Here is a 55,299-nt window from a genome sequence, read left to right on the forward strand (position 1 = left end):
GTTCGCCTGCCCGGATCGGTCGTGCCCACGGCGGACGTTCGTCGAGCAGATCGAAGGCCTGACGCGCCGGCACGGACAGAGCACCGAGCGGCTGCGATCGTCGGTCGCGGCGGTGGGGCTGGCACTCGCGGGCCGGGCCGGAGAACGGATGGTCCAGCTGCTGGGTCTGCGCGGGAGCCGCAGCACGCTGCTGCGGCGGGTGATGGAGCTGCCGGACCAGCCCGTCGGCGCCCCGACCGCGATCGGGGTGGACGACTTCGCCCTACGCAAAGGCCACGTCTACGGCACCGTGATCATCGACGCCATCACCCACCGGGTCCTGGACCTGCTCCCGGAGCGGGACGCGGCCACGCTCGGCCCGTGGCTCGCCGACCAGCCGCAGGTCGAGGTGATCTGCCGCGACCGCGCCAGCGCCTACGCGGAGGCCGCCGACATGGCGGCACCCCAGGCCTGGCAGGTCGCCGATCGCTACCACCTGTGGCGCAACCTCACCCAGGCCGTCGAACGCACCGTGCTCGACCACCGCTCCTGCCTGCACAGCCTCCCCGTGATCGAGTCGGAGCCCGAGCCGCAGTGGGAGACCCCGGTCCTCGCCGACAGTGGCGCCGACGAAGACGAGAAGCCGGCCCCCTCCGGGCGGATGGCGGATCGGCGAAGTGCCCACCATGCGCTGGTGCACGAGTTGCTGGAGCACGGGATGAGCATGCGCGAGGTCGCCCGCCACCTCGGCTGGAGTCGCAACACCGTCCGGCGGTACGCGCACGCCGCGCGCTGGCAGGACATGATGAAGGACCGGCGCCCTCAGACGAGCAAGCTCGACCCGTTCAAGCCTTTCCTGGCCCGGCGGTGGGAGGAGACGGGCGGGAAGATCACCGGGCGCGTGCTGTTCGAGGAGATCACCGCGCGTGGCTACCGGGGCGGCCTCACGCTCCTCGCCCAGTGGAAGCGTCAGGCCCTCACCGCCCCGGACAGCGTGCCGCCGCCACCCCCACCGCCCTCCGTTCGGCAGGTCACCGGCTGGCTGACCCGCCACCCCGCCGGACTCACCCTCGACGAGGAGGTCCAGCGCAAGGCAATCCTCGCGCACTGCCCCGAACTGGACACCGCAGCCGGCTTGGTGACCTCCTTCGCCGAGATGCTCACCCGCCTGGAAGGCGAACGCCTCACCGAGTGGATCACCGACGCCATGACCTCCAGTCTGCCCGGGATCAGCACCTTCGCCGTCGGCCTGAACAGCGACTACGACGCCGTCCACGCCGGCCTGACCACCCACTGGAACTCCGGCCCGGTCGAAGGCACCGTCAACCGGATCAAGATGCTCAAGCGGCAGATGTACGGCCGCGCTGGCTTTGACCTTCTGCGGAAAAGGGTCCTGCTGGCGTCATGACCTCGCTGTCGGCGGCCAGTGCGAAGATCCCCGGACAGCGACGTGAGGAGATCACTATGGGCACTTGGGACATCGGCCCCTTCGAGAACGACACAGCTGCGGACTTCGCCGACGCTCTGGACGAGACGGCCATGGAGGAGCGAGAAAACCTCATCCGAAGCGCGCTTACCCGCACCGTCCGCACCCAGGACTACCTCGACAGCTCAGAAGGGGTGGAAGCCGTCGCTGCCGCCGCCCTCATCGCAGCACAGTTCCCGGGTGGCGAGCCGATCAGCACAAGCTACGGTCCCGACGAAACTCTGCCGGCCTTCGCCGCTGACCTCCGGGCACTTGCAGTCGACGCCCTCGACCGAGTCCTCGCCGAGGAATCCGAGCTCGCCGAACTCTGGGACGAGACCGTCGACGGCCCGCGATGGCGACAGAGCGTCGACCGGCTTCGAGCAGTCCTCGACCCCCAGCCCAAGCTCCACGAGGACCCGCTATTCGAGATCTAACTTGCTGACTCACCGTCACCAGTCACACAACTTGGGCCAGAACCTCATATGACCCGACAAAATCACCCCGGGTTCCGGACGGGTGCTGTTCGGCACCATCCGCCCGCCCCGCACCCAGCCGCCGTGGTCACCGGCCGCCGTAGAGCCCGCGCCACACGCCGTCTTGGCAGCCTTCGAGGGCTTGGAAGAGGACTTCCTTGGCCGAGGCTGCCGCCGAGGCATGTTCCTTCGGGGCCGACCCGGCCGGCGCCGTCGACGAGTTGGTGCGCGGTCTGCTCGAACAGCTCGGCCACTGGCAGCACGGCGTCGGGGCACCACCGGGATGCGGCTTACGGGCGACGGACGACAGGCACGGCGGGTCCGGTCAGGTGGTCGCCGCTTCGGCCTCCGGAAGATTTCAAGTCCAGTGAGACGGTCGTGACGCTATGAGGTTTGTGGTGCGGGTTCCCTGCGTTTGGCGGGGTCGTTGATCCACGCCGCCTTCGGGATCTCGGGTGGTCTGGGGCGGCGGCCGAAGCGTTCGGGGTGCCGTGCGTATGCCTCGGCGAGGGTGACGGCCCGCTGGTCGCGGATCTCCTCCGCGGTGCCGAAGTGGACGCTGGCGGGCGTGTGGAGTCCGATGCCCGAGTGCCTGTGCTCGTGGTTGTAGTACGAGATGAAGGCGTCGAACCATTCGCGGGCGTGGGCCAGGGAGTCGAACCGCTCGGGATAGTCGGCCATGTACTTGGTGGTCTTGAACTGGGCCTCGCTGTAGGGGTTGTCGTTGGAAACCTTCGGACGCGAGTGGCTCCTGGTGACGCCGAGGTCGATCAGCAGCTGGGAGACCTTCTTGCTGGTCATGGAGGTGCCGCGGTCGGCGTGCACGGTCTCGGGGACGATGCCGTTGCGCGTGATGGCCTCGCGGATCAACTCCTCAGCCCGTTCCGCTGATTCGGCCAGTTCGACGGTGTGACCGACGATGTAGCGGCTGAAGATGTCGATGATGACGTAGGCGTGGTACCAGATGCCCTTCCTGGGGCCGGCCGCTTTGGTGATGTCCCAGGTGAACACCTGCGAGGGGCCGTCGGCGACCAGTTCGGGCACCGTCGTGGCCGGGTGGGTGGCCTGGCGGCGGCGCTCACCCGACTGGCCCCGCTCACGCAGGATCCGGTACATCGTGGAGACCGAGCAGTGGTAGCGCCCGGTATCCAGCTCACGGGCCCAGATCTGCGCGGGCGCCAGCTCGGCGTACTCGGGGCTGTTCATCAACTCCAGTACCGCGTCACGCTCTTCGGAGGTCAGGGCCGACGGCTGGACCTGCGGGGACCTGGGCCCGCGCACGGGCGGCGGCTTCAGCCTGCGGTAGTGGGTGGCCCGGGAGCGGCCGGTCAGCCGGCACGCGGCGGTGATGCCCAGCTCGTGTTCGACGCCGGTGAACGCCTCGTCCACGACGGGATCGGCGGCGTGGGTCAGTCCGCGCTCTCGGAGATCATTTCCAAGAGCGCCGACGCTTTTCCCAGGACCTCCAGCGCGGCCTTGTTCCGGGCGAGCTCCTTCTCCAGCCGTTCCACCTGCCGGCGCAGCTTCTCGTTCTCGACCTCGGCGGCGGACCTCTTCGGGCGGGCCGGGCTCGTGCGCTGGTCGACCAGGTTCTCCAGGGCCCCGGCATCACGCGCGGCCCGCCATTCGGTGACGTGGGAGTGGTACAGGCGCTCACGGCGCAGGACCGCACCCTTCTCGTTCTTGGGCGCGGCGTCGTACTCGGCGACGATCCGCAGCTTGTACTCGGGACTGAACGTGCGGCGCTTCGGCTTGGGAGCCGGGTCTGCTGCGGACGGATTGGTGCTGGTCATCAGGGGTGGAACTCCTACTCGGGCCCTCTCAGGCTAACCCGACAAAGCGGGACGTCTCACCCAAGGCTGACAGAGAGGGCTCGCTGATGCGCTTGTGCAGTGCGGCCATGAACTTCGGGTACCGGCCGGCGGTGCGGGCATCGTCGAAGGCCGGATGCTCGCCCGCCTTCTTCCATGCGGCGCCGGCTTCCTCCCGCAGCTGCCACAGCCGCTCGGTGAGCTTTGCCGGCCAGAACGAGGCGGCGGGCCCCTCCTGCAAGCCGCCCGGCGGCGGATCGGCGGGCCAGCACAGACGCTCCAACCACTGCTCCGGGGCGGGAAGCCTCGCACGGGCCTCCGCCGCAATCTCGGCAGAGAACCACTCGACCGCGCGCTGCGCGGCCCGGGCTGTCAGCTGCAGACCGATCAGGTCGTCGGGAACAGAATGTCATCAGGCACAGAAAGGGAGCCTACGGGGTGAGAGGCCCCCGCCGCGCTGGAGGCGGCGGCACCCCGTGACAGGCCCGGACCGTGGCCGAGGTCTGTGCCACCACGGCACCCTGCAGCAGGCCGTAGGCCGACCGGCCGTGGTAAGCACCCACCACGCGGAAGAATGAGCCGGGTGACCAGCACCCAGCCCCTGCCCCGCGGCATCAACGCTCTGATCCCGAACACCCGCGCCCAGGCCACGCCCGGCGAGCGGGCCGCCTCCCAGCTCCTCCACCTGCGCGAGGCAACCGTTCCCGTGCCGGTCCTCGCCGCGGCCGCCGAACTGATCGCCCCGCAGCTGGACGACCCCGACCCGGCCACCCGAGAAGCCGCCAGCGCCGTCCACACCCGTCTGCTGGCCGCCATCGAGGACGCCGCACCCGGCCGGTAGCCGACCCGATGCCCCAGCTCACCATTCCATGCCCTGACCAGGAAGAACAGGGTGGGACAGTCCTCGGACCGTCCCACCCTGGATCCACCGGCTCGAGCTTCTAGGGGTTCGAAGGGGCGGGGCCGTCAGACGGGGGAAGCAGGCAAGGCGTTATGACCCGCAGGTACATGAGGTCCCCGGTACCCGCGGTAGACGCAGTCGCGGTGTACCGGCTGCTGGGGTGGAAGGCGTCGACGAGTGCGTCCGGCTTGCCGTCCACGGCCTCGCGATAGCCCTCCACCGTCAGGCCCTCGCCGGTCAGCATGTCGCGGATCTTCCGGACCGCTTCCGGGTGCCGGTCACGCGGCACGTGGCTATCGACGCTGTACATCAGGATGTACCGGTCGTCGGAGGCGGTCTCGCCGTTCTTCCCGGTACACGGGGAGAAGAACGCGTCGACGGTCGCCGGGTCGGGCTCGATCCCGGCGGTGCGGGCCATGTGCTCGGTGATCTGCTGGGCCCAGGTCTGGGCGTCGGCCTTGGACTTCACGGGTGGTGGGTCACTCCTGTCGGAATGGGCGGACGAGCACCCGCCAAGCAGCGCTAGCAGGAGCGCGGCGGCGATGATCCGCGCGGGGGTGCGGGATGCGCTGGCATTCATGGTGCTCCAGGGGCAGCGGTCAACTGGACTGGTTGTGGCGTCAGTGCGGGACGGTGGGGGCGAGCGTCGGCGGGCGGCCGGCGATGATCCGTCCCTGGTTGATAAGGGTTTCGCTTGCCCCGCCGGGGCCCATGTTCCAGTAGCCGCCGTGTCCGCTGGTGTCGACCTTGATGTGCTGGGCGCCGAAGCTCCCGTACTGGGGGCCCTCGCCAAAGACGGTGCCGGTAGCCGTCTGGATGTTGTCGTCCTTGGCCGTACCGACCCAGACATGCTTCGGGTCGATGTTGAGCTCCGATGCCCGGTCCACCCCCATTCCGGGACTGCCCAGCGCGATGATGTCGTCGGCGTTCACCCCGCCGTCCCGCGCGGCGGCGCCCACGACATAGGTCCCGTAGCTGTGTGCCATCAGGGTCAGGTGCGAACAGACGCCGTTGTCGCCCTCAGCCACCCGCAGGCCCTTGGTGAAGTTCCGCAGGAGCGGCGCCCCAGCATCCCCCCGGTCGGTTTCGGCCACGGTGCCGTCCAACCAGTTCGGTGTCTCGTAGCCCAGCCACGAGACCACGGCCACGTCCCCGTTGCGTTCGCCCTCGGCGGCCTTCTGCAGACGCCGGACGTGGTCCATCTGTCCCGGCACTCCGGCGAGCACGGTCCCGGTGCCCGGCACGAAGACCGCCGTGTGCTGCGCTTTGTCGGGGTTTCCGGTCGAGACGATGGCCCGGCCGTTGTGCGCCTCAGGATCGATGCCCAGAAGGAACATCTGGTGCTTCTCGGGGTTCCCGTCGGACGCCGTCAGCTTCCTCCTGATCTCCTCCAAGGCGTTGATCCGCGACTTGTACTCGTCTTCGTCGATACCGAAGTCGCCGGGCTTTCCGGTGCGGTAGGCGTCCAGCTTCTCATCGAGGACCAGGCGGTTGGCCTCGTCCCGGACGGTCGCGGGCAACCCGTCCAACTTGCCGATCCGGTCGGGGTGCAGGGCCAGATAGGCCTCCTGCTGCTCGGGGGGCAGTCCCTTCCACCACGCCGCGGACTGCTCCGGGTCCTTGCCGTCCGGGATGTAGGGATCGACCAGCCCGAGGTCCTGCATCGCGGCGGCGGCCGCGTTCTTCGCCCCCGCGAGCGCGCCCTGCACCTTGGCCGGGTCAAGGGCCCCCGAGCTAAGCCGCCCCAAGGCCGTATTGCCCTGATCACTCGCTGTCTGGGCGTCCTTCAGCGCGGCGTCGATCCGGCCCTGGAACCCCTTCATGTCCCAACCGAGCTGCTGGCGCGCCTTCTGTGCGTCCGGGTCGTTGTGCTCGCCCTCCCCCACGGGCGGGAGGCTGACGACCCCGTCGGCGGACACGTTCAGGCCGGCGTCCACGGCCCGGTTCACGGCGTTGATGAGGTTGGTCTGCGCCTGGTACATCCGGTCGGCAACGGTGTTGAGCACCAGGGCGGCGGTGCCCACTTCCATCTTGACGATGTTCAGCTGCTGCTCCGTCTTCCCCATGTACGAAACCGCTGCCTTGGCGTCGTCGCCTTCCCAGTTGCCGGCCAGCGGCCCGTTGACCTGGCTGCGATGCCGCTGGCCCGCGGTCTCCACAGCGTGTCCCAGTGCCGTCCAGGCCTTCGCCGCGTCGTGCAGCCCATGGGGATCGAACTTCACCAAGAGCTGGTAGAGGCTCACTTGGCCCCCTGCGGTGCGGCAGCCCACGCACCGGCGACCGCGCGCTCGTTGTGCTCGTGGGCGGCGGCGTTGGCGTTCAGGTTGGCCGCGGTGTCCGCGAGGCGCTGGCGCAGGTCGGCAAGCGGCTTGGACCAGCCGTTCCCCAACTGGCCCAGCCCGCCGGCGATCGACCAGCCGGTGAGCTGGCCGGCAACGGTCTCGCTGGTGGTCGTCGCGCTGCGGACCGGCGCGTCCAGTTCCTCCCCCAGCCCCTTCGCAATCCCTGCGGACGCCCGCAGATCCGCCATCTGGATCACAACCTTGCCAGTGACGTTGTCAGCCACGTGGGTTCCCCTCCCCGAAAATGAACGCCCAGCCCCACTCCCCGCAGAATGCTAGGCAGGCAGTGTACGCTCCGCATCCGTACAGATACTCAGATGCTACGGCCACGTCCTGCCGATGCGCGCGGTAGTCGACCTCAAGGGCCGCACCGCGGAGCTCACCGACCTGATCGCCGAACGACTCACCGGCGCCCACGAGAAAGCCGGCGGCGCCGCGCTCCCGGCCGAGGTGCTCGGCGGGATCGTCGCCGCGGCGGTCGCCGAGGTCCGGGCCCGCCCCGACGTCCCGGCCGCCGAGCTGGAGACCGGACCCGCCCCGGCCGGCATCACCACCGAGGCCTGGCGCCGCCGCGTGAGCGCCGGCCGCGACGCGATCACCCAGCAGAGAGCCGCCCAGCTCGGCATCGGCGCGCTCGCCCCCCTCGACTCGAGTCGTGCCGGCCTACGTCTCCGACCGCCAGGCCGAGGACAGCGGTCTCGCCCGCCTCGCGAACGACATCGGCATCACCACAGAGGAGATCCTCGCCTGCCGCCGCTACACCATCTCCGGGGACGTCCGGGCGATGGAAGGCTGGTAGAACCGCAGGCCAGATGGGGCGGCTTGTTTTGCGCCCGTCCCGGAGGGCCTCGAACGGGGGGCGATTTTGAAACCGCCGCAGGTCAGCACCCGCCGGTGATGGCCCGTGCGTGTGCGTCTCGGGTCCGGCGGGCGCCTGTCCGCAGGCTACCGGGACGCGGTCGGCGGGCCGGGGATTACCCGTGGTGGGAGCGCTCAGATCTGGCGGTCCGGGTCGGAGAAGGTGAGGCCGCCGGGGGCGAGCGGACGCCGGGCCGGAGCAGGTACGGGCGCGGTCTCGCCGGGCGGCTGGCGGAAGTCGGCGCCCTGCTCGACCGGCAGCAGTCGGCGCCCGCCGGACTGGGCAGGCACGGGAGCATCGGTGGCGCGCTCGGAGAAGGCGGGCAGCGAGAGGCTGCGACGGGCAACGGTCATGATCACAGTCTCGCAGCTCAGGCGGGCGTAGGCGGGCCAGACCGCTATCACCCGTGCTGGCGGTCTGGCCTACTGGGTCGGCGGCTGCTTGACCGCGTTGGTCATTTCGGCTGCCAGGGCCTGGGCGTCGTGGTGAGCGCCGGGGTGGGTGCGGTCGAACCACTGGATGAACTCGTGGACTGTGCCGATCCGGGCGACCCGCTCGTGGAGGGCCTTCTGGTCGTGACCGGGGACGAACCAGCCGGTGGTGGTGGTCTCGCCGCAGCCACACGCGCAGACCTTCACGTCGTGGGCGGAGTCGATGTAGGTGACGGGGTTGCGCACGGACGCCGGGACGGGAGAGGGCTTGCCGACGTAGGCGTCGTGGACAGGGTGGCCGACGGGAAGGACGGTGCCTTCCACAGCCCGCCGGCTGCCGGTGACCTGGGCGAGCCGGTCGATCTCGACAGCTTGGCGGACGACGCCGTCGGCGGCGATCAGCAGGTAGCGCTCGCGGTCGGCCTTGGCCCCGAGGACCCAGGCGCCGCGGCCTGCCTCGTAGGTCTGTTCGTCGCTCATCCCCGGCTCCCAGCCGATGTGACTGCGCCCGAGGGGGTCGTCGGTCTTCGCTGCGGCGCGGGGGCCCAGCTTGATGTGGATCATTCATCCTCCCGATACCTGGCTCTGCTTAGCGTCAAGGGTATTCGACGTTATGCTTCCCCTCAGAGCGCGGATAGTTGCTACTCCTTACCGCCTCATCTATCAACTATTGGGGTGGAGTGGAGCGATGATGCGTGAGCAGTGGGAGGCTGTCCCGGCGGTCCTGTCGGAGGCCGAGATCAGCCGGGTCCTGAGCGGGGTGGTCCTTCCGTCCTGGGCCGGTGGTGCGGTGCCGCAGGAGGAGCCGGTGGTGCTGCTCGTGGCCGGCCCGCCCGGCAGCGGCAAGACCACCCTCGGCGATCTGCTGATGCCGGTTCTCAGCCGGCGCGGCGGCGCGGTGCGCGTCGGCGCGGACCTCTACAAGAGCGCGCACCGGCACTACAAGACGCTGCTGGCGAAGGACGTGCGCACCGCAGGCGTCGGCGTGCGGGCGGACACCCGGCGTTGGCAGGCCGCCGTGGAGGAGCACGTGCGCGCCCATCGGCTGGACGCGGTGGTGGAGACCGCGCTCGCCGACCCGGACGAGGCCCGGGCCCAGGCGCTGGCCTACCGGGCGGCCGGGCACCGGATCGAGGTGATCGCCGTGGCATGTGCCCTGGCCTGGAGCCAGCTCGGTGTGCTGGAGCGCTACCTCGGCAACGCCGAGGGGGCCGGGCGGTGGGTGTCGTGGGCCAACCACGACGAGTGCGCCCGCCAGTTGGCCCGGACCCTGGGCGTGCTGGAGGAAGAGCGCCTGGTCGACCGCGTCATGGTGGTGCGGCGCGGCCTGGAGCCGCTCTACAGCAACGAGCTCATCGACGGGACGTGGGTACGGCTGCCCGGCGCGGCGCGGGCGGTGGAGGCCGAGCGGGCCCGGTGGTGGGGCGCGGTGGAGACCGCTTGCTTCCGCCGGTCGCTGGCCGGTGCGGAGCGCGCCCTGGTGCGGGCGGAGACCCGGCTTCCGGCCGACCGGGTGCTGGCCGTCGTACGGGATGCGGAGCGGTGCGCGGCGCTGGCCGAGCCGGTGCGGCGCACCGCTCAGCCGATCCCCGGGCCGCCCGGCGTCGACTACCACCGGCTGTCCGCCGACGAACACGAGTGGACGTATCTGAACCTGATCGTTCCGGACCTCGGGGAGATCGTGGCGCAGGAGCGGCCCGTCGTCGTGTACGTGATGGGGGCACCTGGCGCGGGCAAGACCCAGGCGACGGTGATGGTGCGCCGCGCGCTGCGCGAGCGGCGGGCGGTGTGGATCTCCGGCGGGATGTTCAAGGCGGCCCACCCTGATTACTTCCGGCTGCTGCGCGAGCATCCGCGCACCGCCTCCGCCCGGATCCGCGCGGACTACAAGGCGTGGCAGGCGAGGGCTGAGGCGTACGTGCGGGAGCGGCGCGCGGACGCAGTGATCGAGGTCGCCCCCGGCAGCGCGGACGCCTTCCTCGCCGATGCCGCCGCGTGGCGCCGGGCCGGGTACCGCGTCGAGCTGCTGGTGCTGGACGTGCGCGCGGCCGACAGCCGCCAGGGCACCGCCCTGCGCTACGCCGAGGTCAGCCGGGGCGGCACCCGCCCGGGCCGGTTCACCACCGCCAGCGGGCACGACCGATGCCTGGCGGCGGTGCTGGAGTGCGTCCAGGCCGTCGAGGAGCAGCGCCTGGTCGACCACCTCAGCGTGGTGAGGCGCGATGGCACCGCCGTCTTCCGCAACACGCTCGGCCCCCACGGCCGGTGGGCCGGGCCGGCCGGTGCCGCGCTCGCCGCCCGGGCGGGGCAGGTGCGGCCCTACACCGAGCAGGAGGCCCGCCAGTTCCTCGCCGACCAGCGCGAGCTGCGCATAGCGCTGCCGCAGTACCGGCGGGACGTCGACGCGATCACCCGCCTCGCCTGGCCTCTGCTGCCGCCCGCGCTCCAGCCCGGCCGGCTCGCCTTCACCCCGCCCGCCGCGCTCCCGGCGCAGCGCGGCGAGCAGGTCCGTGCGCAGCGGTGCGTCGTCGGCCTGTTGGAGGAGCAGGTCATGCAGGCGCTCCTGCCCGCACGGCCGGGACGGCGCAGCCTCGGCCAGCGCCCGGCATTTGCGGCACGAGGCCAGAGCCCGCGGCTGGAAGTCGTGCATGAAGCGCTTCAGGTAGCGGCCGCGGATCCCACACAGGGTACGGCCCGGGCTCCGGCGTGCTCGACGCCGGGCACACCTTCGACCTCGACCGCGGGGAACTCGGCCGGCTCACTCGCGGTGACGAACGACCAAGTCCCGCCTGAGGCGTCGATATCGGGAGAATCGATCACGCGAGGCAGCGTGCCACGCCCGCGCACCCACCACCCGCACGAGGGTAGGGAGGCAGCCGCACGGCTCACACGCCGCGTTCCTTCACCGGGTAGAGCTTCGTGTGGAGCACGCGGTCCTCCCACCACGGATCGTCCGGGGCGGACATCAGCGCGGCCACCAGCTCCCGCTTCGTCGGGACCGGCAGCACCAGCAGGCCCAGCCCCTCCATCTCCCGGAATGTCCGTGACCGACACCACAGCCAGCGGCGCGCGTGCGGCACGGGTTCGGCAGTCCGGTGACACCGGACCTTGCGCGTGCAGAGTCTGCTGAGCACCCGGGCAGAGCGAGGCCAGAGGCCAGAATGTAGCCATGGAGAACGAAGTGCCATTGTCCGGCGGACGTCTCACACCCGGCGTGGTCAGGGTCGGCCATACCGTCCGGCGGCCAGCCAGCGCATCGTCATCGTTCGTCGCCGCACTGCTCGGTGACCTCCAGCGGGCGGGCTTTGCCGGCGCTCCGCGCCACCTCGGGTTCGACACAGCCGACCGCGAAATCCTCAGCTACCTCCCCGGCTGGGTGCCCGCCCGATTCCAGCGCTGGACCGACCCCCAGGTGGCCGCAGCCGGTTCCCTGCTCCGTTCCTTCCACGACGCCACCCGCGGCAGTCGCCTGGCCGGTCGGCATCCCGTGGTCTGCCACCACGACCCGGGGCCCAACAACACGGTCTTCGCCGACGACATCCCGGCCGCCTTCATCGACTTCGACACCGCCGCCCCCGGCGATCCCATCGAAGACCTCGGCTACATGGCGTGGACCTGGTGCATCTCCTCCAAACCCAGCGCTCCACCCACCACCGTCCAGGCCGCACAGGTACGCGTCCTCACCGACGCGTACGGGCTCGACGCCACCTCCCGCTCCCACCTCATCGATGCCGCGCTCGACCGCCAGGACCGCAACGCCAGGTGGTGGCGCAGCCACCTCGCGGGCTCGTCCCCGCGCGTCGCCGACGACCACACGATCGCCGAGCGCATCCGGTGGTCCGAACAAGAGCACGCCTACACCTCGGCCAACCGCGAGGCCTTCGACACAGCCCTGGGCTGACAAGACAGCGCTCGCCGCCCTCCGAACGGGACAGCGCCGGACCCCCTTGTCCAGGGGAAACGCACCGCTGTCCAGGGGAAACGCGCCGCGCTGGTCGGCGCGCGCGGCCAGCTGCGCGCGGACCCCGCGCGGCCTGTCCATAGGCGCGCCGCGCGCTGCTGGGACTGTCCACGCGCGCTGCCCATCGCGCGCGGGACGGCGCGCGGCCGCGGCGGCCGGTCCGCACTACCAGCGGGTGAGGTGTTCCCCCAGGGCCCGGCGCAGCAGGGCAAGGGCGGCGTCGGGTCCGGGGCAGCGCAGGGGTTCGCCGCTGGCGGCGTCGGCGACGATGCTGCTGTCGATCAGGGCGGTCCAGGTGCCGCGCTGGACGTCGTACTCCTCGATCCAGCCGACCGGGCGGCCTTCTCGTTGGAGCTCCTGGACGCCCGGGTGGGTGGGCCAGGTGAGGTGGACCAGGCCGTCGTCGAGCGCGGCACGGTCGGGATCGTGCAGGCGGCGCGGCGCAGCGCCTCGAAGTCCTCCGCCCGCTGCTGGGCCGGGGCGGCGGGTACCGGCACCCGCGCGGGCGCCCCCGATTCGGTTCGGTCCGAAATGGCGGGTACCGCCGCCCCGGCCAGGCCGGGTGCTTTTTCGGACCGATCCGAAACGGCCGGTGCGGCAGGCTGCCCGACCAGGACCCTGGGGTCGACCCGGGCCAGGACATCCGGACGCATCAGCATCTCCTCGGCCCGGCGCAGCACGCGCTGGGGCTCGGTCAGGTCCGGCCAGCAGGCCTCGTCCCGCGCTTCCTCCGCGGCCTCCACCGCCCGGACGCTCAGCGACCCGTGCAGACGGCGGAACTGCTCGTACGCGGCCACCGGGTCGGCGTCGACCGCGTCCAGGAACGCGCGGGCGGCGTCCACGGCCGCCTCCGCGCACCGCAGCACCTCCGCCCGCGCGCCCTCGCCGGACCGGACGGCGTCGGCCTTGAGCTTGTCCCGCGCCGCCTTGGACTTGCACGCCTTCGAGCAGTACACAAGCCGCCGCCCGCGCTTGCCGGGCTCCGGCGCCGGCACCGACTTCCCGCACCCCACCCGCAGGCACACCTCACCCAACGCCACCTCGAGCGCATCGCCCGCACCCCGTACGTCGCCAAGATGCTGCGCACCATCCCGGCCGGCGTCGCGAAGCTGGAAGACCTGGAGGCCGAAGGCCCCAGCTCCGACCTCTGGTGGTCGATCGCCGACCTCGAAACCGGACCCGCCCCTGGTGGGAGCTGACCGGCACCAGCCCCTGACCCAGACAGCGACCCATACCTTGATGCCCATCCCGAGCCTGGGGCGGGCATCAAGGTATCCGGCCCGCTCTCACCAATGCTTTGACCTGTGGCGTTATCGCCCCGTGACCAGGCCATCAAGGTATTCGGCCCAGGCTGGCAACGGCCATCAAGGTTGACGGAGGCGAGCCTCAGGACAGGGGAGCAGCGGTCAGGTTTCCGGGCCGGGTGGGATGCCGACGTCGTAGTGGTCGAAGAGGTCCGCGAAGAACCGCTCCAGGAGCGGGCGGCCCTGGTTGGGGTCGCTCAGCTCGGTGGAGCCGAAGCGGACCACTTCGTAGCCCTTGAGGTCAGGTCGCGGTCCCCGCTCACGGTGTCCGCGTGCTCGGGTCTGATTGTGGAGCGGTTTTGTGCCAGCGGGCTTCGCAGAAGGAGTAGAGGCCGAACTGGCCCGCGAGGACGGCTGCGCCAGTCGGCCCCGGCGGCTCTGTCGCGCAGTCGGCCCCGGCCCGTACTCAGGTGACTGTGGCGAGTGCCCGGGCAGGCTGCGTCTGCTCGTAGGCGTGGCCGACCCGCAGGAGCGTAAGCTCACCGAGGGGCCGGCCGAGCAGCTGCATGCCGATGGGCATGCCCGCCGCGTCGTGTCCGACCGGTACGGTCAGGGCGGGCACTCCGGTGATGTTGGCGGGGGCGGAGAGGCGCACGTAGGCGTCGGAGACGCCCTCGACCGTTCCGTCGGGCCAGGTGACCGTCTCCTCGTCGGCCCCGACTGCGGGCATCGGGACGCTCGGGGCGGCGATCACGTCGACCTCCTTCAGCATCCGTGCCCACTCGGCGCGCATGAGCGTGCGGGAGCGTTGAGCGCGCACGTAGTCACCGGCGCTCATCAACTCGCTTGCCTCCAGGAGGATGCGGACGTCCTCCTGATACAGCTCGGGGACCGTGCGCAGGCTGCCTTCGTGGTAGGCGCCGGCCTCCGGCACCATCAGACCCCACTGGGTGGCCTGGATGTAGCGGGTCATCGGGATGTCGACCTCGACGAGCTGTGCGCCCAGGGCTTCCAGCTGCCCGATGGCGCGCCGGACGGCGGTCTCCACCTGCGGGTGGACATTGTCGAAGTAGTAGGTGCGCGGCAGGCCGATGCGCAGCCCCGCCAGGTCCGTGCCGGCACCGGGCCGATAGTCCGCGGCGGGCGTGGACAGCGAGGCGGGGTCGCGCGGATCGTGTCCGGCCAGCGTGGTGAGGACAAGGGCCGCGTCCTCGACGGTGCGGGTGACCGGACCGACGTGGTCCAGCGACCACGACAGGGAGGTGACGCCGTGACGGGAGACGAGACCGTAGGTCGGCTTGAGGCCGACGACCCCATTGAGCGCGGCGGGGACCCGGATCGACCCACCGGTGTCGGTGCCCAGGGCGAACGTCGCGGTGCCCGCCGCGACGGCGACCGCGGAGCCGCCGCTGGAGCCACCGGCGACCCGGCCGCGGTCCCAGGCGTTGCGGGTCTGCGGGGTGGTCAGGCCGAACGCGAATTCGTGGGTGTGGGTCTTGCCGAGCAGGATCGCGCCGTCTGCGCTCAGACGGGCAGCGACCGTGCTGTCCGCCGTCGCGCGGTGGTCGGCGCGGACCCGGGAGCTGGCCGTGGTGGCCATCCCGCCGACGTCGATCAGGTCCTTGAGCCCCATCGGGATGCCGTGCAGCGGCCCCCGGTAACGGCCTTGTGCCGCTTCGTGTTCGGCTTCGCTCGCCGCCCGGCGCGCCTGCTCCGCGGCGACCGTGACGTAGGCGCCCAGGTGCGGTTCCACCGTCTCGATACGATCGAGGACGGAGTCGACCAGTTCGACGGGGGACAGTCGCCGGGCACGTATTGCGTCGGCGGCGGCGGCGAGGGACAGCTCATACGGCTGCATCGTGCGTCTCCTCTCCGGCTCGGTAGGCGGCGGCGGGCGGGACGTCCGCGAAGTCCAGCTCGCGCAGGACCGAGACGACGCTGTGGATGTGGTTGGCGACCGCGGCGACCGCGGCGTGGCGCTCGGCGGGCAGCACAAGCCCGGCGCGGGCGGCCCAGCGGGCCGCCTCGGGCGGTGTGAGTTCGACGGCGAGCATGGATCTTCTTCCTCTCGGTCAAGGCTGGAGCGGCGGAGTAACCGAAGCCGTAAAGGCCAAGGGTTCGCTTTAGGTATCCGCAGGCGCCACGGCTGCTCGGCGGCCCGTGCGGGGGCGGCCGGGCGGCACCGGCCGCGTGGTCAGGCCGCAGTGGCCGGGATCTTGACGCCCGGCTCGGGGAGCAGCCGGTAGCGGCCGCTCTCCCGGCGGACGGTGCCGGCGGTGGGCCGCGGGAAGTGGGTGCCCAGCAGCAGCGCGTCGGTGTCCGCCAGGGCGTCGAGCAGCCGGGCGCGGGTGCGCACCGCCTGGGCCGGGTCGATGTCGACGCAGCTGTGCACGTGGGGGTGGGACAGCTGCACGGGGTGGTGGATGCTGTCGCCGGTGATCAGCGCCTGGCGGTCGCTGCCGCGCAGTTCCACGGCGACCTGCCCCGGGGTGTGGCCCGGGGCGGGGACCAGGAGGACGCCCGGCGCCACCTCACGGCCCTGCTCGGGCACGGGCACGAGGTCGTACTGCCCGGCGTCGCGGACCGGGTGGACGGAGTCGCGGAACATCTGGGTGCGGGCCTCGTCCAGGTCGGTGGCGGCCCAGTGGTCCCATTCGGTGCGGCTGGTGAGATAGCGGGCGTTGGGGAAGGTGGGGATCCAGTCCTCGCCGACGAGACTGGTGTTCCAGCCGACGTGGTCGGTGTGCAGGTGCGTGTTGATCACCAGGTCCACGGACTCGGGCGCGAAGCCGGCCGCCGCGAGCCGCTCCAGGAAGTCGGTGTCGAGACCGTTCCAGGCCGGGTTGGCCCGGGTCTTGTCGTTGCCGATGCCAGTGTCCACGACGATGCGCAGCCCACCGGCCTCCACCGCGAAGCTGTGGCTCGCCAGGCGTGGGACGTCGGCGTCGGCGAAGTCGGGGCGCAGCCACGACGCCTCGTCCAGCACCTCCTTAGTGGCGTCCGGTAGCAGCCAGGGTCCGGTCTGGCGCGGCAGTTCGATCTCGTCGACGCGGTGTACGGCGATGTCGCCGAGGCTCCATCCCGTGCTCGCGGCGGGGATGGTCTGACGGGGCGCGGCGGTGCTCATCGATGGGTCCTCACGTTGTGGGCGGGTTCGGTCCGGTCAGGCGGTGTGCGGCTGCCGGACGGCGCGGACGAGGCCGATCAGGGTCAGCAGGATGACCGTCACGCCGTAGAGCGAGACGGCGCTCTGCAGGCCGTACAGGTTGGTCAGCAGGCCGGCGAGGACGGCTGGGACGCTCATGGCCAGGTAGCTGAGGACGTAGTAGGCGGCGAGCATGCCGGCGCGTTCGCCCGGGGCCGCCGGGGGCAGCAGCAGGCGCAGGGCGCCCTGGGTGACGGCGCCGAAGCCCGCGCCCGCCAGGGCGGTGCCGGCGAACAGCGTGAGCAGGCTGTGCAGGTACGGGCCGGCCAGGGTCAGCAGGGCTCCCGGAATGAGGAGCACGGTGCCGGCGAGGCTGACGGTGCGGGCAGGCAGCGTCCGGGCTGCGTGGCCGGCGAGGCCGGCCGCGGCCGTCAGGGTGAAGAAGACCAGGCCGCCGGTGGCGCTCGCGGCGTGCGGGGCGATGAGGCGGGCGAGCGAGGGACCGAGGGAGGAGTAGAAGCCGCCCAGGGCCCAGGCGGCGACGATGCCGGGCGCGGCGAGCGCCATAGCCGGCCGGGAGGCGGGGGCGACGGTGATGGCGGGGCGCAGTGTGCGCCAGGCACCGGGGTGGGGGCGGGCGGTCTCGGGGGTGAGCAGGACCGCGGCGGTCTGCGCGGCGAAGAGCAGGAGCAGCGGCAGGTAGACGGTGCGGGTCGGGGCGGGGGCGTACTGCCCGAGGGCGGTGGCGACCAGTACGCCGGCAGCCATGCCGGCCACGGGGGCGATGCCGTTGGCGGCCGTTGCCCGGCCCGGGCGGTCGAGGTCCTCGAAGTCGAGCAGGGCGGCTCCGGCGGCGCTGGTGGCCACGCCGGTGGCCAGGCCCTGCAGGATCCGGGCGGCGATCAGCGCCGGTACCCCCTGGGCGGTGGCGAAGACGGCCATCGCGAGGGCCTGTGCCAGCAACGCCGCGGCGAGGACCGGACGCCGGCCCAGCTGGTCCGAGAGCGTGCCCGCGGTCAGCAGTGCCACCAGCAGGGCGAGCGCGTAGGCGCTGAACACGGCGGTCAGCGTCAGGGCCGAGAAGTGCCATGCGGCCTGGTAGAGCGCGTAGAGCGGGGTCGGTGCGCTGGAGGCGGCCAGCAGGCCGACCAGGACCGAGGCGTGGAGCCGGAAAGCGCCCTGGCGGCTCAGCACGGGCAGCCGGCGGGGGTGGGACGGCAGAGCTGTGACGCTGGTCATGGAAGCACCTCTGAGCCTTAAGGCGAATGCTTTGCATGAGGCACTCTAGGATCACGCCGCCCAGTAACGCAAATATTTAGCTTTTATCTGCCGGGAGGAGGTGTACCGCGACCGAGCGCCGCAGCCACCAGGCGGTCGGCGTAGGCCGCGGACAGGTCCGAGGGGCGGAACAGGATCCGGTACATCAGAGGGGAGACGACGACGTCCAGCAGGGTCTCCACGTCGGGCACGGCCTCCCCGCGCCCGGCCGCGCGCACGCCGATGGCCTTCAACTGCTCGGCGGCATAGTCGGAGCACCGGGCCGCGTTGCCCTGCCCGGGGTCCCCCAGCAGGGCGTCACGGATGTACGTGCGACCCGCCGTCGAGGACATCTCCTCGGCGAACTGCACCGTCCACGCCTCCAGGTCCGCCCGCAGGCTGCCATGGTCGGCCGGCGGGGCGTCGGGGCGCAGCCGCTCGACGGCCACGTCGGACAACAGTTCCCGCAGGTCGCCCCAGCGCCGGTAGACGGTGGACGGCGTCACTCCCGCGCGGGCGGCGATCAGCGGCACGGTGAGCGCATCCCGCCCCACCTCCACCTCCAGGTCACGGACGGCCTGGTGCACGGACTGCTGGACGCGGGCGCTGCGCCCGCCGGGGCGTGTGGTCGCTCTTGCACTCATGCACACAGCTTAATGCGAAGAAGTTGCGCCGACTGGGCGCTGGCCTGGTCGAACCGTCACGCGAGCCCGTGCACGACCTGCCCGCCTACAGCCCACGATCACCCGCACCGTTCCGCCCCGCCGACGGCCTGCCCACCCTGGTGCGCGTGGACCGGGCAAACACCAGCCGGACGGGCTGGCGGGCAACGGCCGGGAAGGCAGGCGGGGGTGCCGGGGCCCGGGCGGCCGACAGGTGACGTCACCCCACCCCACCGATCGTCCGACCATCGACATATTGCGATGATCGCCCTAAACTCAATGTATGACTGACCGTCAATTACAGGAGCCGACCAGGCTCGTGCTCACCGCACTGGCCGACGCCCCCCGGCACGGCTACGCGATCATCCAAGAGGTGCTCGCCATCTCAGGCGGCGACAGCCGCCTGAGCACCGGCACGCTCTACACCGCGCTCGACCGGCTGCTCCAGCAGGGCCTGGTGCGGATCGAGAGCGAGGAGGTGGTCAGCGGACGACTGCGCCGCACGTTCGCCCTCACCGGCCAGGGACAGGACGCGCTGGCTCAGGAGGCCAAGCGCCTGCGGGCGGCCGCCACCGAGGCCGAACGCCGGCTGAGCGCCTTCCGTCCGCGACCCGAGGGGGCGACCTCATGAACGACGTCACAACCGGCCACGACACCCCACGGGCGGGCCGCCTGCTGATCGGCCTCTACCCCGCCCGGTACCGCTCCGCGCAAGGCGACGACATCCACGCCACCTTCGCCGAGGCCACCCAGGGCCGGACACGCAGCGCGGTGCTCCGGGAGTACCGCGACCTCGCCACCCACGCCCTGCGGCTGCGGTTGCGGATCAGCCCCACGGACCCAGCCGGTCGCGTGCTGGCCGGAGCGGCACCGACCGCGCTCGCGCTCGCGGCGGGCTGCGCCCTGTACTTCCTGCTGCCCGGGCTGGTCCACCGGATCCGGGACCCCCAACCCAATCTCGGCCTCGGCCACGCAGTGCCGGCCGCGGTCCTCCAGCTGGCCCGCGCCGCGCCGTGGCTGCTCGCCCTCGGAATCGCCGTGACCGGCCGCTGGCGGGCCGCCCGGATCGCGGCCGTGGCAGCCGCCCTCCTCAGTGGCGGCATCCAGGCCCTAAGCGGGCTGCACCCGTACTCGGCGGGTCAGCTGGCGGGCATGGCACTGGTCGGCGCACTGGTGCTGCTCGCACCGGCCGGACTCGTGGACGTCACCCAGCGGGGCCGTTGGGAGATGGCCGGACTCGCGCTCGCCGTCGCGCTCCCCGCGACCGTGGCCGACCGGTACATGGCGCAGCACCTACCGCTGCCCATGCTGGGCCTGCTGCCGATCTGGCTCGGCACCCTGACGGCACCGGCCCTGCTGGGCCGACTGGCCGACCGACGAAGGGACCCGCTCCAGGCCGTGGGCGTCGGGCTCGGGACACTGCCCTGGCTAATGCCCTTGACGGCCGTGGCCGCCTTCGACCCGCCGCCACGGCTGCGCCCGCTGCTCGAATACGCCGGAGCCTGTGTGGCCCCACTCGGCATGGCCCTGGCGGTGGCGGGAGCGGTCCAGCTCGCCCGGCGGGTCCGGGCGAGCGACCCGTCCGACCCGGCCTGACCTCGGCCCGGTGCGCGCGCTCCCAGGGGCCCGCGCACTCCGGGGCCCGCGGCCCGGCGGCGGGCTTGCAGCCCCCGGCTCAGGTCCGCGAGGCGCCGGGCCGTGCCGACCGACAGGCGGGCACCGACGGGCCGGACGAGCGCCAGCGGCCGACAGGACGAACGGCGGCCCCGAGCAGCAGCCGGGCAGCAGCAACCGGCCGGAACGGAGCAGCGGACAGCAGCAGGCCGGACCGGCCCCGCAACTGCGCAAGGACACCGGGAGCAGCCGGCAGGCAACACAGCGCCGCAGCCGGCCCGGGCGGCCGAAGCCGGCAGAACAGCCGGGCGTCGGGCAACGGGACCGGCCAGCAGGGACGGACGACAGCGAGCACGACAGCGGGCACGACAGCGGGCAGCGAGCACCGGCAGACAGGCAGCAACCCGGTCCCGGAGCAGCACCGGGCCCGCCGCAGGCCGGGACGGGCCGGACGCGGCGGACCGGGACGAGGCAACGGGACGTCCGAACGGGCAGGCGGACCGGAACGAGAGCGGCGTGCCGAACAGCCGGAACAGGACCGGCGGCCGGCCGGCCGACACGCCGGGCCGGACACGGGCGCGGTCACGAGGACCTCGCGGTCTCGGTCCTCTCCTCGCCCAGCTTCCGCAGCGCTTCGATGGCGAGCGCTCGCGGGTCGAGGCTCCGTCCGGCGAAGGACCTCGCCACCGACAGGGCCCACCGTCCCTTCTTCAGTCGCCCCAGGACGTATCCGATGAGGACCCCGATCCCGAGAGCGATCTTGATGATGATCTTCATCGCTCGGCCCGTACCCCTTCTGGACGGACGGTGGCCGCGCCGCGATGCCGGACGCCCCTGCCAGTACCCGTCGGCCGAGCCGGCCGAACGGGTATGCGCCGCAGGTGCGGCACGGTGCCTGACGCGGGTCGAACCACGACCTGGCCTGCTTCTGGCCAGGCTGGCCTACTCGTAAACACGATCGGTTCGCCGCGTGTCCGACCGGGCACGTCACGCCCCTGCCGGATGCTCTGGTCAGGGGCGCGGGCACCGGGTTCGCGGGTCCGTTTCTTCCACGGCATGGCTGCGCTGTGGGCGTTGGCCGTGCAGGATAACCCCGGCCGGTCGGGGAGCCCGTAACGGGGCGATGTCACGGGCCTGGCCCCCCCGTTCCCGCAGGACCGCTTCCCCGGGCCGCACCCAGGTCCTGACGTTGCGTCATGGAGCCTGTGCAGCTCGATCGTTCAGTGCCGGGGGTGCTCGACCTGATACTCCGGGGGTTCGGCGGATCCCTCGGGTACGCCGTGCTGGCCTCGCTCGGGTCGGTGATGGCCGTGCCGGTGCTGTTCGTGCTGGGCGCGCTGCTCTCGACGCCGCTCGCGGTCGTCTTGCTGTTCGCGGGGACGGGGTGGGGGCCGGTCTGGGCTGCCGCCGGGATCGTCGGCGCGGTGGCCTCCCTTGTCGGGTGGGCACTGGCGGTCCACGCCGTCCTCCGGGGCGTGTACCGGCTCCGTTTCGCACCCGTCCCCGGAGCGGCACCCGCACCTTGACGTCCCGTCCGGGCCGACCGAGGCGGCAGCCGGGAAGGCCACACCCATCCCGAACCCATCGGCAAACACAGGACCGACAACGGCAACCCAGCCGGCAACGGCGACCCGGCGAAGGAAGGCACCCGGGGCCGTGCCGGAACGGCCACGTAGAAGCCGGGCAAGAACGGGAGCAGCAGGGTGAGCCCAGCGCCAACACCGCAGGCGAACGCGACCCCACCGGCATCTTCAGCACGCGGATCCCGCCCACCCCGGCACCAACCGTGCTGAGACCGGTGACCCGCTCGGCCCGCCGGACCGGGACGGCGCGCGCCGCGGCCAGCGACGGCAGACACCACAGCAGCCGCACCGGGGCGGCCGGGCCGGGGGCTGGAGCAGCAGGCCGACGTGCACGGCCCCGGAAACGTCACCACCATCTGGTCACGAAACCACCCGGCAAAGCGTCGGCCCCGACTGGACGGCCGGGGCACCCCAGCTGGCGGCGCTCGGCCCCGGCCAGGGCGAGCCGACGTGAGCGGACGCGGCGCTCCCTGAAGGGCCAGAAGCCCCCGGCCCGCGCGCGGCAGGTTCCAGGATCCCCTCCGCAGGCCGAGCCTCACGGGACAGAACAGCTAGGGCTTCACATCAAGACGCACAAGGGCACCGATTTCCACGAGCTGGTCCGGCAGCGCCAAGTCCGATATGCCCATGACCGTGCTGGTCGGCCGGTGCTCCCCGAAGTAGTCGGCGTGGAGGCGTGCTGCCGCTTCGAAGTTCTCCCGCAGATTCCTCACTAGTACCGTGGTTTCCACGATCTGGCTCCGTTCAGCCCCGAACTGCCTCAATACCAGGTCAAGGTTCTCCAGCGTGGTGCGAACCTGCAGTTCAAAGTCGCCGGCACCCACGAAGTCTCCATTCCGATCATGGGACAACTGACCTGACACGTATACGGTTTCACCTACCTGAACAGCCTGGCTGTAACCGTACAGCGATTCCCACGGCATGCCGAACCCGAATGCCTTCACCTGAGAACTCACAAACCACTCCTTCGATACAGCACACGGTACTGCCAGTTGCAGACCGGAACCTTTCGGGCAGAAGTTACAGGTCCTCCGAAATTTTAATTTCCCAACCGCGAACTCGAATTGTTCTCTGCGCGTACAGACGGGGCTATGAACGCGGCCAAGCTCTCGTCGGCGCACACCCGCCCCCGGACCGGCCCGGCCATCATGCCGACGGTCACCGCCGGGCCCAGGCCGGGCAGGCGGGCTCGTGCCAGGCGGGGTGCGGACGACCACCCCACCCGGGGTCAAGTGCTCGCTCGACCAGGTCCGGCAGCACCCGGCGCCGCCCGGCCGGGCCGGGGCGACGGCCAACCGGCGCGGACCGGGGAGGCGGTCACAGCCGCGGTGGACGCGGCCGGACGGCGGCGGCGGCGCCTGGTGATGGGTGTCGTCGTGCCGAAGGCCCTTGTACGACACCCGAAACTCACCGGGTCCGAGCCGAAACTCACCAGCGCAGGTCAGCGGGACCTGCACCGCGGACACGGCCGGGGTCAGGACCGGGCCGCCGTCCCCCGCTGTGCGGCGGGGATGGGTGGTGTAGCAGGCTACGCCGTGTAGGCGGGCCCGTCCCGGCCCGGGGTGGGCCGGGACGGCGGGGGGCGTAGGCGGGTCAGCATGCGACGGTCTCGGCGTGCCGGGTGAGCGCGTCCAGGAGCGCGGCCTGGTGGTCGGTCAGCTTGCCGTCGGTGCGGGCCTTGTCCTGCTTGCGCAGCCAGGTGCCGGGCCGGAACGCCGGGTCGTCGCCGAGGCCGATGCGGTTCGCCGGGCCGTCCAGGGTTCCGCCGGCGGCGAGGTAGGCGAGCAGGCGGCGGTAGGAGCGGTTCCAGTCCGGTTCCAGGCGCCACAGCTCGTCCAGGCCGTCGAGCCTGGCCACCTGGTCGCCGGTGAGGTTGTCGGCCTTGCGCTGGCGGCGCATCCACGCGCCCACCGCGTAGTCGTCGAGCTTGGCGGTCGCCGGGATCGCGAGGTGGCCGTGGGTGTGGTGGAAGGCGGCGGCGTAGGCGTAGCCGCGTTCCCAGGCGTTGGCGTTCTTCGACCAGTGTCCGGGCCTGGCCTGTGTGGCCCTTCTCCGGTCAGGGCTCGACCGGGACGGCCGTCGTGTCCGCCGAGGATGTGGGGTGCCCGGTCCGAATCGCGTCCGCCGGGACCTCGAAGACGATGACGAGCCCGTCACGTTCGTTTCCCTGCTCGCCGACGCGTGTGAACCCGAAGCCCGCGACGGTGGCCAGGGAGGCGGTGTTGTCGGCACTGACCCTGGCCCGCACGGTCCTGACACCGGGTTCGGCGGCGGCCCTGACGAGCAGCTCCCTCAGCATGGCGCGGGCGTAGCCCTGGCGGCGGTACCCGGGCACGACGGTGAAGCCGACCTCGACCATGCCGTCCTCGTCCGGCGGCCCGTGGAACCCGGCGTCGCCGACCACGGCCCCGTCCGGTTCGGACACCGCGGCCCGCGTGATCCAGGGCGCGGCCGACGGGTCCCCGGCGAGCTGGTCGGCGCGGTAGCCGAAGATCCAGCGGGCCCGGTCGCCGACGAAGTGCGGGTCGAGAGGGACACCCGCCTCGGCGCTGCCGCCGGCGAGGTCGCCGTCGGCGAGCGCCCGCAGCGCCTTCGCACTGAGCTCGACGAAACGGACACGCTTGGGGCTGGTGGAGTGAGGTTCGCTGTTCATCGCGGAGATGCTCGCCCAGCGGCCGGAGGGCTGTCCATCACTTTACGGCCCATCGGACATAGCGATCGTCTCTGTTTGAGGAGGCTCTCCGATCTTTGGCTCTGACCGGAGTTGCGTGAAGGTCACGGCCGGGTGAGGACGAGGATCCGAAGGAGTTGGAACGAGGCCCGGCCGCGCATGGCGCCGTTTGAGCATTTGACCCGATCCAATGATGCCCTCGACTTTGCCTGAGCTCCCTTCGAGCTACGCCGAGGTGAGGCGGCGTCATGAGCGGCGCCACCAGGAGCCAGACCGCTTCTCCTCGGCCACCAGGGCTCCGGCGGCGGACCCGCTCGCACTACGCCTCCTCCAGCGCCTGCTGGTCGGCAACGAGCAGACCACGGCGCAGCTGGCGGTGTGCGCCCGGGTGTGGGAGCAGGCGGGCGAGGACGGGGCGGGGTGAAGTCGGCGGGGTGGAGTCGGCAACGGCCGGGCTGGTCTTGGACGGCGGAGGAGTGGGCTTCCACGGTGCGAGCAACTAGCCCAAGCCGTCCGGCACGCCCAAGCAGCCCGCGAGCACCTGGCGGCCCTGTACAAGGCACTCGGCCTGCCGGGGGCGGCGAGGCGCCCGGCCAGAGCGCTCGACCAGCGGGACGCGGCCCCCGGCCCGACCCCGGCCAACACCCCGTCCCCGCCGAACTGACCGGCCTCTTCCTCGAACCCCAGACCCCGGCCCGCAGCCACCGAACGGCCCCCCGCGGACAGCGAGCCCACCCACCAGGCCCCACCCCGCCGGCGCGGCCACCAGCTGCTCCGGCTCCCGGAGGACCCCGACGCACCACGCCGCACCACGACCGCCAGAAAGGCCGCAACCGAAGAACCCTCCCCGCCGCCCGCCACGCAACGGCGCACCACGGCACCGACCGTCCACCCCGAGCGCTGCGGGTGGCCCGGTGAGCGGACGTGCATCTGCGACCCCGGCGACGCCACCGGCAAGACCGTCGGGGCTGCGGTGGAGCACGCGGTCGGGCCCGGAGTCTTGGACTGGACGCGGGGAGGGGGGTTCAGTCGACCTCGACGTAGGCGACCAGGACGATCGTGCCGAGCACGGTGGAGACGGAGGCGATCCGGACGCCGTCCTTGGCGTACTCCAGGACCGGGCTGTCCGGGCGCATCTGGACGCCGGCGGTCTTCGGGTTCAGCGCGATGATGTTCAGGTGCGGGTCAAGGCGGGCGAGGGCGGCGTCGTCCATCTCGGCGAGCTGGCGTTCGGCGACCTCGTGGAAGGTGATGACCGCGCGGCGCGGCGGGCGGTCAGGCAACGCGCTGCTCGCCGCCGGTCGCCGGGGTGACCGTGGTGGTCTCGATGCCGCGCTCGGCCTTGATGTCGTCCCAGGTTCGGCGGTCGTTCAGGTCGACGCCGCGGTCCGCCAGGTCGAGCAGGACGTACGCGAGGGTGGGATCCTCCAGCGCGGCGTCCCGGGCGGTGGCGCGCAGCCCTTCGGCCTCAGTGGGGTCGAACACCATCCGCATCACGGCCTCCTGGTGCTGGTCTGCTGGTTCTCAGAGTAGGACGTTCTTGCCGTTTCCCGCGGAGGGTGTTGGCGGTCTGGATGGTGCCGGGATGTCCGGCCGGCCGCGTGGGCAGGTGGTGCTGGCCGTGGCGGTCGGCCGGACGTCCTGGCGTTGGAAAGCTTCGGTGCGGCGGTGCCGCACCTGGCCGGCCCTGCTGGAACAAGGCAAGCCGGTCCCCTATTTGTGTCGAGTGGCAACGGCCGGGGAGACCGCGTACAGGGGGCCCTGAAGGAGGGCAGGGGAGGGCGCTCTATGTCCGGGGTGGGTGCCCTGAGGGCATTCGGACATGGCTGAGGGGGGGCCTATGCCGCCGGAGCTGGCATGGCGGTGCGAGCACTGTCGCGTGCTGCGGCGTATGGGCATGCCGGGGCCTACCAGGGCATGCGTGCGTCGTGCGGGCAGCTTGGGGCCGGCCACGTCGACGGAACGGTGGAGAGTGTTGGCGGAACTCCGGCCGCGTTGAGCGCTTCTTGACGTTCATTCCGTCCTCCAATCCCGTTGTTCCTGCGCGCCCGCCCTGGGGGGCGCCCGCGGTCGCGCGGGGCCTTCCTGTTTCTGCCCCGCTGTTGCTCCCACAGAGTTGCGTCTCGGCGGCGTTGAAGCAAGCGCCGTTGTCCCGGCAAGGTCGGACGAAGTTGCCGTTGCGGGCACTCAGGTAGGCCGAGGTCCGGGTGCTGTGAGCTGCTGTTTCTCGCTGACGGTATCTCAACTTGCAGTGGGACAGAGCGAGAAACCGGGCTTGGAGCGGCTGGACTGTCCCTACGGGACACAGCAACCTGTGCCATGGGAGTCCATCCCGCTCGGCTCTGGAAGGCCGGGCGGGCGTCGTGTGGACCCCCTGTCGAGTGGCAACAGGCAAGGGAGATCGCATTGCGTAAGAAGCACACCAACCAGGCCGTCGCGTCCGCGGCGTGCGTGGAGGTCCAGACGACGGCCGGCACCCAGGTGCCGGTCTCGGCCGCGATCGTCGTGGTCGTCGTCCTCCTCCTCACCACCGCGCTCACCGCGCGGGGCATGGCGGTGCAGACCGTCGTCACCACCCTGGCCACGGCCGGCCTGCTCGGCATCGAGCTGGTCCGCCGCCTGGTCGAGACGCTCACCACCCGCCGGACCCGCTAGGAGAGCGCGGTGGGGCGCCTGAACAGCGCCCTGGCTGAGCAGAACAAGGAGATCGGGGTGCTCGCGCAGTGGCTTCGCAAGCTGCGCGAGCGCTCCGGCCTCACCTACAGCCAGATGGCGCAGAAGACCACCGAACTCGCACTGCCCGTCTCCATCGCCACCCTCTCCCGCGCCGACGAGGGCCGCACGGTCCCCACCTGGCCGGTCACCGAGGCCTACACCCGGGCCTGCGGCGGGTCGGTGCGCACCGTGGAGCGGCTGTGGCTGCGGGCCGACGCCAACCGCTCCGGACGCAAGAAGCGGGGCGTGGGCACGGTGACCGTGCCCACCTCGGGCCAGGCCTTGCGGTACATCACGCAGCGCTCCGAGCTCCACTTCGCGATGAAGCGGCTGTGGCTGCACGCCGGGAGCCCGTCCCTGCGGGAGCTGGAAGCGCGGGCCGTCCACAACGGGGTCAGCCGGCTGCCGCGCAGCACCATGCACGGGGTGCTCGCGGGCGAGCGGGACTGCACGGAAAGGATTCTCATTGAGTTCGTGCGAGCCTGCGGGATCGCACCGGAAGAAGAGGGCGAGTGGGTTGAGGCGCTGCGGCGCATCGATACCTACCAGCGCATCGGCGGCGCCCCGCTGTCCGAGGTCCAGCGGCGGCTGGCCGAGGCCGAGGCCGAGATCCTGGCGCTGAAGGAGTCGATCGACCGAGGCCCGGGCGAGGCGCTGGTTCCGGAGCCGGCCGCGGCCGTGGACTTCCCCGTCCCGGTCCGGCGATGGCGCACGCGCCCACCGGCCGTGCCACAGCAAGCCCGGCCCCCGCAGCGGCCAACCGAGCGGACCCCGTAGAAGGAGGTTGACAGGTGTGGTGCGGTCCCCGTCGGCCGCACCACACACCAACGACCGAAAGCCCGGCCCCGACGGCGGCGGCCGGCCGGTGGACGGCTCACGCAGCTATCACGGGGGTGCTGTCCCACCCAGACGCACGCAGAGGTTCCCGGGTATCCACCCACGACACGGACCATGGCAGCACCCCACACGACACCAGGCGCGACAACACCCACCGGCCACCAGGACAACTTCAGAGCAGCCTCCTGGACGTCCTCCACGGCGGCCTGACGGCCCACCAGCACCAGCCAAGCCAGACCGAACCGGGGCGCAGCAAGGCCGGCTGGGACGCTCTTCGCGGGTCTTTGATCCAATGGGCGCCGTGACGATTCCCTGGACACCCCGCCGCACCGAGTTCGAGTTCCGGCGGCTGTCGGGGTTGCTCGCCCCTGCCGTACCGGTGGCCGCCACTTTGTCGGCCTGGGACGCGGGCGAGCCGGAGCTGGCGCTCGAGGATCTCGTCGACCAGCTCTCCGACCACCACACACCACTGCTCCGCGCGGACCGAGCCGCCCTCCTCGATCTGGCAGAGGCGCTCGGTGTGTCGGCCGGGGCCACGTCCGCGCTCCGCTGGTGCCCCGACCTGGAAGCGGCCGAGGAATGGTGGTGGGAGGTCGAGAACTCACCCCGCGCCACGGCCATCGCAAGCGAACTCCTCCGGGAGATCGCCCCTGGTCACCCGCTCCACGGCATCCCGCTCACTCCCTGGCTGGAGTGCGGGGCCTGCGACGACGTCCTCGTACGCCTCGACGACGAGAACGCCCGCACCGGCAGAACCCCCTACCGGATCGCCGTCATCCACCCCACGTGGTCCCGGCGACCCGAGACCCCGCCATCACCCGCCGCCAACGTCTACGACCAGGCACTCCACGCCCTCGACCAACTCGAGACCTGCTTCCACAGCACCCCGAACAAGGACTGAATGAACTCCTTCTCCAGCCCGTTGCCCTTCATGGACTGTTCGAGCCTGTAGTGGGGCTGGAGGGCGTTGTCCCGCTCGGTGTCGGCGGGGAGCCGGTGCAGATCTGTCCACCACGCGACGAGTTCGCGCCAGGTGAGTCCGTGGTCGGCGAGCGGCCTGTCGTGGACGAGGCAGTACTGCTCGTTCTTGGTGATGCGGATGATGTTGTTGAGGGCGTCCGTGAGGACCGGTTCCGGTTTGGGGCCATCGGCGGCGAAGATCAGGTTTTTCAGCTCACCCGCCACGCCGCGAACCCCGAGTTCGCCAACAAGATCCTCCCTCGCCAGCGGCCGCCGGCGGCGGTGCGGGCACAGGACCCATGCCGGACGACCCGAGCCAAGCTCAGACCGACGGCGCTGCGCGGTCAGGCATCCTCGACGCCCGACATGACCTCCCGCTTCACGCGGTACCAGCCGGCGATCAGACCGACCGGCGCCGCGACGGCCGCACCGATCAGGATCGGGAAAGCCATGCGGTCGCCCGCGTAGTGCACCGCCGTGGCTGCCAGGACCGCAGAAATCACCGCGGCCACCAGGGCCTGCTTCACCTTGCCCCGGTACGTACGGCCGAGGAACAGCTGCCGGTCCGGCGCCGCCACCAACTCGCCGAGCGCCGCCGCCGGACCGGCGCTCGCCGCTTTCGGGCGCTTGAAGTACATGAAGTACATCCACTGCCCGCACAACTCCCAGGCGTCCGGGGCGAGCCCGGCCTCGACCGCCTCGCGCTCCTTCGCGCCGCTCGCGGTCTCCCGCCGGTACTCCCAGCGCATCGCGGCGTCCGGCTCCCGGCGGCAGACGAAGCGGCCGACCCGGTCGAGGCCCTCGACCTCCCAACCCTGGTCGCCGTAGTGGTTGAGGTACTTGCGGTCGGTATAGATGTCGGCGGTCCACTTCCAGGTCTCCGCCCCTGCGGCGGGCTGCTCAGCGGTGCGCCCCTCGGTCAGGCGGGCCGCAAAGTCCTGCGGCGCACCGAATTCCTCGTACGCGTCCGGCGATTCGGTCTCCGCCAGATAGCCGCTGAGGTCGGCGACGCTCGCTGCCGCTTCCCCCTCCGCCATGCCGGCGGCGATCAGGCACGCGGCGAGCTCGGTGAAGTAGTCACCGCCCGCCTCGCTCCCGCCGGCGCCTTCCGAGCTGCTCCCGTTGCTTCGAATCACGATGCTCCCCCTGGACGTGCACTGTTCAGCATGGTCTTGACGGCGGTGTGGAACTCCAGCCACGACTCGCCCTGTTCGGCGAGGGCTCGACGGCCGTCGTCTGTGAGCCGGTAGTAACGGCGGCCCGGTCCGCGCTCGGCGGCCCTGAACTCCCCGACGGCCAGGCCGGCCTCCTCAAGCCTGTTGAGTACCGGGTAGAGCGTTCCACCCTTGATCTCACCGAGCCCGGCTCCCGCCAGGGCCTTGGAAATCTCGTATCCATAGCTCTCGCCCTCGGTGAGGCAGGCGAGGACGAGAAGGTCAAGGACGCCCTTGAGCCAGCTGGATCTGCGGTCTGCGGCCATGACTGCATTCCATCACCACCTAGATAGGAATGCAACCTAGCTAGGACTGCGATCCAAGCGGGGCGGTCGGAGTGATCCAGAACCCGGTCCTTGACCCGGTACAACCTCGCATGACACAACCCGCACCTCCCGCCACGGATCACCCGAAGCGGACACCAACGCCGCCGACGGCACTCCGCTCGGGGCTACCGCAGCCCGGTGGACTACGAGCGGCAGCACGTCAGGAGCGTCACTGACCTGGACTTGGTGGCATAACAGGCGGGTGTCTACGAAATAGGGCAAAGCTCGGAGCTGCGCTACACCCTGGCGGCGGACGTGGTCCTCGGCGCCTCACACACCACCGGCACATTGCCCGAGCCCTCGGCGGCGAGCGGATCGCCCTGGTGGCCGCGTGTGCGCTCGCCGCGGCGCTCCCGTCGTGCGTGCTCGGCGACCTGGAGCGCGAGCTCACCGTGCTCGCCCGAGCTCACCGCCATGGACCCGCTGTGTGGGAAGCTGACCGAGCAACAGACTGCGCTCCTGGACGCACTTCACGCTGCCGAGGCCGCCGCCGGCTGACAGCGCCGGTCCGGGGCGGGATCTGCCGTCACGGCGAGGTGGGGCGCACTGTGGCGTTAGGACGTGATGTCCACCAGGACCTTGCCCACTGTGCCGCTCTCCACTGCGCGGTGCGCGTCGGCGGTGCGGTGGAGCGGAAAGCGGGTCAGTGGCAGGCCGTGTTCCTCGCCGACCGGCAGGGCGCCGTCGCGGACAGCGGCGGCGATGTCCTCGGCGGCCGCGGCGCGCGCCTGCGGACCGGCCGTGTAGAGCACCAGGAACTGAAGGCGCGTGTTGAGCACCATGTTGTGCCGCACGTCCAGTTCGACCGGCTTGCCGCCGTCATTGGCGTAGGTAGCGATCGTGCCGCGCGCTCGCAGCACGGCCAGGTCCAGTGCGATGTTCGCGCCGAGCGCCACTTCGGCGACGATGTCGACGCCGTCCGGGGCGATCCTGCGGATATCGGCGGCCGGATCCCCCTCTCGATAGTTGACCACGTGGTGGGCGCCGGCGGCGGTGGCCAGTCGGGCCTTCTCCGCTCCGCTGACCGTGCTGATCACGGTCGCGCCGGCCCAGCGGGCGAGCTGGATCACGGCGTGCCCGACCGCCCCGGCCCCGCCTGCGGCGAGCACGACCGCGCCGTCCAGCGCCCCCGGCCGCAGGCGGCGCGGGCCGTCCTCGGCGACGGTGAGCGCGCGGTGCGCGGTCAGCGCGGGGACGCCGAGTGCGGCGCCGACGTCGAAGCCGGCCTCGTCGGGCAGCGGCACGGCCCGCTCGGCCGGTACGACGGTGAACTCGGCGGCGGTGCCGGTGGGCCGCCCGGCGGCAGCCATGAACAACCAGACCCGCTGGCCGACCCGGCTCCGGTCGACTCCCTCACCGACGGCGTCGATCACGCCGGCGCCGTCCAGGTGCGGGGTGACCTCGGAGAACTGCTTGGTATGGGCGGCGCCGGAGCGGGCATGCCAGTCGGTCGGGTTGATCCCGGACACGGCTACCCGGACGCGGACCTCGCCGGGGCCGGGCACGGGCAGGTCGCGGTCGACGAACCGAAGAACGTCGGGGCCGCCGTTGTCGCGGTAGACGATGGCTTTCATGATTCCGTCCTGGTCGGGGGGCTGGTCAGCCGATGGGGACTTCGGCGGAGCGGGACTCAATGGCGTCGAGGGTGGCCAGGGTGGCGGCGTCGAGAGTGATCCCGCCGGCGGCAGTGTTGGCCTCCAGGTGAGCGGGGTCGGCGGTGCCGGGTATGAGCAGCACATTGGGGGCGCGGTGCAGCAGCCAGGCGAGGCCGACCTGGGAGGGTGTGACGCCCAGGGATTCGGCCACGGCGTGCACCGCCGGTTCGTCGGTCGCCTTGGGCAGGCCCGGGAAGGACCCGCCGAGTGGGAAGAACGGCACCCAGGCGATGCCCTCGGCCGCGCACAGCCGCAGCATGTCCTCGTCGTCGCGCGAGACGAGGCTGTACGCGTTCTGCACGCAGGCGATGCCCGCCGGCAGGGCGCGGCGAAGGCCGTCAAGGGTGACGCTGCTCAGACCGATCGCGCCGATCTTGCCCTCGTCGCGCAGGGCGGTCATCACTTCGAGCTGGTCGTCGAGGTCGACCACCTGGTCGCCGTCGGGGCGCAGGCCGGGGCCGGAGTCGAGCCGGCGGAGGTTGACCACGGGCAGCCGGTCGACGCCGAGGCTGCGCAGGTTGTCCTCGACGCTGGCGCGAAGCTGTTCGGGGCGCTGTGCGAGACGCAGTGGCAGAGGCCCGCCCGGGTCGGGGTCGGCCCCTACCTTCGTGACGACCAGGACGCCGTCCTCGGGGCGCAGCGCCTCGCGGATGACCTGGTTCGCGAACCCGAAGCCGTAGAACTGGGCGGTGTCCACGTGGTCGACGCCCAGCTCGACCGCGCGGCGCAGCAGGGCGACGGCCTCGCCGTGGTTGTGGTGCAGGCGTTCGAGTTGCAGGGCGCCGTAGCCGACCCGGAAAACGGTGCGGCCGGCGAACGGAGCGGTCAGGGTGGTCATGGCGCGGTCTCCTCGGCCGGTGACTGCAGGGCGGTGTACAGCAGTTGGGCCAGGTAGAGGCTCTGCACCCGGTGGGCGATCGGGGTGGCGCGTTCCTGAGCCTCGGCCGACTCGAGGTGTTCGACCTTGACCAGCCAGGCGGTGACGCTGTCGTGCACCATCGCGCGCATCCGGTCGATCGTGTCGACGACGATGCCGTGGATGGCCGGGTTGTTGGTCGCCTCGCCCCAGGTCTGCACGCCGACCCGGGCTTCGACCGGGTCGATGCCGGCGATCAGGCGGGCGAGCAGTTCGTCGGGGTCGGGCGGGGTGTCGCTCCCGGCGTACTCGCCCAGGACCTCCGCGCGCTTGGCGAGCACCGCGTGGGCCGAGGCCTGAACCAGCTCGGCCTTGTTGCGGTAGTGGGCGTAGATCGAGCCCGTCGACAGGCCGGACTCGGCCGTGATGTCGGCGATCGAGGTCCGCTCCAGGCCGTTGCGGCTGAAGCAGCGTACGGCGGCCTCGGTGATCTGGGCGCGCCGGAGTTCCTTGCGGGCGTCGGTGAGTCGAGGCACCACACCTCCTACAAAAAGAATCGTGGTTCTGCTTGTTGGCTAACCATACAGAATCGTTGTTCTGTTTGACGCCCCGGCGGATGTGGCGGGGATCATGTTCAGGAGAAGACCTGCGGCCCGGCCCGGGCGTCCAGGAGGCGTGAGATCAGTCAGGGCAGCGCTGCGCGGCGGCCGCCCCGGCGACGTCCTGTACGAAGTCGACTGGCACAGCCCCCCGCCCCCGGACCAGCGGTACAACCGGCACACCGTCGTCGAACTGCGCCTCACCCGGCAACAGCGCTGAGCAGACCCGGCCGCCCGGCCGGTGGCAGGGGCCCCGGCCACAGCCGGCTGCGACGCATCGCCGGCCGGGCGGGCGGGGCCTGCCCGCCGCGCAGCGCGAGGGCCGCGGCGCGGGTGCGCTCCAGCCAGTCGGACACCTGGCGCAACGTGGCCGCATCGCATTTTCCGGTCCGCCGAACGTGCGCCCCGCCCCGTGAAAACGCGCCGCGACGGCCGAGGGCGACAGGGTACCTACGGGGGCAACCACGGGCGTACCTGCGGTGGTCCCCCGGTGATTCCTGCGGTGGTACCTACGTGCACCCGGCACGGAGAAGGCGCCGACCACCCGGTGGTGGGCGGCCTCGCGGGCGCAGGCGGCAACGTCCTGGCGGTGGCGTTCACGGCGCAGCACGTGCTGGAGGACGGTGTCGTGGTCGTAGCGCTCGGAACGGGTTTCGGCGGTGTGGTCGCGCACGCTCTGCCACTCGGCGCGGACGGTGCCGCGGTGACGTAGGACGGACTCATCCCCCTTCCCCCGGCAACCGGCCCGAGCGCCGCGACCAGGGCGGCGGTGACGCGGCCTTGACGGTCTTCGCCGCCGAACGGGCCGCCCCCGCCGCCTCGCGCGCCGCCCGGGCGCGGCGCGACCCAGCCGACCTCGCCGGAGCCGAGCAGGCCGACGCCCGCCAACACGACTGCGCGCACCCGCGGCGGGCGGGCCTGCAAGAAACGGGAACCGAACCCGGCTTCATGATCGTCTCCAGGGTCCGGCACCAACGGACGATCAAGGGGGGACGGGCATGGCGAGGACGACGGGCGTAGTGCTCTGCCTGCTGGCGGCGGGTGTGGTCTGGCTGCTCGGCATGATGTCCGGCTTCGAGACCCGGCCGACCCGGGCCTGTGTCACCGAGCTCTACGGGTGGGACCCGGTGGAGTACCGGGGACCCGAACACAAGGACATCCGGATCGAGGAGTCGCTCTTCCCGCCCTCGCACGTCTGCCGCTGGCCGGACGGCCGCTCCGTCGATCTGGTGCCCTGGTGGAATGCCCCGCTCCTGTTCGGCGCGCTGGGTGGCGCAGTCGCGCTGCCGGCGTACCCGCTGGCCCGGCGCATGGTCGCCCGGCGACGGGACCACAACACTCCGTCGCGGGCGGTCCACACCGAGAGGTAGGCCGGCAGGTCAACGACCGGCAGCGGTTGGCCCGCCGTCACTGCCTACGCCGATCGGTAGGAGCGAGGTGGCGCTTTCGCCACCGGGGATTGACCAGGATCTCTTGCCAGAACGGCCGCAGCCGAAGAACCCTCCCCGCCGCCCGCCACGCAACGGCGCACCACGGCACTGACCGTCCACCCCAAGCGCTGCGGGTGGCCCGGTGAGCGGACGTGCATCTGAGACCCCGGCGACGCCACCGGCAAGACCGTCGGGGCCGCGGTGGAGTACGCGGTCCTCCCCTCCCACCACGGGCGCATCGCCGCCACCACGGCACTGCGCGGCGGCCGCCCCGGCGACGTCCCGTACGAAGTCGACTGGCACAGCCCCCACCCCCGGACCAGCGGCACAATCGGCACACCGTCATCGAACTGCGCCTCACCCGGCAACAGCACTGAACCCACCCGGCCGCCCGGCCCGTGGCAGGGGCCCGGCCACAGCCGACTGCGACACACCGCCGGCCGGACGGGCGGGACCCGCTCGCCGCGCAACGCGAGGGCCGCGGCGCGGGTGCGCTCCAGCGAAAGCCCGGGACAGCTCAGACCTCCCACCACGGATCGTCCGGGGCGGACACCAGCGCGGTCCCCAGCTCCCGCTGGTCGGGGCGGGCTGCACCAGCGGGCCCAGCTCCTCCCTCCCGGTCGCCCACGCACTGCGGGCACTCCAGCCGGCCCGGGCCAGCCTTCACGGTCAGCTCCAGCTCCGAGCCGGCCTTCCCGCCGATCGAGCCCCGGCACGTCCAGCACGGGCGCAGCGCGGCGTTCGCCTCCCGGGCGGCCTCCAGCTGCTCCTGGGCCTGCCGCTCGAGGCGCTGGGTGTGTTCCTGGTGGCAGGGCCAGCAGCGGCCGCCGGGGCGGCGGGTCCATTGCTCGCGGCCGTGGAGACCGTACTCCCAAGTGCTCTCCGCCTTCGGGGACCTCGCCGCAGTCGGAACAGGCCAGGGACTGCATCAGCTCGCGGCGGGTCGGCGGGCCTTCTTCTCCCGGGCTTGCCGGCGCTGGTCGTAGGCGGCCCGGTTGTCCGGGTTGTCCAACGCCTCGAGCAGACAGTGCCGGCCGGGGCGGCCGAAGCGCCACCACACCGGCCCGAGGGGGCCGTGCTCGGCCAGCAACTCCGGGGTGGTCGCGAGGATGGGCACGGCATCGTCGTACTCGCGCCAGCCGTCCCCGTCGTTGTCGTCCCGGGGCACCGTGCACCACTGCCCGCCCCAGTACTCCGCGGACAGGTCCGCCACCGCCTGCTGCCGGTCGGCCTGTTCGCCGCCCGGGGTGACTGGCCGGTCGAGGTAGTCTTTCGCCTGCGCCGGCCCCTGCGCGAGCTCTACGGTGTCCGCATGAAGTGACGTATCGCCGGTACTGGGGGTGGACCTGGTGGATGTTCCGTTGGCGGACGCGGTGGCTGCGGTGCGCGACGAGCTACTGGAGGCGGCAGCCCGGGTCGGGGCCGATCCGCAGATGGTGTTCGCGGTGGGGCCGGTGGAGATGGAGTTCGAGGTCGAGCTGCGCGCCGACGCCAAAGCGAAGGCCGGCTTCAAACTGTGGGCGGTCGGTGCCGAGACCGAAGCCGGTGTCTCCCGCGCCCGCACTCACCGGGTCTCCTTCACCCTCACCCCGAAGCGCGCCGACGGAGGCGATCTTCTAATTAGTCGCTGTTGTCTTTCCGGGCGTGAGAGCTGCGTTTCCGCTGTTCAGGCATGAGGTCGGCGGTCTCGGGGAGTGGTGGCGTGTTGAGTCGCCGCTCGTGTGGAGGTCGGGATGCCGTCGGTCGTGGGACTGCTGGAACAGCGTGAGCTCACCGCTCGCCGTCGTCTGGACAACCTTCGGGAGGAGGCCGACCGTATCCAGGCCGAGCTGGTCGTGGCCGAGCGGGAGTGGAACGAGTGGGTCATCGCCCGTTCGCGTGTCGACGAGGTGCTGTCCTCAGGGGGCGACGTCGCCGGCCCGGGTGCCGCCGAGGAGCCGTCGGATCGCGGTGAACCGTGCGCGCTGCCGGCATCTTCGGAGGCGGCGAAGCCCAAATCGGTGGTGCCGATGTGGCGTGCGGGGCTGGCCTGGTCGGCACTGTCGGTGGACTACCAGCGCATCCTGCAGGTGCTCGCGGACCGGAATCGTCTCGGCCAGGGGTCACTGACGTGCCAGGAGATGGCCGGCAGCTTCGGCCTGGACCCGGTGCCCGCGAAGGTGGAGGCCCTGCGGTCGAAAGCGAAGCGGCTGACAGCGCGGGGGTGGCTGGCCGAGCCGGCACCGGGCCGGTTCACGCTGGCGAAGGCCGTGGCCGGGCCAGGCGGCGGGTCATGAGCATCGTCGCCGACCAGTAGACCATCGCCTCCGCGCTGGTGGTGGAGCGTTCGAAGTCCCGCACGAGGCGGCGGCTTCGCATCAGGTGGGCGAAGAACCGCTCCACGATCCACCGCTTGGGCAGCACGACGAAGCCGCGCATGTCGTCACTGCGTTTGACGATGGCGAGGACCAGGGCGAGGGCGGCCAGGCAGTGCTCGACGAGGGGGCCGGTGTAGCCGCCGTCGGCCCAGACCAGGGCCAGCCGGTGGTGTGCGGCGGCGACCCGGGCGAGCAGGACATGGGCGGCGGCGCGGTCGCCGATGTCCGCCGCGGTGACCATCACCCCCAGCAGCAGGCCGAGGGTGTCGACCACCACGTGGCGCTTGCGGCCGTTGATCAGCTTGCCGCCGTCGAAGCCGCGGCTGTCGGCGCCGACGACGGCGTCCGCCTTGACGGACTGGGAGTCGATCACGCCCGCGCTCGGCTCCGGGTCCCGCCCCGCCCTCTCCCGGACCCTTCCACGCAACCGGTCGTGGAACTCCTGCACCAGACCGAGGTCGCGCCAGCGGCGGAAGAACGCGTAGACCCGGTCCCATGGCGGGAAGTCGGCCGGCATCGCCCGCCACTTCGTTCCGTTGTCGGCGAGGTAGCGGATCGCGTCCAACATCATGCGGTGGCAGTAGGCCTCCGGCTGACCGCCCCGCCCGCGCAGCCAGGCCGGCACCGGCAGCAGCGGCCGCACCACCGCCCACTCCGCGTCCGACATGTCCGTCGGGTAGCGGCGCTCGCGCGCCCCGTGGTCGGCGGCGTTCCCGAACCGGTGAGCGAGGCAGTCACACGCGAGGGTGACCGAAGTGGACCCTGCCTCCGCGATGGCGTACAACTGCGACAACAGGGCCTCCTGGACCGCTCTTTGGCGTAGACACCCTTCGAGCTACCAAGAGGCCCTGCTTTCATGCGCGGCGGCCGCCACACTCACCCGATCGAGACTCCCGTTCGACCAACACCGCTCAAGATCGGAACGACAACAGCCACTAAGCGAAGTCGGACGGCTCGAGGAAGGCCTGGCCGCCATCGATGAAGCCGTCGCCATCCGCCGCACCCTCGCCCGAGCAAACCCGGACACCCACCTGCCCGGCCTCGCCCAAGCCCTGAACAACCGATCCTTTCGGCTGAGCGAAGTCAGACGGCTCGATGAGAGCCTGGCCGCCATCGATGAAGCCGTCGGCTACTTCCGCACCTTCGCCCAAGCCAACCCCGACACCCACCTACCCCACCTCGCCCAGGCACTGAACAACCTGGCCCATGGACTGGAGGCAGCGGGCCGGATGGAGGCGGCCTTAGCCGCCATCAATGAAGGCGTCAGCTACTACCGCACCCTCGCCGAGGCCCACCCGGACACCCACCTGCCCGGCCTCGCCGCCTCCTTGAACAACCTGTCCAATCGGCTGGCAGAAGTCGGACGGTACGAGGAAAGCCTGGCCGCCATCGATGAAGCCGTCGGCTACTTCCGCACCTTCGCCCAAGCCAACCCCGACACCCACCTACCCCACCTCGCCCAGGCACTGAACAACCTGGCCTCCCGATTAACGGCCGTCCAGCGGTTGGAGGAGGGCCTGGCCGCCATCCACGAGGCTGTCACCGTCCGCCGCACCCTCGCCGAGGCAAACCCGGAGGCTCACCTGCCCGACCTCGCCCAAGCCCTGAACAATCTGGGCATCCAACTCGGCAAGGTGGGGCGGTTTGAGGAGGGCCTGGCCGCCAACCGCGAAGGCGTCAACTACTACCGCGCCCTTGCCCGCGTCACCCCGCACGCCCACCTGCCCAACCTCGCGGTCCTCTTGAACAACCTGTCCAATCGGCTGGCAGAAGTCGGGCGCTACGAGGAAGGCCTGGCCGCCATCAATGAAGCCATCGACTACTTCCGCATGCTTGCCCGAGCCAGCCCAGACGCCTACCTGCCCGACCTCGCCCAAGCCCTGACCTCCCAGGCCACACGGCTGAGGGAGGTCGAGCGTCAGGACGAGGGCCTAACTGCCATCCGCGAGGCCGTCAACTACTACCGTGCCCTGGCCGGAGCTAACCCGGACACCCACCTGCCCGACCTCGCCCTGGCACTGAACAACCTGAGCGTCCAGCTGGCAGCAGTGGGCCTACACTACACGGTGAGATGGAGCTGCACGACGAAGGCCTGGCCGCCATCCGCGAGGCCGTCAACTACTACCGTGCCCTGGCCGGAGCTAACCCGGACACCCACCTGCCCGACCTCGCCCTGGCACTGAACAACCTGAGCGTCCAGCTGGCAGCAGTGGGCCTACACGAGGAGAGCCTGGCCGCCAACCGCCAAGCCATCGCCACTCGCCGCGCCCTAGCCCAGGCCAACCCTGCAGCCTTCATTTCGCGACTGCGCCCCGGGAAAATAACCGTTCGGATCGTGGAGCTCGAGCCGTAGCCCTGCAAGTCGTCCGACGACCCAAGGGTTGCGGGGACGGCGTCGAGCGCAGCCGGGCCGCAGCACCGCAGCGGCGCCGGTGGTCGGCCTAGCGGTCGCCCGACCGGGTCCCCGGCCAGATCCTGGTCGGCGCCACCGTAGCATCGGCACGACCGTGGTGCTGAAGGGGAGGTCCTGGGCAAGCTCGTCCAGTGCCCCTGTGATGGCCAGCCCCCTGGCTGCGAGATGCTCGTACACGGGAACGGCTCTCCGCCCCACGCGGGTTCATAGGGGTTCATCAGAGCCCGGCGCCCGGTCAGGCGGTTCGTTCCGCGCCGTAGTAGCCGTGCCGCAACCGGAACCGCATGGGCTCGGTGCCGTCCGCCTCGATGTGCCCGATCAGCGTCGAGCGCAGTGGCTCGGGCAGTTGCCTGCCGTGGGCCTCGGTCCATTCGGTGGAGCTGAACAGCCCGGCTGCACCGTCGAGTTGAGCCGGGCTCGGGGGGCGTGCGACAAGGGCAGTAAGGACGAGGTCGGGACCCTCGGCCAGCAGTTGGCGCTGCACGGCCAGGTCGTACCACTTCAGGCCGCCGGTGGCCTCCCGGGCCGGGACCCCGGCCCAGGCCAGCAGGGCGCGGATCCGCTCGGTCGCCTCGGGGTGGCGCAGCCGGGTCAGGGCGGCGAGGCGCTCCTCGACGGGGCTCTGGGCATGCCGCCCGACCGGACGGGCCCCAGGCCCGCCGGAGACAGCGAAGCGCCCGCTCCGGGCCGGCGTCCGGCCGGACGCCGGCCCCGCCCCGGCCCCCGTCAACAGCCCGTGCCCGCCGATCTGCTCAACGTCTTTCTCGAACCCCGAGCCCGGCCTGCATCCGCACCGACTCCCGGCGCACCCGTCCCGCGGCGGTCAACCCGCCCCCATCCGCATATCTCACCCACCACCGGATACAGCCACCGCACCGCACCAATCAGGGACTTCAAGAAGGTTCACCCTAACGAGCCGAGGTCAGTATCCGTCCGGTTGTCTGGATCGTCACGCACTCGCCGCCGCTGCGCAGGGTGCCGTCGGGCCGCTCGGGTTCGGTCAGGCGAGGGCGAGGAAGAGCTTCTCGAGTTCGGCCTCGGACATCGGCGGCGCGTCGCCGTCCGCGGTGGCCAGGCACTGGCGCATGCCGCTGGCCACGATCTTGAAGCCGGCCCGGTCGAGGGCCCGGGAGACAGCGGCGAGCTGGGTGACCACGTCCTTGCAGTCGCGGTCGGCTTCGATCATGGCGATGACGCCGGCGAGCTGCCCCTGGGCGCGGCGCAGCCGGTTGAGGACCGCGCTCGTCGCTTCTTCTTCCACCTTCACCGGTTTCCTCCTGGCTCGTGCCGACTGCTTCCTTTCAGGATACCCCAGCGGGTATCTGTGGGAGTCAGCGGCGGATAGCGGGTTCCGGGGTGGGCGACACCATCCCTGCTGCGGTTGGGTTCTCGGTGCGGCGTGCGCGCCTGCGCTGGATCAGCACCCAGGCCGCGATCACGGGGACTGCGGCCAGGACGCTCGGGCCGGTCTGGCGGCTGAGGACGAACAGGCCCATGGCGATGATGAACCAGCCGAAGCCGGTGCGCAGGGTGTGCTGGGGGATGCGTCCGGCGTAGCGGCCGCCGATGAGGCTACCGAGGACGGCGGCGGCGGTGACGGCGAGGGCCAGGTACCAGTCGAGGTGTGCGCCGGAGATGTGTCCGGCCAGTCCGGCGAAGGAGTTCATGGCGATGACCAGGAGCGAAGTGCCCACCGCGATGCCCATGGGCAGGCCGGCGAGCAGTGCCAGCGCGGGGACGATGAGGAAGCCGCCGCCGGCGCCGAGGATGCCGGTGACCGCGCCCACAACGAGGCCCTGCAGGAGCAGGCGGTGGAGCGGGAGTTCGCGCTGCGCCTGCTGGGTGGTCTTGCGGGGGCCGCGGAGCATCGCGGCCGCGGTGGCGAGCATCATGAGCGCGAACGCGACCAGCAGCACGGTGTCGGGGATGTGTGCGGCCACTCGTCCGCCGGCGTAGGCGCCCGCCATGCCCGCCAGGCCGAACAGTGCCCCGGTGCGCCAGCGCACCCGGCCCGCGCGGGCGTGGGAGATCAGGCCCGCGATGCTGGTGACGCCGACGACGAACAGGGAGGTGGTGATGGCCTGCTTGGTGTCCTGGCCGGCCAGGTAGACCAGGATTGGGACGGTGAGCATGGATCCGCCGCCGCCCAGGATCCCGAGGAGGACTCCGATCAGCAGCGAGGCCGCGATGGCGAGAGTGATCACGGCTGGCTCTTCAGGGCGGGGATCACCGAGTTGATGTCGGTGCGCGGGCCGCGGTTGTAGGGGAGCTTGGCGAGCAGCATGCCCATCGCACAGGTGTTGGTGACCGCGGCGAAGGTGAGGCCGGCTCCGACGGCGGTGCCGATCAGGTGCAGGCCCGGGACCGCGAGGCCGGCCAGGCCGGAGACGAGCACGATCGAACCGGCGATCAGTCTCACCTGGCGTTCCAGTTCCCAGCGCGCCGCCCCGCGGGTCACCGGGCCGCCAGCCGCCTCCCAGGCGACCATGCCGCCCTGCAGGACGCGCAGGTTGGGCAGCCCGGCGTCGGCGAGCGCCTGCTCGGCCTGGGCGGCGCGGGCGCCGGAGCGGCAGATCAGGACGGTGTCCTCGTCGAGGTGGCGGAGCAGCTCGACGCGGTGCTCGCGCAGCGTGTCCAGGGGCACGTTGTAGGCGCCGGGGATGTGGACGGTGTGGAACTCGCCGGGGGTGCGCACGTCCAGCAGGCGCGGGCCGCTGCCGTCCTTGGTGAGCTCCCTCAGGGCGGCGGTGTCGATTGCGGCGGGGGTGCGGGTGGCGGTGGTCATGGGGTCTCCGGTGTTGGTTCGGCCGGTCCGGATTGAATACCGGTGGGGGTATGTGTCGGGGTGTGGCAGGGCACGGGTGTCCGACGGGGTGGTGGGGGGTGGTCTCCCGTCGGACACCCGGGGGTTCGGGGTACCGGGGGCGGCGCGCAGGGCTGATGACGGTCGGCCTGCGCGCCGGGCTCCGGCGTCTGGGGGTCGGTCAGGCGGTGGCGGGTTCGGTGAGCAGCGCCCAGGCGCCGTAGCCGCCGAGGACGTCGGAGACGTCCTCGAAGCCGTGGTGGCGCAGCAGGCTGGCGGCGATGGAGGAGCGGTGTCCGCCGGCGCAGTGCAGGACCAGGGGGCGGTCTGTGGGGATCTCGTCCAGGCGGCGGGGCAGTTCGCCCAGTGCGATGTGGAGTGAGCCGTCGATGTGGCCGCCGGCGCGCTCGGAGCAGGTGCGCACGTCCAGCACCACCGGGGGCTGGTCGCCGGCGAGGGCGGTGCGCAGTTGGTCGGCGGTCAGGCGGCTGGCCGGGGCGACCTGGTCCGGCGTGGCGGCGAGGGCGTCGTCGGGGCCCAGCAGGTAGCCGGCGTGGTGGTCGAAGCCGATGCGGGCGAGGCGGGTGGTGATCTCCTCCTCGCGGTTCTGTGGTGCGATGACCAGGATGCGGCTGTCGGGGGTCAGGACGGTGCCGGCCTGTTCGGCGAAGCGGCCGTCGGCGGGGATGTTGATCGCGCCGCGTACGTGGCCGGTGCCGAACTCCTGCGGGCTGCGGGCATCCACCACGACCGCGCCGGTGGCGTGCTCGGTGCGGAACTCCTCCAGCGACAGCGGCCGGGGTGCGGCGGTGGGGTCGAACAGGTCGCGCTGCTGGCGGTTGAGGGTGGCGTCGTAGGCGAAGTAGCCGGGTGCGGCGGACTGTCCGGCGGTGACGATGGCGACGAAGTCGTCCTCGCTCATCGGCTGGCAGGCGTAGTTGGTGGCGCGCTGGGCGCCGATGGTGGACTGCTTCTCGGTGGAGAGGTTCTTGCCGCAGGCCGAGCCCGCGCCGTGGGCGGGGAAGACCCGCACCTCGTCGGGCAGGCCCATCAGCTTGTGCTGCACGCTGCGGTAGAGCATCCGGCCGAGCTCCTCGGCGGTGACGCCGGCCGAGGCGAGCAGGTCGGGGCGGCCGACGTCGCCGATGAACAGCGCGTCTCCGGTCAGCACTCCGTAGGGGACCTCGTCGGCGGCGTGCTCAAAGACCAGGACGCTGATCGACTCCGGGGTGTGGCCGGGGGTCTCCATGATCTGCAGGGTCACCTCGCCGAGGCTGATCCGCTCGCCGTCGGCGAGCTCGCGGATCGCGTACTCGGTCTCGGCCCGCTGCCCGTAGCCGATCCACGCGCCGGTGCGGGCGGCCATCTCCAGGTGACCGGCGACGAAGTCGGCGTGGAAGTGGGTGTTGATGACCGCCTCGACAGTGAAGCCGCGCGCCTGGGCGTCGGCCAGGTACTCGGAGATGTCCCGGCGCGGGTCGACGACCACCGCCCGCCCGGTGGACTCGTCGGCGATCATGTACGACGCCTGGGAGAGGCAGTCAAGGTAGTACTGGGCGAAGAACACGGGGAACAACCTCCTGATCGAGGACCCACACAGGGCCGGAAATACCCCTAGGGGCATAGGAACGGGTAGGGCGGGGCTGCGACCGGTCGGCGACGGGCCGCGGCTCAGGCAGGGGGGCGAAAGAAAGGTGCGCCGAGTGGCACGGGAGCGGGTCAGTGCGGGTGCGGCCCGGCGACGAGGGGGCGCCCGGCACGGGCCCAGCCGCGGGTGCCGCCGGCGACCGAGCGGGCGTCGACGCCGCGGGCGTACATCCAGTCGGCGGCGACCAGGCTGCGGTTGCCGCTCGCGCAGATCACATACACCGGCCGGCCCGCCGGGGCGCCGGCCCAGGTGGGCAGCTTCGCCAGCGGGACGAGCACCGCGCCGGGCACGTGTCCCACCTGGTACTCCTCCGGCTCGCGCACGTCCAGGACGAGGCCGCCATCGGCCCAGGCCGAGGCGAAGGCGCCGAGGTCGATCTCACGGGTCACGCCAGTCCTCCATATACCCCCCGGGGCATCTTGGCTTCGAATGTAACTCCAACGCGACATCCCCGTCAAATACCCACCGGGGTATCCAGGTGAAGGTGTGATGGCGCACTTCCGTCCCGCGCCCAGGGGCTAAGCCTCCATCCCCGCACCCCGGCTGCCCGGCGACAGGGAGGCCTTCAAGTTCACGCTGTACCACCAGCTCGCCGTCGTGCGCACGCACCTGGTGTTCCTCGCCGACGCCCGCGCGCGGGGTGACTCCTACGGGCCGTTCGACCTGGTCCCGGAGACGACCCACCGCTTCGCCGAGGGCAAGGAGGGCACGGTCCGCCCCGACGGCCTGCTCCACTACGGGCGCACCGCCGGCGACGGCGCGCGGCTGGTGAACCTGGCGTTCGTCGAGGTCGACCGCGGCACCATGGGCGGACCCCGGCTGGCCGCCAAGCTGAACGCCTACGCCCGCTACTGGGCCACCGCCCCGCTCCCGGCCGGAATGAGGGCCGGGACCATCGAGGCGGTGCAGGGCGGCCGCAAGCCGCTGTGGGAACGCCGCCACCCGGCCTTCCCCCGGCTGCTGTTCGTCCTCACCGGCACCGGCCAGGCCGGCTTCGCCCACCGGGCGAACGCCCTGGAGATCGCCGCCCGGACCCCGTACGTCGCCAGGATGCTGCGCACCGTCCCGGCCGGCGTCGCGAAGCTGGAGGACCTGGAGGCCGACAGCGCGGGCGCCGACCTCTGGTGGCCGATCGCCGACCTGGACGACGGGCCCGCCCCCTGGGGGAAGCTGACCGGCACCCGCCTCGGTGTTTCACCGTGCTCCCCAGCAGTGGTGACGGTCTCAGGAGGCAGGACTTCCCGCACACCCGGTTCCGGGTCGACTCCGAATACAGCCTGACGGTCCGAACCGGTCTCTCCGACCCCGGGCAGCCGGTCCAGATCGGCCGCTACCGGCTCTCCAGCCAGAACGATCTTCGCGAGACCATCATTCACGAGGAGCTGCACCACGGCTGGTTCGAACGGCCGCAGACCTACGTCAGGAAGCACCACCCCAAGCCGTCGGAGGCCCGGAACGCCGCCCACCTCGCCCAGACGGACAAGTTCTATGAGATTGTCCAGAGGTACATGAACATCCGTGGGTGGAACGGGAGCGGGAAGAGGAAATGATCTACCGCGCACTCGACTACCAGCTGACCTGCAGCAAGTGCGGTCATGACGTGACGGGCTCGCGGGGCCAGCAGATCGTGGCCGAGGAGTTCGGCTGGTTCGACGAATGGCAGTGCGAGAACTGCGGTCTGGTCAGTGACGACTACGGCGACGGGCCCGGGCCGGAGGACGTCAGGCAAGGACTGCTGGCGAAGTTCGGAGGATTCCGGGCCCGGCTTGTGGAAGGCAGGGACGGGACCGTCGCGGCGGCCCGCCACCTGCGGGAGATCCTCGACTACAGCCCGGCCGAGGCGATCGGCAGGCTGAAGGCGGCGAAGGCTGGGGAACCCCTCGGAACCGCCGTCGAAGTCGAAGCCCTCGTGCAGGCACTTCGCCGGGACGGATACGCCTACGAGACGGTCGCCGCCGGATCGGAGGACTAAGCAACCGGATCCGCCGCGCGGCGGGGAGCACACCGCTCCCCGCCGCGCGGCGCATGTGCTTGTGGCGCTCCGGTCACACGCACCAGCCGTCTCGTGGTGACGGTCTGTCACGGCATGGAAAAGGTGCCCCGTGAACTGCGATGATCCGGCTTGTCGAAGGCTTGGATCTTGAGCAGGTGGGGGCACCTTTCACGTGCGCGATAGCGAGTGGAGCCGGGGCTTGGCCATGTCGGCAGACGGGCGAGGCCAGGTCGGACATGTCGGCGGGGTGCACCTGCGGCTGTTGGCGGAGCGGACCGGTCTGACCGCCGCCCTCTCGGGCGCGCTCGCGCGGCGCGGGTTCCACCCGCTGCACGACCGGGGCCAGGTCCTGGTCGATCTGGCGGTGGCGATCACGCTCGGCGCGGTCTGCATCCGGGACGTCCGCCTGCTGGAGCACCAGCGGCCGGTCTTCGGTCCCACCGCCTCGTTCCCCACCGTGTGGCGGGCGCTGAGAGAAACCGATGGCCTCGCGCTGCGGCGGATCGAGCGGGCCCGGGCCACGGTCCGGCGCCACGTTTACGCCCTGCTGCGGGACCGGCCCGAGGGCTTCCCCGAGGTGGAGATCGACGGGGTGCCGCTTCGCGGGTGGACGGTGATCGACAGCGACGGGACGCTGATCAACGCACCCTCCGACAAGCAAGGCGCACGCGGGACCTACAAGGGCACCTTCGGGCACCACGTGTTCGTCGCCACCTGCGACAACACCGGCGAACAGCTGGCCGCGGTGCTGCACGAGGGCGGCGTCAGCGCCAACGACGCGGCCGTGAACATCGACATCCTCACCCGGGCGGTCACCCAACTGCCCTGGTGGAGACGGCAGAAGATCCTCTTCCGGGTGGACGGGGCAGGGTCGCGGAAGGGGCGCTGGTGCGGTGTGGGCCGGGCCGGGCCGGGCCGCCAAGCGAGCGCCGAGCCATGGGGTGAGGCCTTGCGGTGCGCAGCGCCGGGCCGGGAGTGCGGGCGGACCCGCATGTGCTCTGACCTGCGACGGAAAGTTTGGCGGGGCGAAACTCACCGGCCCTGCGGGGCGGAACCCACCGGGTGCGGAGGAGAACTCACCGGCCCTTGCGGGGTGCGGTGCGCGGCCGTGCGCAGTCGGCTGTCGGTGCGGTGCGCAGGATGCGGGATGCGGGATGCGGGATGCGCATGGTGCGGTGCGCACCGCATGCGCGTTGACCTGCGGTGGCGAGAGTTTGGCGGGGCGAAACTCACCGCCCGTGCGGGGCGGAACTCACCGGGCCCGGCGAGGCCGGTTCTGCGCCCAGGCCGAGGTCCGACACGCCGAGGGAGATCGATTCGTCCAGGAACGGCCGACCAATTGAGCGCATTTGGTACGTTCTGCACCGTGCTGAGGATGGTGCACGTAACAGCGAAGGTGACCGCTGGGCGCTCAGGCATCGGCCGTGCAGGCGCGGACCGGCGTAGCTGTGGCAACAGGGAACCGGCCGGCGCAGCCCCGGGGCACCGGCCGGTCCGGCCGGCCGCGAGTGACCGGGGCCGCACTCGCGGACTGGGCCGCCTGGCGTCTGGGGTTCAGACTCTGGTTGTTGTCCTTGCCTGGACGCTCACTTGGATGGTGGCCGGCCCGTCCGGCGCCGCTCGTGCGGCGTCGCCGTGTGCTGCGAGCCTGTGTGTCCTCAACGCGAGTGCCGCGGACGCCCTGTACGTCCACCCCGGCAGCATTCACGTCACCGGCGACATCCTGGTGAACTCGACGAATAGTCAAGCTGCGCTGGTCAGCGGCGCCACCACGGTCACCGCGGCCGGGGGCACGATCGGGGGCCCGGCCGCCCCGGCCGGTTTCGCGACCTCGGGCGGCGGCTCGTACAGCCCGGCCCCGACGAACCAGGCTGCCGGCACCGACCCGTACGCGGCGCTGGCCCAGTGCCCGGCCGCGTCGGCCTGCCCCACCACACCGGCCGCACCGTACCCCGCCGTCAACCACATCTCCGGGAACCAGACGATCAGCCCGGGGGTCTACACCAGCATCACCAATCTGAACGGCACCCTCACACTCAACCCCGGCACCTACGTCGTCACCACCGGCATCACGATCTCCGGCGGGAAGCTGAACGGCACCGGCGTGACGATCTACCTCGCCTGCCCGACCTACCCGACGGCCTGCGGCCCGCTCACCCTCGGCGCCGCTTTCACCGACCAGAGCGGCGGCAAGACCACCCTCAGCGCGCCGACCACCGGGGCGTTCGCCGGCTTCTCGATCATCGCCGACCGCAACAACACCGCCGGGGTCTCGGTCTCGGGAAACGGTACGTGGATCACCGGCGGCGGCACCGTCTACACCGCCGCGGGCAAGCTGTCGGCCTCCTCCGGAGGCAAGGCCAGCTTCACCCGGGCGGTCGTGGACAGCATCGAGACCAGCGGCAGCAACAGCTCCCAGATCAGCGTCATCCCCAACACCGGCACCATGTCGATCAGCCTGCCCACCGCGGCGTCCCTCGGCGCCGCGGCGCCCGGAGGCACCATCAGTGCGGCCCTCGGCCAGGTGACCGTCTCGGACGGACGGGGTCTGGCCACCAGCACCTGGACCGCGACGGTGGCCGCCACGAACTTCACCACCGGCGCCGGCACCCCCGCCCAGACGATCACCACCGCCAACGTCTCCTACTGGTCCGGGCCCGCGACGAGCACCAACGGCACCGTAACGGTGACACCCGGCCAGAGCGACGCCTCCGCCAAACAGGCCCTCAACAGTTCGAGATCCGCCTTCAGCTCGACCGGCAACGGGAACAGCACCACCAGCTGGACCCCCGCGCTGGTGGTCACGATCCCCGCCGGCGCAGCGGCCGGCACCTACACCGGCACCATCACACACTCCGTCGCCTGACACACAAGCCGAAGCCGACCGCTCACCGCGCTCGCCGAAAGGCGACGGGCCGGGACAGGGATCACAGCCGTGAGCAGCAGGAAGGGGACCACCCGGGTGGGGCCACCCGGGTGGTCCAGGTTCAGTACGGGCTGCAGGCAACGGGATCCACGTGCCGTGCGGGCCCAAGCATGCCGACCGGTGTGGTCAGTCCTGGTCGCCGAGGAGGCGGGCGACGATGGGGGCCGGCCTCCGCGTTGTCCAGGGCATGTGGGCGACCTCCCCGGCTCCGGTGGGACGAGGCCGGGTCATACCCCAGCCCAACCGGCGACGACGCTCTACGGAGCGGCCGGCGGCCGGCCCCCTCCGCGGGCTCCCCGGCCCGCCGAATCTGTCCCACGTGGAACAGGCCGTATCGCCCCCGGCCCTCACACACCCGCATCCGCCCTGGGCGGCGGCGTTCAACAGGGGTGCTCGGGTCAGGCGACCGAGTGTGTCACCGTTCCGGTGTAGGTGCCGTTCACCGCGCCGGCGGGGATCGCGACGACGAGCGTGGGGTTCCAGGTCGCCGAGTTGTTGCCGACGCCGGCGCTGAGCGTGTAGGCGGTGCGGCTGGTGCCGAGGGTCTGGGCCTGGCCCGCCGTGGCCTGACCGGGGGTAAACGTGCCCGTGCCGGTGGTGGCGGTGGCGGTTCCCGACCAGTAGGAGACCGCACTGGCGGGGATCGTCTCGGCGGGGGTGCCGGCGCCGGTCGTGAAGCTGGTGGAGACCACGGAAGCGGTCCAGGCGGCCGAGAGCAGCGCGCGGCTGTCGGTCACCGTGACATTGCCCAGCTGGCCGCTGACCGAGTTCCCGGGCAGGGCGCTGCCCAGACCCGCCGACGTGGGCACGCTGACCGACAACGCACCACCGGACACGGAGAACGTCACCGTCGTGTCACCAGGCGCGGCACTGGCCACTCCGGCAACCGCGATGACCATCGCAGCTCCTGCGGCCACGGAGTATCGGATACGCATCGGGCTCCCTCTCGCCATCCATGGCTGGAAGAGGGCCGGCGGGCCCTCCCCGTCAGACACCCATATGATTATCCGTATTCATGCGATTACCAAACGTCATGTCCCCTGTCCGGCCGGACACGCGTGCCGCTGCGGGACACTACGGCCCGTAGGGGCCCCAGCGCCTGCGCGGAGCTCGCCGGCCAGGGCCAGGCAGCGGATTCGACGGCTGTCGTCACCATGCCGTCGGTGCCAGTGCTACCCGGGGCGCGGCCGGCGGGCCGCTATGGGGTACGCGGCCACCGCGGTGCTTCGCTCTCCCCTCGGCGGTGGGTGACGCCTTCGCGCCACGGGACGGACCGACGTCCGCCATCTCGAGGTTCACTCCTCTGTGCTGTCGGTCCTTCGACGGCCGCTATCTTCTGTGCCGCGGGTGTGGCGTTGCCGCCAGATGCCTTGCAGGTAGTAGTACGGGCCGTAGAGCAGTCCTCGGCGTTCCAGCCGCCGCAGTGCGCGGATGGTGTCGTCGTGGCGCGGGTCCAACAGAGGGGCGTCGGGTTGCAGGGTTCTGCGCTGGTTGGCCCGGTACCAGCGCCACAGGCCGGACGGCAGCCGGCGCAGGAGGGTGGCGAGCAGACGGGGCCGGTGGCGGACGGCGGCGGTGAGGAAGGCGGTGTAGCCGATGCCGTAGCCCTCGACCTGCCGGGCGAGCGCCTCCATGGTCCGGCGGTGGCGATGCCAAACGATCGCGTCCGGCTGGTACATCACGGTGTGTCCGGCGGTCAGGACCTGTTGGAAGGCCAGCAGGTCCTCGCCTCCGCGGGAGGGGGTGCCGGCGCCGGTGGCAGGGTCGAAGCCTCCCGTGGCGCGCAGGATGGCGGTGCGGAAGGCCATGTTGGCGCCGCATCCGAAGCGGCCGGGTGAGAACTGGGCGAGCGGGTCCTCCAAGGGGCCGCGCAGGGACCAGCGCCGGGCGGTGAAGCCCCGCACGCCGGTGGCGTAGGCCTCAGAGGTGAGCTGGGCCTGGGTGTCGAGTTCGGCGGGCAGCACCATCCCCGTCACACAGGCCACGTCGCCGTCGTCGAACGCCTCCACGAGGGCGGTCACCCAGCCGGGGTCGGTGAGGGCGTCGTCGTCGGTGAAGGCGCAGATGTCGCCGCCGGCGAGCGTCAGGCCGCGGTTGCGGGCCCGGGACAGGCCCGGAGCGGGCTCGCGGACATACCGGATCCGCTCGCCGTACCGGGATCGCACCAGGCGTTCGGTGGCGTCGCCGGACGGCGCGTTGTCGACCAGGATCACCTCGAGGCGGGGGTAGTCGATCCGCAGCACCGAATCCAGACACGCCGGCAGCATCTCGGTGCGGTCGCGGGTACACACGATCACGCTGACCAGCGGCAACGCGGCCGGCGCCTTCCCGCAGGCCGCCCTGCGGCGCCGGGCGGCAGCCTCCAGGACGAGCTCCTTTCCAACCGAGAGCTGCCGGTGGGCGGACTGGGCCAGCGTCTCGTGCAGCGCACCGCTGTCGCCCGCGGTGCTGGTGACCGCGATCAGCCCGAGCGGGTGTCCCTGGTGCCGTACCAGCGCCAGCACCCGCTCCTCACAACCGCCGACGGGCGTGAACTCGCCCGGTGAACGCAGCTCACCCGGCTTCCCTAAGTCCAGCTCCACCACCCGGACCTGAGACAAAAACGAGACATCACCGGCCGGCCTCGGCTCAGACGCGGACCGGCGGGAGTCATCGCCACTCATCGCGGACCTCCCTCGCGGACAGCAGACCCCGCAAGCCACGGCAATCCGCAGACACCGTGGGCGCGACACCAAAACCCCTTCCACCGTTGCAGACAATCCACGACAGCCGCCACTGCAAGCTCCGAAACGCGACAGGAACACCGCCCGGCGCGGGCCCTGCAGTCCACCCACTCCGGGCACCCCCACAAACAGCTCCCCGGCAAGCGGCACAGGGCCCAACCCAGCGACCAGGGACAGCCCGGCGCTGCACCCCCAGCCGGAGCTGATCGGCACGACCTGGCTGGAGTCCGAGCACACCCCCACCTGTCGCGCAGCTGCCGCACCCCGGGCCAGGCACAGGGGTGAGCGCCTATCCACGCAGGGTCGAGTAGCCGGGAGGGATCTCACCTCCCGGCCCTCACAGAGTGAAGTAGGCCGCCGACGAGGTGCCCGTGGTTCGGGTCCTTTTCCGACGGCCCCTTCCCGAACCGTGCAGGCGAGCTTTCCCCGCACACGGCTCTCCAGTGATCATTTCCGGGTGGTGGCTGTACCCCGCCCCGCGTGGATGTCCTGGTGACAGTGCTCGCAGACCACGAGGGTCTTTCGCTTGCGCATGGCCATCAGGTGTACCCACGGCGGCCGTTCCGGCCGTCCTGGCTTGTTGAGATCGGCGAGTTTGCGGATGTGGTGGACCTGCAGTCCATCGCGTCCCTCGCACATCTCACACTGCCCGGCAAGGAGCCGATGGATCAGCTCGTTGCGCCGGGTAGTGGCCATGACGGGCCGGCGGTCGGTGATGACGGCGGTGCGCTGACGCTTGAGCGGGATTCCGCCGAAGCGGGCGACCAGTGGTTTCCTGCCGTTGTCGCGCTGCACCGTGACCTGGAAGCAGGCCCGCCGACCGTCAGGAGTGTCGACGGCCGCCTTGTATCTGCGGGCCATCTTCGTGACGGTCGACTTGTGCTTCCCGGCCAGGGTCTTGAGCATCGAAGTCTCCATGACCCAGCGCAGCAGTTCCAGGCGGAAAACATCCTGGGCGAGAACGTAGTACTGGACGAACCCGCGATACTCGGACCCGTACTTGGCGACGATCGTAAAATCCTCGTCGTGCAGCAGCGGTCCGCGCAGTGCAGGCTTCCCCTTGCTCATGTAGCGGGCGCATCTGTCCCGGATGACGGTCCTGGGCACAAACAGGCCGATGGCACCATTGACCGCCCGACGGTTCCGGGTGATCTTCGCGTCGCCATGCTGGGTCCTGATCTCGTAGCCGAGGAAGCGCGCCGCCTGGCTGGTGGCGTGCGTGATCAGGGTCTTGGATTCGGACAGTTCCAGCTTCAACTCCTCAAGCAGGAACGCCCGGATCCTCGCCTTGATCTCCTCAGCCTCACGCTTGGGACCGGCGAACCCGAGCAGGAAGTCATCGCAGTACCGTACGTATCGAAGACGTCGATATCCCGGATCATCGGGATCCTGACTCGGCAGGGTGCGGCGTTCGCGTTGCAGCGCGCGCACCGCCCCCCGGTCGCCGTGCCGTCTGGCCCTCGCGATCCGGTTCTCGACGTTCTGATACGCGGGGTTCTTGCGTCGACGCCTGCCCCGGTCGTAATCCGGTATCAGCTGCTGTTCAACGAACTGGTCGAACCGGTCCAGGTAGATGTTGGACAGAATCGGTGAAGCGACCCCGCCCTGCGGCGCGCCGCTGAGCGTGTCGTTCCACTCCCAGTCCTCCAAGTACCCGGCCTTGAGCATCCGGTCGATCAGTTGCAGGAACCGGCCGTCGCGGATCTTCTCCGCCAGCGTCGAGAGCATGACCTCGTGGTCGAGGCTCCCGAAGCAGTCGGAGATGTCCCCCTCGATCATCCAGTGCGTTCCCTTCCAAACCGACACCACCTCGTCCAGCGCGGTGTGGCAGCCCCGACTGGGGCGGAAACCGTGCGAGCGGTCGGAGAACTGAACGTCGTAGTACGCCTCAAGAAGCAAACGCACTACTTCCGCGACCAGCTTGTCCGACCAAGGGGGCATGCCTAACGGACGTTTCCCGATCTTCTTCGGGATGTAGACCCGCCTGGCCGGGGACCACCGATAGGTCTCCGCACGCAGAGCCCCGATGATCCTGTCAATCTTGGCCAGTGACATGCCGTCGACGGTTTCCTGGGTGACCCCGGGTGTCATCGCACCCTTGTTGGCGTAGATGCGCCCGTAGGCCAGCAGGAACAACTCCCTGTTGAACAGCTGCCGGTACAGCCTTTCCAGCGGCAGGCCACGCCTGCCGCGTTCCCGGATGACGTTCAGCACGGTTTCAGCTCTCTGCATTGCGCATCCCTCCCCGTCTGAGCATCTTGATTACCTGTGCCCCTTCGCCCTGCGGTCCGGCTTTCCCGGCCTCCCCGGCAGGTCGTCACTCCTGCGACTACTACGGGCACTCCGTCGCCATAGGGCTCGCGCCCCGTAGGCGATCCCGCGGTACGTCTTCGTTGTACGTATCGAGCACGACGTAGGCCGCCCACTCATCCCCTTGACCGCCCTCGCTGGGCGGCGTCCCACGCCATGGAGGTTGCCCGGTCTCACGGTTCATGCCCGGACATGGCGAGGCATCGGTTACAGGCGTCATTCCGATGGTGCGTCACTTTCACTCTGGGGATTGGGCTTCAAGCAATCCAGCCTTGGCCATATCGTGCGGGCCTTGCGGCACGACGTCCTGAACGCCTCCGAGGCGCCCGCCGCTTTCCCGGCATGCTCTGGTCCCCTCCCGCTTTCGCGCTCAGGTAAGCCGGGCGACCCAAGAACCTCCCTCCAAGTTCCTCCCGACTGCGTCGGGGATACAACGAAGCGCCTCACGGCGCACACCGTGCGTAACAGTCTCCCGTTACACGGCTCTTGCCGCTCTGGTCGTCAGATCAACAGGGCATTCTGCTTGGGCGTAAGGCGCCAGTGAGCGAACATCCGGGGGTACCGCTGTGCGATCTCCTGGAGCTTCGCTAGCGCCTTCCGCTTGCCTGCGAACCGCTTGTACTTCTTGCGGATCCAGCGCAACAGGTAGACGTTGATGCGCAGAGCGAAGGCGTACAACTCCCATGGCCGGAACCGGGCGTAGTAGTTGAGCCAGCCCGCCACCACGGGGTTGATCCGCCGGGCAAGCTCTTGGAAGGTCAGGTCGGTGCGGCGATGCAGGTGCCACGACCGCATCTCGCGCCCGATCCTGGTCAAGGCTTCTCTGCTGATGGCCGGCTCGAACGACAGGAACACGTTCCCTTGCCGACTCCGGTTCTTCCTGGGACGAAACGTGTACCCGAGGAACGTGAACGCCTCGTGCTCATACGAGCCGCGGCGCACGCCGTCCTTGCAGTACACGATCCGGGTCTTGTCCGGGTGGAGTTCCAACCCGACCTCGACCATTCGCTCCCGCAGCGCCGCCAGGACCTCGTGGGCCTGGTGCTCGGAGACGCAGTGCAGCACCACGTCGTCCGCGTAGCGCTCGAACTGCACGCCCGGGTACTCCCGGGTCATCCAGGCGTCGAACGCAT

64 protein-coding genes (1 of these 64 cut by a window edge) are annotated in these 55,299 nt (G+C 71.2%); 24 read left to right on the plus strand and 40 right to left on the minus strand.

All coding sequences use genetic code 11. The features are described 5' to 3' along the window. Both C2142_RS37830 and C2142_RS37835 read left to right on the plus strand, forming a co-directional pair. On the plus strand, positions 1-1,387 hold a 1,387-nt coding region (locus C2142_RS37830), incomplete at its 5' end, for an ISL3 family transposase (protein WP_148647505.1). A 56-nt stretch (positions 1,388-1,443) separates the two neighbouring features. Further along, entirely contained in the window at positions 1,444-1,881 is a 438-nt protein-coding gene (locus C2142_RS37835) for a DUF4259 domain-containing protein (RefSeq protein WP_148646013.1), read from the plus strand. A 423-nt stretch (positions 1,882-2,304) separates the two neighbouring features. Here C2142_RS37835 and C2142_RS37840 read toward each other — a convergent pair whose 3' ends face one another. From C2142_RS37840 to C2142_RS37850, 3 genes are read right to left on the minus strand one after another with little or no spacing between them, the layout of a single operon-like run. After that, positions 2,305-3,309 carry an IS3 family transposase gene (locus C2142_RS37840; protein WP_148647307.1) on the minus strand — a complete coding sequence of 335 codons (1,005 nt, stop codon included), beginning with the start codon at positions 3,307-3,309 and terminating at the stop codon, positions 2,305-2,307. A 20-nt stretch (positions 3,310-3,329) separates the two neighbouring features. Next, positions 3,330-3,713, minus strand: coding sequence for a transposase (locus C2142_RS37845; protein WP_148640713.1), 384 nt, complete (start codon positions 3,711-3,713; stop codon positions 3,330-3,332). Positions 3,714-3,741: 28 nt separating this feature from the next. Next, the gene (locus tag C2142_RS37850) at positions 3,742-4,014 is read right to left on the minus strand and encodes a hypothetical protein (protein WP_148647308.1); all 273 of its coding nucleotides are present in this window, start codon (positions 4,012-4,014) and stop codon (positions 3,742-3,744) included. 300 nt (positions 4,015-4,314) lie between these two features. Here C2142_RS37850 and C2142_RS37855 point away from each other — a divergent pair, with 300 nt between their 5' ends. Then, complete coding sequence (locus tag C2142_RS37855) at positions 4,315-4,572, plus strand: hypothetical protein (RefSeq protein ID WP_148647309.1); 258 nt, start codon at positions 4,315-4,317, stop codon at positions 4,570-4,572. Positions 4,573-4,672: 100 nt separating this feature from the next. Here C2142_RS37855 and C2142_RS37860 read toward each other — a convergent pair whose 3' ends face one another. From C2142_RS37860 to C2142_RS37870, 3 genes are all read right to left on the minus strand, one after another. Further along, positions 4,673-5,101: a hypothetical protein gene (locus C2142_RS37860; RefSeq protein WP_148647310.1), complete on the minus strand. Its 429-nt coding sequence runs from the start codon at positions 5,099-5,101 to the stop codon at positions 4,673-4,675. A 151-nt stretch (positions 5,102-5,252) separates the two neighbouring features. After that, entirely contained in the window at positions 5,253-6,875 is a 1,623-nt protein-coding gene (locus C2142_RS37865) for an alpha/beta hydrolase (RefSeq protein WP_148647311.1), read from the minus strand. After that, positions 6,872-7,198 carry a hypothetical protein gene (locus C2142_RS37870; protein ID WP_148647312.1) on the minus strand — a complete coding sequence of 109 codons (327 nt, stop codon included), beginning with the start codon at positions 7,196-7,198 and terminating at the stop codon, positions 6,872-6,874. Before C2142_RS37870 ends, C2142_RS37865 begins: the two co-directional genes overlap by 4 nt. Positions 7,199-7,629: 431 nt before the next feature. On the opposite strand from C2142_RS37870, the gene C2142_RS37875 reads away from it, so the two are divergent. Continuing rightward, the gene (locus tag C2142_RS37875; protein ID WP_153882858.1) at positions 7,630-7,773 is read left to right on the plus strand and encodes a hypothetical protein; all 144 of its coding nucleotides are present in this window, start codon (positions 7,630-7,632) and stop codon (positions 7,771-7,773) included. Between the two features lie 194 nt (positions 7,774-7,967). On the opposite strand, the gene C2142_RS37880 is transcribed toward C2142_RS37875, so the two are convergent. Then, positions 7,968-8,186, minus strand: coding sequence for a hypothetical protein (locus tag C2142_RS37880; protein WP_148647313.1), 219 nt, complete (start codon positions 8,184-8,186; stop codon positions 7,968-7,970). Between the two features lie 69 nt (positions 8,187-8,255). Then, on the minus strand, positions 8,256-8,828 hold the full coding sequence (locus tag C2142_RS37885; RefSeq protein ID WP_194235873.1) for a hypothetical protein: 573 nt from the start codon (positions 8,826-8,828) through the stop codon (positions 8,256-8,258). A gap of 124 nt (positions 8,829-8,952) precedes the next feature. Here C2142_RS37885 and C2142_RS37890 point away from each other — a divergent pair, with 124 nt between their 5' ends. After that, on the plus strand, positions 8,953-11,394 hold the full coding sequence (locus C2142_RS37890; RefSeq protein ID WP_241003073.1) for a zeta toxin family protein: 2,442 nt from the start codon (positions 8,953-8,955) through the stop codon (positions 11,392-11,394). 39 nt (positions 11,395-11,433) lie between these two features. Further along, entirely contained in the window at positions 11,434-12,165 is a 732-nt protein-coding gene (locus tag C2142_RS37895) for an aminoglycoside phosphotransferase family protein (RefSeq protein WP_148647314.1), read from the plus strand. Positions 12,166-12,506: 341 nt separating this feature from the next. On the opposite strand, the gene C2142_RS37900 is transcribed toward C2142_RS37895, so the two are convergent. Then, the gene (locus tag C2142_RS37900; RefSeq protein ID WP_162002662.1) at positions 12,507-13,238 is read right to left on the minus strand and encodes a hypothetical protein; all 732 of its coding nucleotides are present in this window, start codon (positions 13,236-13,238) and stop codon (positions 12,507-12,509) included. Between the two features lie 63 nt (positions 13,239-13,301). On the opposite strand from C2142_RS37900, the gene C2142_RS41875 reads away from it, so the two are divergent. Continuing rightward, positions 13,302-13,424, plus strand: a complete 123-nt coding sequence (locus C2142_RS41875) for a hypothetical protein (RefSeq protein ID WP_277347309.1) — start codon at positions 13,302-13,304, stop codon at positions 13,422-13,424. Between the two features lie 207 nt (positions 13,425-13,631). Here the strand turns inward: C2142_RS41875 and C2142_RS41880 are convergent, their stop codons facing one another. The 6 genes from C2142_RS41880 to C2142_RS37925 all read right to left on the minus strand — a co-directional run bounded on the left by C2142_RS41880 (position 13,632) and on the right by C2142_RS37925 (position 18,515). Further along, complete coding sequence (locus C2142_RS41880; protein ID WP_277347310.1) at positions 13,632-13,754, minus strand: hypothetical protein; 123 nt, start codon at positions 13,752-13,754, stop codon at positions 13,632-13,634. 181 nt (positions 13,755-13,935) lie between these two features. Then, a complete protein-coding gene (locus C2142_RS37905) occupies positions 13,936-15,327 on the minus strand; it encodes an amidase (RefSeq protein WP_148647316.1) in 1,392 nt (463 codons plus the stop codon). After that, positions 15,314-15,523: a hypothetical protein gene (locus C2142_RS37910; protein ID WP_148647317.1), complete on the minus strand. Its 210-nt coding sequence runs from the start codon at positions 15,521-15,523 to the stop codon at positions 15,314-15,316. Before C2142_RS37910 ends, C2142_RS37905 begins: the two co-directional genes overlap by 14 nt. 140 nt (positions 15,524-15,663) lie before the next feature. Beyond that, positions 15,664-16,596, minus strand: a complete 933-nt coding sequence (locus tag C2142_RS37915) for an MBL fold metallo-hydrolase (RefSeq protein WP_148647318.1) — start codon at positions 16,594-16,596, stop codon at positions 15,664-15,666. Positions 16,597-16,632: 36 nt separating this feature from the next. Next, positions 16,633-17,853 (minus strand): MFS transporter, encoded by a 1,221-nt coding sequence (locus C2142_RS37920; RefSeq protein ID WP_148647319.1) that lies wholly within the window; start codon positions 17,851-17,853, stop codon positions 16,633-16,635. 83 nt (positions 17,854-17,936) lie between these two features. Next, the gene (locus tag C2142_RS37925) at positions 17,937-18,515 is read right to left on the minus strand and encodes a TetR/AcrR family transcriptional regulator (protein ID WP_148647320.1); all 579 of its coding nucleotides are present in this window, start codon (positions 18,513-18,515) and stop codon (positions 17,937-17,939) included. 301 nt (positions 18,516-18,816) lie between these two features. Here C2142_RS37925 and C2142_RS37930 point away from each other — a divergent pair, with 301 nt between their 5' ends. Together C2142_RS37930 and C2142_RS37935 are read left to right on the plus strand one after the other, a co-directional pair. Beyond that, entirely contained in the window at positions 18,817-19,164 is a 348-nt protein-coding gene (locus C2142_RS37930; RefSeq protein ID WP_148647321.1) for a PadR family transcriptional regulator, read from the plus strand. Then, positions 19,161-20,129: a hypothetical protein gene (locus tag C2142_RS37935; protein ID WP_148647322.1), complete on the plus strand. Its 969-nt coding sequence runs from the start codon at positions 19,161-19,163 to the stop codon at positions 20,127-20,129. Before C2142_RS37930 ends, C2142_RS37935 begins: the two co-directional genes overlap by 4 nt. 600 nt (positions 20,130-20,729) lie before the next feature. On the opposite strand, the gene C2142_RS37940 is transcribed toward C2142_RS37935, so the two are convergent. Beyond that, on the minus strand, positions 20,730-20,924 hold the full coding sequence (locus tag C2142_RS37940) for a hypothetical protein (RefSeq protein ID WP_148647323.1): 195 nt from the start codon (positions 20,922-20,924) through the stop codon (positions 20,730-20,732). Positions 20,925-21,379: 455 nt separating this feature from the next. Between C2142_RS37940 and C2142_RS37945 the strand changes: the two genes are divergently transcribed. After that, positions 21,380-21,673 carry a hypothetical protein gene (locus C2142_RS37945; protein WP_148647324.1) on the plus strand — a complete coding sequence of 98 codons (294 nt, stop codon included), beginning with the start codon at positions 21,380-21,382 and terminating at the stop codon, positions 21,671-21,673. Between the two features lie 608 nt (positions 21,674-22,281). On the opposite strand, the gene C2142_RS37950 is transcribed toward C2142_RS37945, so the two are convergent. The 3 genes from C2142_RS37950 to C2142_RS37960 all read right to left on the minus strand — a co-directional run bounded on the left by C2142_RS37950 (position 22,282) and on the right by C2142_RS37960 (position 24,383). Next, positions 22,282-22,686, minus strand: coding sequence for a Rid family hydrolase (locus C2142_RS37950; protein WP_148647325.1), 405 nt, complete (start codon positions 22,684-22,686; stop codon positions 22,282-22,284). A gap of 637 nt (positions 22,687-23,323) precedes the next feature. After that, the gene (locus C2142_RS37955; protein WP_148647326.1) at positions 23,324-23,887 is read right to left on the minus strand and encodes a helicase associated domain-containing protein; all 564 of its coding nucleotides are present in this window, start codon (positions 23,885-23,887) and stop codon (positions 23,324-23,326) included. After that, positions 23,787-24,383 (minus strand): GNAT family N-acetyltransferase, encoded by a 597-nt coding sequence (locus tag C2142_RS37960; RefSeq protein ID WP_148647327.1) that lies wholly within the window; start codon positions 24,381-24,383, stop codon positions 23,787-23,789. Before C2142_RS37960 ends, C2142_RS37955 begins: the two co-directional genes overlap by 101 nt. A gap of 223 nt (positions 24,384-24,606) precedes the next feature. Between C2142_RS37960 and C2142_RS37965 the strand changes: the two genes are divergently transcribed. Continuing rightward, positions 24,607-24,825 carry a hypothetical protein gene (locus C2142_RS37965; protein WP_148647328.1) on the plus strand — a complete coding sequence of 73 codons (219 nt, stop codon included), beginning with the start codon at positions 24,607-24,609 and terminating at the stop codon, positions 24,823-24,825. A 601-nt stretch (positions 24,826-25,426) separates the two neighbouring features. Here the strand turns inward: C2142_RS37965 and C2142_RS37970 are convergent. Both C2142_RS37970 and C2142_RS37975 read right to left on the minus strand, forming a co-directional pair. After that, positions 25,427-25,684 carry a hypothetical protein gene (locus C2142_RS37970; RefSeq protein WP_148647329.1) on the minus strand — a complete coding sequence of 86 codons (258 nt, stop codon included), beginning with the start codon at positions 25,682-25,684 and terminating at the stop codon, positions 25,427-25,429. Next, complete coding sequence (locus C2142_RS37975; protein WP_148647330.1) at positions 25,677-25,895, minus strand: hypothetical protein; 219 nt, start codon at positions 25,893-25,895, stop codon at positions 25,677-25,679. The genes C2142_RS37970 and C2142_RS37975 overlap by 8 nt, the downstream gene beginning before the upstream one ends. A gap of 912 nt (positions 25,896-26,807) precedes the next feature. Between C2142_RS37975 and C2142_RS37980 the strand changes: the two genes are divergently transcribed. From C2142_RS37980 to C2142_RS37990, 3 genes are all read left to right on the plus strand, one after another. Next, positions 26,808-27,056, plus strand: coding sequence for a hypothetical protein (locus C2142_RS37980; protein ID WP_148647331.1), 249 nt, complete (start codon positions 26,808-26,810; stop codon positions 27,054-27,056). 9 nt (positions 27,057-27,065) lie between these two features. Next, the gene (locus C2142_RS37985; protein ID WP_148647332.1) at positions 27,066-27,893 is read left to right on the plus strand and encodes a helix-turn-helix transcriptional regulator; all 828 of its coding nucleotides are present in this window, start codon (positions 27,066-27,068) and stop codon (positions 27,891-27,893) included. A gap of 361 nt (positions 27,894-28,254) precedes the next feature. After that, positions 28,255-28,854 carry a hypothetical protein gene (locus C2142_RS37990; protein WP_148647333.1) on the plus strand — a complete coding sequence of 200 codons (600 nt, stop codon included), beginning with the start codon at positions 28,255-28,257 and terminating at the stop codon, positions 28,852-28,854. Here the strand turns inward: C2142_RS37990 and C2142_RS37995 are convergent. The 7 genes from C2142_RS37995 to C2142_RS38025 form a co-directional block, all read right to left on the minus strand. Next, positions 28,785-29,138 carry a hypothetical protein gene (locus tag C2142_RS37995; protein WP_148647334.1) on the minus strand — a complete coding sequence of 118 codons (354 nt, stop codon included), beginning with the start codon at positions 29,136-29,138 and terminating at the stop codon, positions 28,785-28,787. The genes C2142_RS37990 and C2142_RS37995 overlap by 70 nt on opposite strands. A 119-nt stretch (positions 29,139-29,257) precedes the next feature. Continuing rightward, positions 29,258-30,049 carry a hypothetical protein gene (locus C2142_RS38000; protein WP_148647335.1) on the minus strand — a complete coding sequence of 264 codons (792 nt, stop codon included), beginning with the start codon at positions 30,047-30,049 and terminating at the stop codon, positions 29,258-29,260. Next, positions 30,046-30,393, minus strand: a complete 348-nt coding sequence (locus tag C2142_RS38005; protein WP_148647336.1) for a PadR family transcriptional regulator — start codon at positions 30,391-30,393, stop codon at positions 30,046-30,048. The genes C2142_RS38000 and C2142_RS38005 overlap by 4 nt, the downstream gene beginning before the upstream one ends. Before the next feature lie 296 nt (positions 30,394-30,689). Further along, positions 30,690-30,869: a hypothetical protein gene (locus C2142_RS38010; protein ID WP_148647337.1), complete on the minus strand. Its 180-nt coding sequence runs from the start codon at positions 30,867-30,869 to the stop codon at positions 30,690-30,692. 138 nt (positions 30,870-31,007) lie between these two features. Next, the gene (locus tag C2142_RS38015) at positions 31,008-32,027 is read right to left on the minus strand and encodes an NADPH:quinone reductase (RefSeq protein WP_148647338.1); all 1,020 of its coding nucleotides are present in this window, start codon (positions 32,025-32,027) and stop codon (positions 31,008-31,010) included. Positions 32,028-32,052: 25 nt separating this feature from the next. Next, positions 32,053-32,946 carry an aldo/keto reductase gene (locus tag C2142_RS38020; RefSeq protein WP_148647339.1) on the minus strand — a complete coding sequence of 298 codons (894 nt, stop codon included), beginning with the start codon at positions 32,944-32,946 and terminating at the stop codon, positions 32,053-32,055. After that, positions 32,943-33,500, minus strand: a complete 558-nt coding sequence (locus tag C2142_RS38025) for a TetR family transcriptional regulator (protein ID WP_162002663.1) — start codon at positions 33,498-33,500, stop codon at positions 32,943-32,945. Before C2142_RS38025 ends, C2142_RS38020 begins: the two co-directional genes overlap by 4 nt. Before the next feature lie 139 nt (positions 33,501-33,639). Between C2142_RS38025 and C2142_RS38030 the strand changes: the two genes are divergently transcribed. The 3 genes from C2142_RS38030 (at position 33,640) to C2142_RS38040 (ending at position 34,933) form a co-directional block, all read left to right on the plus strand. Next, positions 33,640-33,783 carry a hypothetical protein gene (locus C2142_RS38030; protein ID WP_153882859.1) on the plus strand — a complete coding sequence of 48 codons (144 nt, stop codon included), beginning with the start codon at positions 33,640-33,642 and terminating at the stop codon, positions 33,781-33,783. A 330-nt stretch (positions 33,784-34,113) separates the two neighbouring features. Next, positions 34,114-34,275 (plus strand): hypothetical protein, encoded by a 162-nt coding sequence (locus C2142_RS38035; protein WP_153882860.1) that lies wholly within the window; start codon positions 34,114-34,116, stop codon positions 34,273-34,275. 286 nt (positions 34,276-34,561) lie between these two features. Then, positions 34,562-34,933, plus strand: coding sequence for a hypothetical protein (locus tag C2142_RS38040; RefSeq protein WP_148647341.1), 372 nt, complete (start codon positions 34,562-34,564; stop codon positions 34,931-34,933). A gap of 988 nt (positions 34,934-35,921) precedes the next feature. Here the strand turns inward: C2142_RS38040 and C2142_RS38045 are convergent. Then, entirely contained in the window at positions 35,922-36,206 is a 285-nt protein-coding gene (locus C2142_RS38045) for a hypothetical protein (protein ID WP_148647342.1), read from the minus strand. Positions 36,207-36,333: 127 nt separating this feature from the next. Here C2142_RS38045 and C2142_RS38050 point away from each other — a divergent pair, with 127 nt between their 5' ends. Together C2142_RS38050 and C2142_RS38055 are read left to right on the plus strand one after the other, a co-directional pair. Beyond that, positions 36,334-36,669, plus strand: coding sequence for a trypco2 family protein (locus C2142_RS38050; protein ID WP_241003074.1), 336 nt, complete (start codon positions 36,334-36,336; stop codon positions 36,667-36,669). A 57-nt stretch (positions 36,670-36,726) separates the two neighbouring features. Then, the gene (locus tag C2142_RS38055; protein WP_148641175.1) at positions 36,727-37,269 is read left to right on the plus strand and encodes a hypothetical protein; all 543 of its coding nucleotides are present in this window, start codon (positions 36,727-36,729) and stop codon (positions 37,267-37,269) included. On the opposite strand, the gene C2142_RS38060 is transcribed toward C2142_RS38055, so the two are convergent. Then, positions 37,226-38,143, minus strand: a complete 918-nt coding sequence (locus C2142_RS38060) for an IS5 family transposase (protein WP_241002374.1) — start codon at positions 38,141-38,143, stop codon at positions 37,226-37,228. The genes C2142_RS38055 and C2142_RS38060 overlap by 44 nt on opposite strands. Between C2142_RS38060 and C2142_RS38065 the strand changes: the two genes are divergently transcribed. After that, a complete protein-coding gene (locus C2142_RS38065; protein ID WP_148647343.1) occupies positions 38,124-39,533 on the plus strand; it encodes a tetratricopeptide repeat protein in 1,410 nt (469 codons plus the stop codon). The two genes, C2142_RS38060 and C2142_RS38065, sit on opposite strands and share 20 nt — an antisense overlap. A gap of 465 nt (positions 39,534-39,998) precedes the next feature. Here the strand turns inward: C2142_RS38065 and C2142_RS38070 are convergent, their stop codons facing one another. The 6 genes from C2142_RS38070 to C2142_RS38095 form a co-directional block, all read right to left on the minus strand. Beyond that, positions 39,999-40,493, minus strand: coding sequence for a hypothetical protein (locus C2142_RS38070; protein ID WP_148647344.1), 495 nt, complete (start codon positions 40,491-40,493; stop codon positions 39,999-40,001). 270 nt (positions 40,494-40,763) lie between these two features. Next, positions 40,764-41,030: a metal-sensitive transcriptional regulator gene (locus tag C2142_RS38075; protein WP_148647345.1), complete on the minus strand. Its 267-nt coding sequence runs from the start codon at positions 41,028-41,030 to the stop codon at positions 40,764-40,766. Between the two features lie 64 nt (positions 41,031-41,094). After that, complete coding sequence (locus tag C2142_RS38080) at positions 41,095-41,967, minus strand: sulfite exporter TauE/SafE family protein (protein ID WP_148647346.1); 873 nt, start codon at positions 41,965-41,967, stop codon at positions 41,095-41,097. Beyond that, positions 41,964-42,548 (minus strand): rhodanese-like domain-containing protein, encoded by a 585-nt coding sequence (locus tag C2142_RS38085; protein WP_148647347.1) that lies wholly within the window; start codon positions 42,546-42,548, stop codon positions 41,964-41,966. Before C2142_RS38085 ends, C2142_RS38080 begins: the two co-directional genes overlap by 4 nt. A gap of 199 nt (positions 42,549-42,747) precedes the next feature. After that, positions 42,748-44,133: an MBL fold metallo-hydrolase gene (locus tag C2142_RS38090; RefSeq protein ID WP_148647348.1), complete on the minus strand. Its 1,386-nt coding sequence runs from the start codon at positions 44,131-44,133 to the stop codon at positions 42,748-42,750. Between the two features lie 152 nt (positions 44,134-44,285). Beyond that, complete coding sequence (locus tag C2142_RS38095) at positions 44,286-44,603, minus strand: rhodanese-like domain-containing protein (protein ID WP_206671122.1); 318 nt, start codon at positions 44,601-44,603, stop codon at positions 44,286-44,288. Positions 44,604-44,790: 187 nt separating this feature from the next. On the opposite strand from C2142_RS38095, the gene C2142_RS38100 reads away from it, so the two are divergent. The 4 genes from C2142_RS38100 (at position 44,791) to C2142_RS41335 (ending at position 49,073) form a co-directional block, all read left to right on the plus strand. Next, on the plus strand, positions 44,791-45,495 hold the full coding sequence (locus C2142_RS38100) for a replication-relaxation family protein (protein WP_277347359.1): 705 nt from the start codon (positions 44,791-44,793) through the stop codon (positions 45,493-45,495). Then, positions 45,414-45,764, plus strand: a complete 351-nt coding sequence (locus C2142_RS38105) for a hypothetical protein (protein WP_162002664.1) — start codon at positions 45,414-45,416, stop codon at positions 45,762-45,764. The genes C2142_RS38100 and C2142_RS38105 overlap by 82 nt, the downstream gene beginning before the upstream one ends. After that, on the plus strand, positions 45,761-46,186 hold the full coding sequence (locus C2142_RS38110) for a hypothetical protein (RefSeq protein WP_148647351.1): 426 nt from the start codon (positions 45,761-45,763) through the stop codon (positions 46,184-46,186). Before C2142_RS38105 ends, C2142_RS38110 begins: the two co-directional genes overlap by 4 nt. A gap of 1,615 nt (positions 46,187-47,801) precedes the next feature. Beyond that, entirely contained in the window at positions 47,802-49,073 is a 1,272-nt protein-coding gene (locus C2142_RS41335) for a hypothetical protein (RefSeq protein ID WP_241003075.1), read from the plus strand. A gap of 458 nt (positions 49,074-49,531) precedes the next feature. Here C2142_RS41335 and C2142_RS38120 read toward each other — a convergent pair whose 3' ends face one another. The 4 genes from C2142_RS38120 to ltrA all read right to left on the minus strand — a co-directional run. Further along, positions 49,532-50,032, minus strand: a complete 501-nt coding sequence (locus tag C2142_RS38120) for a hypothetical protein (RefSeq protein ID WP_206671123.1) — start codon at positions 50,030-50,032, stop codon at positions 49,532-49,534. Between the two features lie 396 nt (positions 50,033-50,428). Further along, positions 50,429-51,715 carry a glycosyltransferase gene (locus tag C2142_RS38125; RefSeq protein ID WP_162002665.1) on the minus strand — a complete coding sequence of 429 codons (1,287 nt, stop codon included), beginning with the start codon at positions 51,713-51,715 and terminating at the stop codon, positions 50,429-50,431. 588 nt (positions 51,716-52,303) lie between these two features. Next, entirely contained in the window at positions 52,304-54,088 is a 1,785-nt protein-coding gene (locus C2142_RS38130) for a reverse transcriptase/maturase family protein (RefSeq protein WP_174315829.1), read from the minus strand. 579 nt (positions 54,089-54,667) lie between these two features. Next, on the minus strand, positions 54,668-55,299 hold the 3' end of the coding sequence (ltrA, locus tag C2142_RS38135) for a group II intron reverse transcriptase/maturase (protein ID WP_148647355.1). It continues 634 nt past the right edge of the window; the window shows 632 of its 1,266 coding nt (coding positions 635-1,266); its start codon lies off the right edge, out of view — the gene reads right to left on this strand; the stop codon is at positions 54,668-54,670.

It is taken from the genome of Streptomyces sp. CB01881 (genome assembly GCF_002953255.1).
Lineage (GTDB): Bacteria > Actinomycetota > Actinomycetes > Streptomycetales > Streptomycetaceae > Kitasatospora.

Bases quoted from the DNA above. Each gene is read 5' to 3' on its own strand.
- C2142_RS37835 (WP_148646013.1), top strand. From the start codon at position 1,444: ATGGGCACTTGGGACATCGGCCCCTTCGAGAACGACACAGCTGCGGAC.
- C2142_RS37845 (WP_148640713.1), bottom strand. From the start codon at position 3,713: ATGACCAGCACCAATCCGTCCGCAGCAGACCCGGCTCCCAAGCCGAAG.
- C2142_RS37880 (WP_148647313.1), bottom strand. From the start codon at position 8,186: ATGACCGTTGCCCGTCGCAGCCTCTCGCTGCCCGCCTTCTCCGAGCGC.
- C2142_RS37885 (WP_194235873.1), bottom strand. From the start codon at position 8,828: ATGATCCACATCAAGCTGGGCCCCCGCGCCGCAGCGAAGACCGACGAC.
- C2142_RS37890 (WP_241003073.1), top strand. From the start codon at position 8,953: ATGATGCGTGAGCAGTGGGAGGCTGTCCCGGCGGTCCTGTCGGAGGCC.
- C2142_RS37895 (WP_148647314.1), top strand. From the start codon at position 11,434: ATGGAGAACGAAGTGCCATTGTCCGGCGGACGTCTCACACCCGGCGTG.
- C2142_RS41875 (WP_277347309.1), top strand. From the start codon at position 13,302: ATGCTGCGCACCATCCCGGCCGGCGTCGCGAAGCTGGAAGACCTGGAG.
- C2142_RS37905 (WP_148647316.1), bottom strand. From the start codon at position 15,327: ATGCAGCCGTATGAGCTGTCCCTCGCCGCCGCCGCCGACGCAATACGT.
- C2142_RS37910 (WP_148647317.1), bottom strand. From the start codon at position 15,523: ATGCTCGCCGTCGAACTCACACCGCCCGAGGCGGCCCGCTGGGCCGCC.
- C2142_RS37915 (WP_148647318.1), bottom strand. From the start codon at position 16,596: ATGAGCACCGCCGCGCCCCGTCAGACCATCCCCGCCGCGAGCACGGGA.
- C2142_RS37920 (WP_148647319.1), bottom strand. From the start codon at position 17,853: ATGACCAGCGTCACAGCTCTGCCGTCCCACCCCCGCCGGCTGCCCGTG.
- C2142_RS37925 (WP_148647320.1), bottom strand. From the start codon at position 18,515: ATGAGTGCAAGAGCGACCACACGCCCCGGCGGGCGCAGCGCCCGCGTC.
- C2142_RS37930 (WP_148647321.1), top strand. From the start codon at position 18,817: ATGACTGACCGTCAATTACAGGAGCCGACCAGGCTCGTGCTCACCGCA.
- C2142_RS37935 (WP_148647322.1), top strand. From the start codon at position 19,161: ATGAACGACGTCACAACCGGCCACGACACCCCACGGGCGGGCCGCCTG.
- C2142_RS37940 (WP_148647323.1), bottom strand. From the start codon at position 20,924: ATGAAGATCATCATCAAGATCGCTCTCGGGATCGGGGTCCTCATCGGA.
- C2142_RS37960 (WP_148647327.1), bottom strand. From the start codon at position 24,383: ATGAACAGCGAACCTCACTCCACCAGCCCCAAGCGTGTCCGTTTCGTC.
- C2142_RS37975 (WP_148647330.1), bottom strand. From the start codon at position 25,895: ATGCGGATGGTGTTCGACCCCACTGAGGCCGAAGGGCTGCGCGCCACC.
- C2142_RS38005 (WP_148647336.1), bottom strand. From the start codon at position 30,393: ATGGCCGCAGACCGCAGATCCAGCTGGCTCAAGGGCGTCCTTGACCTT.
- C2142_RS38010 (WP_148647337.1), bottom strand. From the start codon at position 30,869: ATGGCGGTGAGCTCGGGCGAGCACGGTGAGCTCGCGCTCCAGGTCGCC.
- C2142_RS38015 (WP_148647338.1), bottom strand. From the start codon at position 32,027: ATGAAAGCCATCGTCTACCGCGACAACGGCGGCCCCGACGTTCTTCGG.
- C2142_RS38020 (WP_148647339.1), bottom strand. From the start codon at position 32,946: ATGACCACCCTGACCGCTCCGTTCGCCGGCCGCACCGTTTTCCGGGTC.
- C2142_RS38040 (WP_148647341.1), top strand. From the start codon at position 34,562: ATGGCGAGGACGACGGGCGTAGTGCTCTGCCTGCTGGCGGCGGGTGTG.
- C2142_RS38055 (WP_148641175.1), top strand. From the start codon at position 36,727: ATGCCGTCGGTCGTGGGACTGCTGGAACAGCGTGAGCTCACCGCTCGC.
- C2142_RS38065 (WP_148647343.1), top strand. From the start codon at position 38,124: ATGGCGTACAACTGCGACAACAGGGCCTCCTGGACCGCTCTTTGGCGT.
- C2142_RS38085 (WP_148647347.1), bottom strand. From the start codon at position 42,548: ATGACCACCGCCACCCGCACCCCCGCCGCAATCGACACCGCCGCCCTG.
- C2142_RS38110 (WP_148647351.1), top strand. From the start codon at position 45,761: ATGATCTACCGCGCACTCGACTACCAGCTGACCTGCAGCAAGTGCGGT.
- C2142_RS41335 (WP_241003075.1), top strand. From the start codon at position 47,802: ATGGTGGCCGGCCCGTCCGGCGCCGCTCGTGCGGCGTCGCCGTGTGCT.
- C2142_RS38120 (WP_206671123.1), bottom strand. From the start codon at position 50,032: ATGGTCATCGCGGTTGCCGGAGTGGCCAGTGCCGCGCCTGGTGACACG.
- C2142_RS38130 (WP_174315829.1), bottom strand. From the start codon at position 54,088: ATGCAGAGAGCTGAAACCGTGCTGAACGTCATCCGGGAACGCGGCAGG.